We start from the raw sequence: 57267 nt of genomic DNA, 5'->3' as shown, positions 1-57267 counted from the left end.
ATCGCCTACGCTGAGAAGGGCCTACGCCAGCGTGCTGGATGAACTACCCGTTGGCCATGACCCTTTCGACGCCGCCGGCCCCGTCTATACTTTTGCCAGGAAGAACTACTTGTTCGAGGCGGGGGGTCAATACAAACCGGCAGGGTTTGGTGATGCGCAAACTCACTCTGGAAAGCTCCAGATCATCAACTCATTGCTAAAGGGGATTCTTTACGTTGTAGGCCCTAACCGGTTCATGAACATATCGAGACTGTTCGTCTACCTCTCGAGTTTCAGGCTAAACAAAAAGCTCTGGAAGCTCTAATACAAGCCTCTCTATTGCGAGCTCTGATGAACCTGCAAACAGGTCCATCAGAGCGGTAATGCGCTGATCAGACTTCGCGGTGTCGCTGGATATGCACCCAGTCAACGATCTCACCTTCTGGGTTGTAGCCACTGACGGTGTCTTTCAAAAGCTGCCTGACGAGCGAGAAGTCCCCCTCTTCAACAGCTGCCAACAAGCCTTGCAATCGCCCCTTGAGCAGCTCCCAGTCCAAAAGCTCCTCATTGGCGCGCATGATCATCGGATGATTTGTGGCAGCGACGTTGTCGCCAATCAGCAACTCTTCATACAGCTTTTCACCGGGACGCAGCCCACTGAAATTGATCAGGATATCTCCGTGCGGGTTTTTCTCGGAGCGGATACTCAGGCCTGATAAGTGAATCATCTTTTCGGCAAGCTCTACAATTTTCACCGGCTCGCCCATATCGAGCACGAAGACATCCCCCCCCCTGCCCCATCGAACCCGCCTGGATAACCAACTGCGCAGCCTCAGGTATCGTCATGAAATAGCGAGTTATCTTCGGATGGGTCACCGTCAGCGGCCCACCCGCCTGGATTTGCTTATGGAACAACGGAATAACCGAACCTGACGAGCCCAGCACGTTACCAAAACGAACCATGGTAAAACGGGTTTTGTTGACCCGTGAAATGTTTGACGCATCGCCAAACAATCTCGGCGCCAACTCCTTGCTCAAGGCTTGCAACACAAGCTCCGCCAGCCGCTTGGTGCTACCCATCACATTGGTTGGCCGCACGGCCTTGTCGGTAGAAATAAGCACGAAGTTCTCGACACCAGCCTGCAGTGCAGCCTGAGCGGTATTAAGAGTGCCAATCACGTTATTAAGAATACCTTCGGCAATATTGTGCTCCACCATGGGTACATGCTTGTAGGCTGCTGCATGGTAGACCGTATCGACTGACCAGGTATTCATAACCTCCAACAGTTTGCCTTGATGCCGTACCGAACCGAGGATCGGCAGCAGCGTTACATTCAATGATTCTGATTGAACACGCTGCTCAAGTTCGGACAGGATGCAGTAAAGGTTGTACTCACTGTGGTCGAACAGCAATAGGCTGGTGGGCTCCAACGTGAGGATCTGGCGGCAAAGTTCCGATCCAATCGAACCGCCAGCACCGGAAACCAACACTACACGGTGCTTGATGCATCGCTCCAGCAACTCAGGCTGCGCGGGTACGGGATCTCTACCCAGCAGGTCGGCAATGTCTACCTCCTGGATATCATCGACTTTGACTCGACCACTGGCCAGGTCCATGAACCCGGGAACACTGCGCACATGCAACGGGTATCCTTCCAGATAACCCAGTATTTCTCTGCGGCGAGATCGTGTGGATGACGGAATTGCCAGCAGCAGCTCTTCAGCACCGGTCTCATCGATCATCTGCTGGATACGCTTGGGCTTGTAGACCTGCAGCCCTGATATGATGCGATCCGAGATGCCGCTGTCGTCATCGATAAACGCCACCGGACGCATTACCCGGCCCATGCGCAAGGCCGCAACCAATTGGTTACCCGCCGCCCCGGCCCCGTAGATAGCCACCTTGATAAGGCCATCATCACGACTGGTGAAAGGCACATGCTGAGCGGCGGTAAACCAGTCGCCCTGAAAATATTGGCGCATTGCCAAGCGCAAGCCGCCAATGATGACCATGCTCAGCCACCAATAATTGAATACGATTGAACGTGGCACCACGGTCTGATGATTGCTGTACAAGTACACCACCAGAGCCAGTAACAACGCGGAGAGGCTAACGGCCTTGATGATTGCAATCAGCGCATCATTGCCGAAATAACGCATCACCGCCCGGTACATGCCAAAGTGGATAAAAAGCGGGATGGCAATAACCGGCGCGCTGAGAAACAACCACAAATGGACTACGAAGGGGTTGTTGAGGTCGTCAAACCCCAAGCGCACGACAAATGCCAACCACAACGCCGCCCATACCAGAACGATGTCGGTCGCCACTTGCAAGAAACGTTTTTGCCTGCGCGGCAAGCCCACCAATCGGGCACGTAAACTTTCCATAAACCCTTTATACCCCAGTCCCTAGTACTACCAGCAAAAAACGTCAGTCATGTGAGTGTGCAGCAGACCATTCAAGCCCCAGCGCCAATCAATTATCACGCTTTTTCAAGCTCACCCGCATGAAACCTGATAGCCAGCAACACCAGCGGAACATAAGCCACCAGCAGCCCCAGAACGCCGTCAAACCCCAGGCCGACAAAGAGCGCGATCGGCAACAACCACAACAAATTAATCGCCATCACCGTTAGCGTAACCGGCAAATGACGGCCTGCCAGGCGCGATGCATACTGATAGGCATGACTGCGATGCGCTTCATAGACCTTGTCCCCACGTAACAGGCGTCGCCCCAAAGTGAAGGTCGCATCAACAACGAATACACCCAGCAAAATCAACCAGACCCAAAGCATCTCGGGTGCCGCCCACGCCGCATGGAGCGACAGGATGCCGATCACCACCCCAAGGAAGCCACTCCCCGCATCGCCCATGAAAATGCGGGCAGGAGGGAAGTTCCAGTATAAAAACCCAAGCACCGCGACCGCCAACAGCATCGGTGCGAGCATGAGGTCTTCATGACCCGTCAGCCAATACACCAGGCACGCGCCTGCACAGGCGCAGACGGCCTCGATGCTGGCAATGCCGTCAATGCCGTCCATGAAGTTATACAAATTCAGCATCCAGACCAGATACAAGGCTGCCAGTACGTGACCCAGCCAGCCAAGGTCCAACTCAACGCCGACAAGACTGATAGTGGGTAGCCCACCCATCCAGAACAACGCCCAGATGGCTGCGCCAAAGTGGGACAATAGACGCCAGCGTGCGGCGATATGACCATGATCGTCCAGAAAGCCCACGACCGCGATCAACGCCCCAGCGCCCAACAACGGCAACGCGATACTCCAACTGACCCAACCAGCAAACGCCACCAGCACCAATGTCACCAGATACGTCAGCACGATTGCGACACCACCACCTCGTGGCGTCGGTACAGAGTGCGAACTGCGGCCATTGGGAATGTCCATCAAACTACGCGACAAGGCATAACGGCGTAGGACCCAAGTCAATAGAAGCGATGCTGAGAGCACCGCGGCAAACACTAACCAAATGGTCATGTAGGAAACAGTTCCTGAAACAGATGCGGGTAAAAGGGTCCAGCACTCATTGCTGGACGACACTGACTGGCACACCGCATCGCAGTGGCTGCGATGCCTTGAACGGTGTGGGTGAGCATGGATTTCCGATCATTTTTCGTTGCGCCTCAGGGTAGCCTTCCTGAAAAGCGACTCAAGACGGTCGAACAACGTCTCCTTGGCAAAATGCTCAAGGTAGTAATGTCTGCCCAACAGGCCCATGTTCTCGAGCTCGGACTTGGGCAACGCGCCCATGGTACGCACGATACTTGCCAGCCCCTGAGCATCGCCTGAAGCACAGACCATGCCTGCACCCGACCCGGTCACGACGTTGGCCGCTTCACCGTCAATCATGGCGATCACGGGTTTTCCCGATGCCAGGTAAGCCTGGACCTTACCCGGGATGGTTTTCTCGAAAACGTCATTCGTCCTTAACGAAACCAGTAAAGCGTCCGCCACAGCGAACAGCGCTGGCATTTTCTCCAAAGGATGCCGTCCGAGCAGCAGGACGTTGTCCATTCGGTTTTCTGCCACATGCTTGGCCAGCCATTGACTGGCCCGGCCGTCACCCACAATCACCCAGCGCACAGGCAGGTCCGCCTTGACCGCCTTGACTGCCGCCATGATCGCTGGAAAATCCTGCGCGTCACCAATGTTGCCGGCAAAGAGGATCGTAAACACCGTATCGTCGCGCTGCAGCAGCTCAGAAGGCGCTTGCACCTCCCCCGAAAAATCATCCTCGGCCCAGCTGGGGAAATACACCAACCGATCTGCGCCCATCGCACGCGTGCAGTATTGCTTGACGTTCTCATCGAACGAACGTGACTGCAACAGCAAGTAATCGGTACGGTTGTAGATCCAGGACACCACCTTGCCAACCAGTCTAAGCAGCCGAGGGCTTTCGATAACCCCCACCGCCCTGAGACTTTCCGGCCACAGGTCCAGTACCCAGATGAACACCGGGGCCTTTTTCAAGCGACCCAGCACCAGGGCTGGGATTGCCCCCATGATTGGCGACACACCATATACAAAGATCGAATCGAACGACTGACCGCGCAGTTTGTAACTGCCAACGATAGAGGCGCTACTGAAAAACGAGAGGTAATTCATGGCCAGCGTGAAGTTGCCCTTGCCTCGCGCCAGCATCGGCACTCGGATGACGCGAGCCCCCCGATAACTGGAGAACTGCGTGGGATCACGCCGAAAATCAGCAAAGACCTGCCCTTCCGGATAATTGGGCAAGCCGGTGAGCACTGTCACCTCATGGCCTTTGGCGACAAAGCCTTCGACCATGTTGTTGATGCGCATGTTTTCGGGCCAGAAGTACTGGGTCACCACCAATATCTTGAGTGGCTTTTCCTGGGAGAGCCTGTCCAATCAATATTGCTTCCATACGGTGCGCATGACGTAGTCACGGTAGCTATGGATAATCCGCACGACCTTTTCAGCGACATTGGGCATGCTGTAATCGGCGACAAGCCGTAGCGTCCGTTCCTGCCCCGATGCCTGACTTTCCAGAAGCTGCAAGCCTTGCATGGCACGCTCGACCTCCAGGCCGACCATCATGACAGCCGCCTCCTCCATCCCTTCCGGCCGCTCATGGGCTTCTCGCAGATTCAGCGCGGGGAAATTGAGAATCGATGACTCTTCGTTGATGGTGCCGCTGTCCGACAACACCGTTTTGGCTGTCAGTTGCAACTTGTTGTAATCCTTGAACCCCAGCGGCTTGAGCAATTGCACATTCTTGTGGAACTTCACACCCATGGCATCGACGCGCTTTTGCGTACGAGGGTGAGTGGTCACGATCACCGGCAAGTCGTAATGGGCAGCGACGGTGTTCAACACTTCGACCAACTTGAGGAAGTTCTTGTCGGAATCGATATTCTCTTCGCGATGCGCACTCACGACGAAAAACTTGCCGGCCTCCAGGCCGAGCCGCTCCAGTACATCCGAGGCTTCGATGCCATCGCGGTAGTAATTGAGCACTTCAAACATAGGACTGCCCGTCTTGATCACCCTGTCCGGCGGCAGCCCTTCGCTCAACAGGTAATCACGTGCAATGCTGCTGTAGGTCAGGTTGATGTCAGCGGTGTGATCAACGATGCGGCGATTGATTTCTTCAGGCACGCGCATGTCAAAACAGCGATTGCCGGCTTCCATGTGAAATGTCGGGATCCTGCGGCGCTTGGCCGGAATCACAGCCATGCAGCTGTTGGTGTCACCGAGGATCAGGAGGGCTTCGGGCTTCACTTCCTCCAGCACCTGGTCCACCGCAATGATCACGTTGCCGATCGTTTGCGCACCACTTGCGCCGGCAGCGTTGAGAAAATGGTCAGGCTTGCGAATGCCAAGATCCTGGAAAAAAATCTCGTTCAATTCGTAATCGTAGTTCTGCCCGGTATGCACCAGAATGTGTTCACAGTGTTCGTCAAGCTTGGCCATCACCCGCGACAGGCGAATGATTTCAGGGCGCGTCCCCACAACGGTGACAACTTTCATTTTTTTCATTTCAACACTCTTCCAGAATCATTGGCATCGGAGCCGTCCGCCCCATGCATTGCCTGATGCGCCCATGCTCAGGCTTGAGTACCCACCGGCATTGCAAAGGTGTCCGGGCGCTCACGATCAAAGATCTCATTGGCCCAGAGCATGACGATCATCTCTTCCTCCCCGACATTGGTAATGTCGTGAGTCCAGCCAGGCACCGTTTCCACTATCCGCGGTTGCTCACCCTCAGTAAGCAGCTCATAAAACTCCCCAGATACTATATGGCGAAAGCGAAAGCAGGCCTTGCCTTTGATTACCAGGAATTTCTCGGTCTTGGAGTGGTGATAATGACCGCCCCGTGTCACGCCAGGGTGGGCGGTAAAATAGGAAAACTGCCCACTGTCCCGGGTCTTCAGCATTTCAACAAAAACACCACGAGGATCACCGTACTTCGGAACGTCGTAGGTAAATTGCTCGACCGGCAGGTAACTGACGTAGGTGGAGTAAAGTGCTCGCACCAGGCCCGTGCCAACGGTCTCGCTGATCAGCGTGTCGCGACTGTCGCGAAACGCATGCAGCTGATCAGCCAACTCCCCCACAGAAATGCTGTAAACCGGGGCCACCTGAGCAACTGAATCATGAGGCGAGCCCGAGTCCATTATCCGGGTGAAACAATCGACCACATCGTCGATGTAAACCAGGCTGACCATCGCGTGCCGATCATTGACCTGGATCGGCAGGCCTCGGGTGATGTTGTGGCAGAAAGTCGCCACGGCCGAGTTGTAATCAGGCCGTGCCCACTTTCCAAACACGTTGGGCAGGCGCAGAACATGAACCCTGGAACCGTGGCTCGCCTGTAGATCGTGCAATGCATGTTCAGCAGCCCGCTTGCTGATACCGTAGGGATTATCAAGATCTGCCTGGATCGAGGAGGTGTAAACCACGGGAGTGGGCTTGCCACTCATCTTGATTGCGTCGCACAGAGCCAGGGTCAAGTCAGTGTTGCCAACCTTGAACTCCTCGGACGATTGCGGACGATTGACCCCCGCAAGGTGGAAGACAAAATCAACCTCGGCAACCAGCGCGGGCAATTGTGCGATGTTGTTATCACGGGTAAAGGCAACCACGTCGATATCACTGCGCTCACTTAAATGCGCTATCAGGTTCTTACCGACGAACCCGTTGGCGCCGGTGATCAGTACCTTCATCACTCACTCCTCCGGCGTAGCGAGTTCGCCACGCTGGATTGCCTTCATGAACTCGAGTTTGAGCAGCAGCCGTTGCATGCCGGCCACATCCAACCGCTCAGTGTTATGAGAGTTGTAGTCTTCCGTGCGAGAGATTTTTTCTTCGCCCTGCTCTACAAATTTTGAGTAGTTCAAGTCACGTAGGTCGGGCGGAATGCGGTAGTAATCGCCCCTGTCTTCAGCGCAAGCCATTTCTTCACGGCTCAGCAGCGCTTCAAACAGCTTTTCGCCATGACGAGTACCGATGACCTGGATAGGATGCTCAGGCTTACCGACCATTGCGGTCAAAGCCTTGGCCAGGGTTTCAACCGTCGCCGCTGGTGCCTTCTGAACAAACAGATCACCATTGCAGCCATGCTCGAAAGCATACAACACCAAGTCCACGGCGTCCGACAGCGTCATCATGAAGCGCGTCATGCTCGGATCAGTCAACGTCAATGCCTGACCTGCACGAATCTGTTCGATGAACAGAGGAATCACAGAACCTCGTGAAGCCATGACGTTACCGTAGCGAGTACCGCAGATAACCGTCTTGGCATCATCCACGTTACGGGATTTGGCAACCATGACTTTTTCCATCATTGCCTTGGAGATACCCATGGCATTGATCGGGTAGACAGCCTTGTCGGTGCTTAGGCAAACCACTCGCTTGACCGAATTCTGGATAGCGGCTTCCAGGACATTCTCAGTGCCAATAACGTTGGTCTTGACCGCCTCCATGGGATGAAACTCGCAGGAAGGCACCTGCTTCAGAGCAGCAGCGTGAAAAATGTAATCCACGCCGCGCGTGGCATTGAGAACGCTCTGGTAGTCGCGCACATCACCTATGTAAAACTTCAGCTTGGTGTCGGCATAACGCTTGCGCATGTCATCCTGCTTCTTCTCGTCGCGACTGAAGATGCGGATTTCTGCGATACCACTGTCGAGGAAACGCTTGAGGACGGCGTTGCCGAATGAACCGGTGCCACCGGTGATTAGAAGCGTTTTTCCGCTGAACATAGTAAGTCCTAAAGCAACGCGCACATCACGACAAGCTTCTAGTCGACCACTCACCTCAATGCCTGCAGACCAACAAAGCCAACCTGCCGCCCCGGAATGCTCAACGGTGAAGAGGTTCAAGGAAAACGTCGAAGCTCGTTAGCAAACAGCCCGAAAAATAAGCTTGGTGTGGTGCAGTTAAAGATGAAGGGCATGGAAATTGTTGGCTATTTTAAGGCCTGCATCCTTAAAGTCAAAAGCGAACACGGATGCGTGAGGACATGCCCAAACGGCAATGAGAGGATGTGCACAAGACTGGACACCCTAGGGAGATTAACGCTGACTGGTTATTGATGTGACATGACGGAAGATTTCATACAGATAAACGCTTAACGACTTCGTCAGAGCGGTAAAAAGCCCCACCTTAAAATAGGAGGACTAGCTCGCCCTTATGTCAGGCTTCGCTTGCCGAGAGGATAAAATGCCGCATGGTTCAAGCATAAGACTACGGCAACCCCCAAGCACATATCGATCAGGCCTTCTGACGTATTCTCTTACGGCCAAGCACCATACCTAGTGCAGGCCCAACAATCATTCCCACGAGTAACGCCAGTAAGGTGAAAACTGAAACAGGTAACTCAACCGTGGACCAGCCGAAAAACGACAGTGTCGCACCTTGCTGATTCTCGAGCACAAAAAAAACGACAACGAGCGCGAAGAACAAAACAGATACAATCGATGCAAAGCGCGCAAGTCTAGACATAACATTCTCCTGAAGTCGATCAGACGCCTTCTTCCTCGTCTTCGTTCACACGATCACGCAATTCCTTACCCGGCTTGAAGTGAGGTACGAACTTGCCGTCAAGACTGACGGACTGGCCGGTTTTCGGATTACGGCCCACACGCGGCGCGCGATAGTGAAGGGAAAAGCTCCCAAACCCACGGATCTCAATGCGATCCCCGGTCGCCAGGCATTGGGACATTTGCTCAAGCATGGTCTTGATAGCCAACTCGACATCCTTGGATGAGAGCAGCCCTTGATGGGTGACAATTCGTTCGATCAACTCCGACTTCGTCATATTTTTCCCTTCTTTTTCAAGCAGCTAGGAAAAGCGCTCCGAAGGTTTTAGCATGACTTGATGAATTTGAACAGCCCATGCATAAACTTATCTGCTAGTTGAATAAACCCTCGTATCGAAGGTGCTATTCGTTCAATTGCAGATCACCAGCATCGTCCGCGTCACTGCACCGGCGGGGTTCCAGCCAAAGAGAGAGTCACCCTCTTCATCCTGGGCATCACTGGACCTGGTGATGACCTTGTAGCCTTGCATTTTGCACTCCCGAGTGGCGCGCTTCTCGCACTTCTGCCAGTTGTTGCCAAGCCCTGAGCAGTCGATCTCGATGCCACTGACGCCGCGCTTGGCATGGGTCTTGGCGCTGGTGGTGGAGCAGCCTGCAAGCATTACCAATGCAAGTATTACGATAAGCCTGTTCATTTAAATCCTTACTGAAGCTACAACACGGGAACCGCTTTTTTCTTAAGACTATAGCCAGTTCTGACACTGAGCTGAACGCCTTGGTTCTAGGTTGTTGATTCAACGAATTTCAGGCACAAAAAAGGGCGACCGAAGTCGCCCTTTTTCTACAGCTTTACAGAACTTAGTTCTGCTTAGCCATTGCTTCGCGCAGCAGGGAGGCCATAGTGGTCTCGCCTTGTGCAGCTTCCGGAGCAGATTTCAGGCTCTGGATAGCTTCTTTCTCTTCAACTTCGTCTTTCGACTTGATGGAGAGTTGGATTACGCGGCTCTTGCGATCAACGCTGATGATCTTGGCTTCTACTTCCTGGCCTTCTTTCAGAACGTTGCGCGCATCTTCAACGCGGTCACGGCTGATTTCGGAGGCTTTCAGAGTCGCTTCGATATCGTCGGCCAGAACGATGATGGCGCCTTTGGCGTCAACTTCTTTCACAGTGCCTTTAACGATTGCGCCTTTGTCGTTCTCTTGAACGTACTCGGAGAACGGATCGCTTTCCAGTTGCTTGATACCCAGGGAGATACGCTCGCGCTCTGGGTCAACCGACAGGATAACGGTGTCCAGCTCGTCGCCCTTCTTGAAACGACGAACAGCTTCTTCGCCCACTTCGTTCCAGGAGATGTCGGACAGGTGAACCAGGCCGTCGATGCCGCCGTCCAGACCAATGAAGATACCGAAATCGGTGATCGACTTGATGGTGCCGGAGATTTTATCGCCCTTGTTGAACTGGCCAGAGAAATCTTCCCATGGGTTAGATTTGCACTGCTTGATGCCCAGGGAGATACGACGACGCTCTTCGTCGATGTCCAGAACCATAACTTCCACTTCGTCGCCGACTTGTACGACTTTCGAAGGGTGGATGTTTTTGTTGGTCCAGTCCATTTCGGAAACGTGTACCAGGCCTTCAACGCCTTCTTCCAGCTCAGCGAAGCAGCCGTAGTCGGTCAGGTTGGTAACACGCGCGGTTACGCGAGTGCTTTCTGGGTAACGGGCTTTGATAGCAACCCATGGATCTTCACCCAGTTGCTTCAGGCCCAGGGAAACACGGTTGCGCTCGCGATCGTATTTCAGAACCTTGACATCGATCTCGTCGCCAACGTTGACGATTTCGGAAGGATGCTTGATACGCTTCCAAGCCATGTCGGTAATGTGCAGCAGGCCATCCACGCCACCCAGGTCGACGAATGCGCCGTAGTCGGTGAGGTTTTTGACGATACCTTTGACTTGTTGGCCTTCCTGCAGGGATTCCAGCAGAGCTTCACGCTCGGCGGAGTTCTCTGCTTCCAGGACGCTGCGACGGGAAACGACAACGTTGTTGCGCTTCTGGTCGAGTTTGATGACCTTGAATTCGAGTTCTTTGCCTTCCAGGTGCGTGGTGTCGCGCACAGGACGAACGTCGACCAAAGAACCTGGCAGGAACGCACGGATGCCGTTAACGTCGACAGTGAAGCCGCCTTTAACCTTACCGTTGATAACGCCCTTGACCACTTCTTCAGCTGCGAAGGCTGCTTCGAGAACAATCCAGCATTCAGCGCGCTTGGCTTTTTCACGGGACAGCTTGGTTTCACCGAAACCGTCTTCAACCGAGTCCAGAGCAACGTGAACTTCGTCACCGACATTGATAGTCAGGTCGCCAGCATCGTTGTAGAACTGTTCCAGCGGGATCAGAGCTTCAGACTTCAGACCAGCGTGAACGGTTACCCAGCGAGCTTGGTAATCGATATCAACGATAACACCGGTGATGATGGAGCCTGCCTGAAGGTTCAGGGTTTTTAGGCTTTCTTCAAAGAGTTCCGCAAAGCTTTCGCTCATTTTAATTCCTGTTGATAAGGGCGAAGAATACGCCCATCTCCACACCCCAGACGGTGTGGGTCAGTTTCAGTTAAAAGAAGCCACCGCAGGACTATGACTGGTCCCCTGCGGCCTTCTTGATCACCCGGCGATATCGCGAATGGCGATTTCACTCAAGATGCGTTCCAGCACCTGCTCGATGGACAACTCCGTGGAATCCAGCTGTATGGCATCAGCCGCCGGCTTGAGCGGGGCTACTGCGCGCTGGGTATCACGCTCATCGCGTGCACGGATCTCATCTAGCAGACTCGACAGACTAACACCATCGACTTTGCCCTTCAACTGCAAGTAGCGGCGGCGAGCCCGCTCCTCGGCGCTGGCGGTCAGGAAAATCTTCAAGGGCGCTTCGGGAAACACCACGGTTCCCATATCACGGCCATCGGCCACCAGGCCCGGCGGCTCTTGAAAAGCCCGCTGGCGCTGAAGCAGCGCATCACGTACGGCCGGCAGCGCGGCAACCTGGGACGCCCAGGAGCCGACTTGTTCGTTGCGCAGGTCGTCCGTCACATCATCCCCTTCAAGGATGATGCGCTGGGGATGACCTTCCGTCGCACCGACAAACTGCACATCAAGGTGCGCCGCCAGCAGCTTCAGGGATTCTTCGTTGGTCAGGTCGACGCCATGATTGCGTGCGGCGAATGCCAGCAGGCGGTACAGCGCGCCGGAATCCAGCAGGCACCAGCCCAGGCGCTTGGCCAGGATGCCGGCGATCGTGCCTTTGCCCGAGCCGCTTGGCCCGTCGATGGTAATCACCGGTGCTTTGATATTCACAATTGAGCCTCTTGGGCAACACGGATGCCGACGTGGGCACACAGTGTAAGAAAGTTCGGAAAAGACGTAGCAACATTGGCGCAGTCACGGATACGAATCGGCGCCGCCGCCCGTAGGGAAGCCACGCTGAAGGCCATGGCAATCCGGTGATCGCCATGGGCATGCACTTCACCACCGCCCATCAGGCCACCCTCAATGATAATCCCATCAGGGGTCGGTTCACACTTAACGCCCAGCGCCAACAGACCGTCGGCCATCACCTGGATACGGTCGGACTCTTTCACACGTAGCTCTGAAGCACCACGCAACACCGTTCGTCCCTCGGCACAGGCCGCGGCGACGAACAACACTGGAAACTCATCGATCGCCAACGGCACCAACGCTTCAGGAATCTCGATACCCTTCAGCGGTGCTGCTCGTACGCGCAGATCCGCGACAGGCTCTCCACCCACCTCACGCTGGTTCTCCAGGGTGATATCCGCACCCATCAGCCGCAGGATATCGATCACGCCGGTACGCGTCGGATTGACACCCACATGCTCCAGCAGCAATTCAGAACCCTCGGCAATCGAGGCCGCCACCAGGAAAAACGCCGAAGAAGAAATATCCCCCGGCACTTCTATATGAGCAGCCGTCAGCGCATGACCGGACTCCACCGACGCCGTCGCACCCTCCACCGCCACCGGATAACCAAAGCCGCGCAACATGCGCTCGGTGTGGTCACGGGTCGGCGCAGGCTCGGTCACCGCGGTTTTGCCTTCAGCGTACAACCCGGCCAGCAATAGGCAGGATTTGACCTGGGCACTGGCCATCGGCATCACGTAAGCCAGGCCTTTCAACGACTGGCCACCCCGAATGGTCAGCGGCGGACGCCCTTCCGGCCCGGTCTCGATCACTGCCCCCATTTCCCGCAGCGGCTTAGCCACACGACTCATCGGGCGCTTGGACAGGGACGCGTCACCGGTCAGCACACTGTCGAAGCTCTGCGCCGCTAGCAAACCGGACAGCAGGCGCATGGAAGTCCCGGAATTACCGAGATAAATCGGTCCCGGCGCCGGCTTCAGGCCATTCAGCCCGACACCATGAATGGTTACGCGCCCATGGTGCGGGCCTTCAATCACCACACCCATGTCGCGAAATGCCTGCAAGGTCGCCAGGGCGTCTTCGCCTTCAAGGAAACCTTCGACCTCAGTCACACCCTCAGCCAACGAACCCAGCATGATCGACCGATGGGAGATCGACTTGTCGCCCGGTACCCGAATACTTCCGCTCAAGCGGCCACCCGGTTCGGCGAGGAAGGTCAACTCATCAGCGTTCACAGCGGTTTCCATGTAGGCCCGGCGCGCCAGGATCTTGCTGAAATGCTCACGCGCCACCCGCGCACGGGTAAACACGCCCAATAATTGATGGCCATCTCCGGCATCAACCGCGTCGCGCAAGGCGTCGAGGTCGCTGCGGAAGGTGTCCAGGGTGCGCAACACCGCTTCGCGATTGGCGAGGAAGATATCGTGCCACATCACCGGGTCGCTGCCGGCAATCCGCGTGAAATCACGGAAGCCACCGGCGGCGTAACGGAAAATCTCGAGGTTTTCGTTGCGCTTGGCCAGGGAGTCCACCAGGCCGAATGCGAGTAAATGCGGCAGATGGCTGGTTGCGGCCAGCACTTCGTCATGACGCTCGACCTGCATATGCTCGACATCCGCGCCCAACTCACGCCACAAACGATCCACCACCGCCAGTGCAGCCGGATCGGTTTGCTCCAGTGGCGTCAGGATGACTTTATGGCGACGGAACAACTGCGCATTGGACGCCTCCACCCCGCTCTGCTCGGAGCCGGCAATCGGATGCCCCGGCACAAAACGCGCCGGCATACCACCAAAGGCCCGTTGCGCCGCGCGCACCACATTGCCTTTGGCGCTACCGACATCCGTCAGGATCGCCTGGCCCAGGTCCATGCCCGCCAGCACGGCAAGCAACTTCTCCATGGCCAGGATCGGCACGGCCAACTGGATCACGTCAGCGCCCTGGCACGCGAGCGCCAGGTCCGCCTCACAACGATCGACCACGCCCAACTCAACCGCCAACTTGCGCGATTGCGGGTCCAGGTCCACACCGACGACTTCGCCACACAGCCCGCTTTCACGCAGGCCTTTAGCAAAGGAGCCGCCGATCAATCCCAGACCGACCACCACCAGGCGACCGATCATAGGCACAGCAGGTTGCAATGCAGTGACATCAACCACGGGCCAGAACCTTGGCCAGCGCCTCCAGGAAGCGGGCGTTTTCTGCCGGCAGACCGATGGTAATACGCAGGTGGTTCGGCATGCCGTAGTTGGCGGTCGGACGCACGATCACGCCTTCGCGCAACAAGCCCTGGAACACCGGCGCAGCCACTTGGCCGAGATCAACACAAATGAAGTTGCCCTTGGACGGAATCCAGCCCAGCCCCAGCTCACGGAAGCCTTCCTGCAGTTGCAGCATGCCGCTTTCGTTGATGCGACGGCCTTCTTCCAGGTACTCGGCATCCTTCACCGCAGCACAGGCTGCCGCCAGGGCGAGGCTGTTGACGTTGAACGGCTGGCGCACACGGTTCAGCACATCGGCAACTACAGCAGTGGACAGGCCATAGCCGACCCGCAGCGACGCCAGGCCATAAGCCTTGGAGAACGTGCGCGAAACCAGCAGGTTCGGGTAGGCCGCCAGGAAATCCAGGCCGTTCGGCATATCACTGCCTTCGGCATATTCGATGTAGGCCTCGTCCAGCACGACCAGCACGTGTTCCGGCACGTCTTGCAGGAAGTCGTTCAACGCCTGTGCGTCGAACCAGGTGCCGGTCGGGTTGTTCGGGTTGGCGATAAACACCACACGGGTCTGGGCGTCGATGGCCGCCAGCATGGCTGGCAGGTCATGACCCCAATCCTTCGCAGGAACGACCCGCGCATCAGCGCCGACCGCCTGGGTCACGATCGGATAGACCGCAAACGCGTGCTCACTGAACACCGCGTTCAAGCCCGGCGCCAAGTATGCACGGCCAACCAGCTCAAGAATGTCGTTGGAGCCGTTGCCCAGGGTGACCTGGTTCAGCTCGACCCGGCATTTTTCCGCCAGCAGTGACTTGAGGGCAAAACCGTTGCCATCGGGGTAGCGGGTCAGTTCAGCCAGTTCTTCACGAATCGCCGCCAACACTTTTGGGCTCGGACCCAGCGGGTTTTCGTTACTGGCCAGCTTGACGATGTTCGCCGGATCCAGGTTCAACTCACGCGCCAACTCGTCCACAGGCTTGCCCGGAACGTAAGGCGACAGTTGTTGCACGCCCGGCTGAGCCAGGGCGAGGAAGTTGCCACTCATGTTAAAGCCTCACAAAACCGCTTTCGGGTAAGAGCCCAGCACCTTGAGTGCCACGGCTTCCTGACTGATTTTCTCCAGCACACCTTTGACCAGTGGGTCGCGGTGGTGGCCGATGAAGTCGATAAAGAACACGTAAGTCCATTTACCGCTGCGCGAAGGACGAGTCTCGATGCGCGTCAGGTCAATCCCGTTATCGTGGAACGGCACCAGCAGCTCATGCAGCGCGCCGGGCTTGTTGCTCATGGAGACGATGATGGACGTCTTGTCGTCGCCGGTCGGTGGCACTTCCTGGCTACCGATCATCAGGAAGCGCGTGGAGTTATCCGGGCGATCCTCGATCTTTTCAGCCAGGCGCGTCAGGCCGTACAGGCCCGCCGCCATGTCACCGGCGATGGCCGCTGAGTTCCACTCACCCTTGACCCGCTTGGCCGCTTCGGCGTTGCTGGATACTGCCACGCGCTCGACATTCGGGTAATGCGCGTCCAGCCACTTGCGGCACTGGGCCAGGGACTGGGCGTGGGAGTAAATGCGGCTGATGCTGTCGGTCTTGGTATTCTCACCCACCAGCAGGTGGTGGTGAATACGCAGTTCGACTTCACCGCAGATCACCATGTCATGCTCAAGGAAGCTGTCCAGCGTGTGGTTGACCGCGCCTTCGGTGGAGTTTTCCACCGGCACCACACCAAAGTTCACCGCGCCGGCCGCCACTTCACGGAACACTTCGTCGATCGCTGCCATTGGCTTGCTGATCACCGCGTGGCCGAAGTGCTTCATGGCCGCCGCCTGGGTGAAAGTGCCTTCCGGGCCGAGGTAAGCCACTTTCAGCGGCTGCTCCAGGGCCAGGCACGACGACATGATTTCGCGGAACAACCGCGCCATCTCTTCGTTGCCCAGCGGGCCTTTGTTGCGCTCCATCACACGCTTGAGCACCTGGGCTTCACGCTCCGGACGGTAGAACACCGGCACTTCGCCTTCAGCCAGGGACGCCATCTTCACCCGCGCCACTTCCTGGGCGCACCGTGCGCGCTCACTGATCAGCTCCAGGACCTTCTCGTCCAGGCTGTCGATGCGCACGCGCAGGGCCTTGAGTTCTTGCTCAGACATTAGCCGTGTTCCTTTTCGAACTCTGCCATGTAGGCAACCAGCGCATTGATCGCGTGGATGTCGACGGCGTTGTAGATGGAAGCGCGCATGCCACCCACCGAGCGGTGGCCCTTGAGATTGAGCAGGCCGCGTTCGTCGGCACCGGCCAGGAACGGCTTGTCCAGGCGGTCGTCAGCCAGGCGGAACGGTACGTTCATCCACGAGCGGTCGGTGAGGTTGATTGGGTTGCTGTACAGGCCGCTGGCGTCGATGAAGTCGTACAGGGTGCGCTTCTTCACTTCGTTGAGCTTGCCCATGGCGGCCACACCGCCCTGCTCTTTCAGCCATTCGAACACCAGGCCGGAGAGGTACCAGGCGAACGCCGGCGGGGTGTTGTACATCGAGCCGTTATCGGCCGCGACCTTGTAGTTGAGCATGGTCGGGCACAGCGAGCGGGCGCGACCGAGCAGGTCTTCGCGGATGATGTTGACCAGGATGCCGCTCGGGCCAATGTTCTTCTGCGCACCGGCGTAGATCATGCCGTACTTGGACACATCGATAGGGCGCGAGAGGATGTCCGAGGACATGTCGCACACCAGCGGCACGTCACCGACTTCCGGCACCCAGTCAAACTCCAGGCCGCCGATGGTTTCGTTCGCAACGTAGTGCACGTAGGCCGCGTCCTTCGACAGCTTCCACTCGTTCTGACCGGGAATGGCGAAGTAGTCGTACGGCTTGGCGGTACCCGCGACATTGACGTGCCCGTAACGAGAGGCCTCTTCAATGGCCTTCTGGCCCCAGATACCCGTGTCGATATAGTCAGCCGTGCCGTCTTCTGGCAGCAGGTTCAGCGGAATCTGGGCGAACTGCTGACTGGCGCCGCCCTGCAGGAACAGCACTTTGTAGTTGGATGGGATGTCCAGCAAGTCGCGCAGGTCCTGCTCGGCCTTGGTGGCGATGGACACGAACTCATCGCTGCGGTGGCTCATTTCCATCACGGAGAGGCCTTTTCCATGCCAGTCGAGGAGTTCACCCTGCGCACGCTGCAGGACTGCTTCAGGAAGCGCCGCGGGACCGGCACAGAAGTTATAGGCTCTCTTGCTCACATCCAATCTCACTCTGATCTGGTGGGGCTGCAATCATGTTCGGCAACGCTCTGTTTCCGGAGCGGACCTTTGTGGGAGCTGGCTTGCCTGCGATACAGGCGCCTCGGTACGTCAGTGACACCGTGGTGATGCCATCGCAGGCAAGCCAGCTCCCACATGTTTCAAAGGGGACAAACAACAAGGGGGCGAATCTTCATCCGCCCCCTGTGTGTCCGCTTATTCCTGCGGTTCTTCTTCGTCTGCGGCAGCGTCGAGGGTCGGCTCGTCGACGTTGTCATCGCCGGCTGCGATCACCTCGCCGTCAAACTCTTCACCTTCCAGCTCCTCGCCTTCGACTTCCGACGGCTCCTGGACACGCTCCAGGCCGACCAGTTTTTCGTCCCTGGCCAGCTTGATCAGGGTCACGCCCTGGGTGTTACGACCCAGGCTCGACACTTCAGCCACACGGGTACGTACCAGGGTGCCCTGGTCGGAAATCAGCATGATTTCCTCGCCGTCGAGCACCTGCACCGCGCCGACCAGACGGCCGTTGCGGTCGTTGCTGACCATGGCGATCACGCCTTGGCCGCCACGCTTGTACTCCGGGAACTCGCTGATGGCCGTACGCTTGCCATAACCACGCTCGGAAGCGGTGAGGATCTGGCTGCCTTCTTCCGGGATCAGCATCGAAATCAGCTTCTGCCCTTCCGGCAGACGCATGCCGCGTACACCACGGGCGGTACGGCCCATGGCGCGAACGTCGGATTCCTTGAAGCGCGTGACCTTGCCGCCGTCGGAGAACAGCATGACTTCACGCTCGCCATCGGTAATGGCCGCGGAGATCAGTACGTCGCCTTCGTCCAGCTCCAGGGCGATCAGGCCCACACTGCGTTGACGACTGAAGGATTCCAGCGGGGTCTTCTTCACGGTGCCTTTGGCGGTGGCCATGAAGATGAAGTGACCTTCGGTGTATTCCTCGACCGGCAGCATGGTGGTGATGTATTCATCACTGTCCAGCGGCAGCAGGTTGACCAGCGGACGACCACGGGCGGCACGGGAGGCTTCCGGGATTTCGTAGGTTTTCAGCCAGTACACCTTGCCCTTGCTGGAGAACAGCAGCAGCGTGGTATGGCTGTTGGCGACCAGCAGGTGAGCGATGTAGTCCTCATCCTTCACGCCGGTAGCCGATTTACCTTTACCGCCACGACGCTGGGCCTGGTATGCCGCCAATGGCTGGGTCTTGGCATAGCCACCGTGGGAGATGGTCACCACGCGCTCTTCTTCCGGGATCATGTCACCCAGGGTCAGGTCGAGGCGCGCGTCGAGGATCTCGGTACGGCGCACATCGCCGTATTCAGCGCGGATCACTTCCAGTTCTTCGCGGATCACTTCCATCAGGCGCACGGCGCTGCTGAGGATGCGGATCAACTCGCCGATCTGGTTGAGGATCTCCTGGTACTCGGCCAGCAGCTTCTCGTGCTCCAGGCCGGTCAGGCGGTGCAGACGCAGTTCCAGGATGGCCTGGGCCTGTTCCGGGGACAGGAAGTACTTGCCTTCGCGCAGGCCGTATTGTGGGTCCAGGGTCTCTGGGCGGCACGAATCGGCGCCGGCACGCTCAACCATGGCCACCACGGCGCTGGATTCCCAAGGCGTGCTGATCAGCGCTTCCTTGGCTTCCGACGGGGTTGGCGAAGCCTTGATCAGGGCGATGACCGGGTCGATGTTCGACAGCGCAACTGCCTGGCCTTCCAGGATGTGGCCGCGTTCGCGGGCCTTGCGCAGTTCGAACACGGTACGGCGGGTGACCACTTCGCGGCGGTGACGGACGAAAGCTTCCAGCAGATCCTTGAGGTTCAGGATGCGCGGGCGGCCGTCGATCAGAGCAACCACGTTGATACCAAACACGCTTTGCAGCTGGGTCTGGGCGTAGAGGTTGTTGAGGATCACCTCAGGCACTTCGCCACGACGCAGCTCGATCACCACGCGCATACCGTCTTTGTCGGACTCGTCGCGCAGCTCGGTGATGCCTTCAAGCTTCTTCTCTTTAACCAGCTCGGCGATCTTCTCGATCAGACGCGCTTTGTTCAGCTGGTACGGGAGTTCGGTGATGACGATCTGCTGACGGCCACCGACCTTGTCGATGTCTTCGATCATCGAGCGGGCGCGCATGTAAATGCGGCCGCGACCAGTGCGGTAGGCTTCGATGATGCCGGCGCGACCGTTGATGATCGCGGCGGTCGGGAAGTCCGGGCCAGGGATGTATTGCATCAGCTCATCGACGGTCAGCTCAGGGTTGTCGATGAGGGCCAGGCAACCGTCGATGACTTCACCGAGGTTGTGCGGCGGGATGTTGGTCGCCATGCCCACGGCGATACCGCTGGAACCGTTGACCAGCAGGTTGGGGATCTTGGTTGGCATAACGGCCGGGATCATTTCGGTGCCGTCGTAGTTCGGCACCCAGTCCACGGTTTCTTTATGCAGGTCGGCCAGCAGCTCGTGGGCCAGCTTGGTCATGCGCACTTCGGTGTATCGCATGGCCGCGGCGTTGTCGCCGTCGACCGAACCGAAGTTGCCCTGGCCGTCTACCAGCAGGTAGCGCAGGGAAAACGGCTGGGCCATCCGAACGATGGTGTCGTACACCGCAGTGTCGCCGTGGGGGTGATACTTACCGATCACGTCACCGACAACACGGGCAGATTTCTTGTACGGCTTGTTCCAGTCGTTACCCAGCTCGCTCATCGCGAACAGCACACGCCGGTGCACGGGCTTCAAGCCATCGCGCGCATCAGGCAGTGCCCGACCGACAATTACGCTCATCGCGTAGTCGAGGTAGGACTGTTTCAGCTCGTCTTCGATATTGACCGGGAGGATTTCTTTGGCCAGTTCGCCCATGAGAAGCCTGATTCCTTTTTCGGGTGAAACCTCGTCACATCCATATGGGACGAACGAAGCTCGCCGTTGCCGGCAAAGCGCCTGACAACGACTTACGACAAATCAACGAGTTATGACACGGATCTGCACGTTATGGGCAACCCCTTGGGGCGGCCCTGGAAACCGCCGGATGTTATCACAATCGCCGCCACGCACCTATCCCCCTGATGCGCATGGAGGCTAGTAATTTGACGGATGACAGGCTTGAGGGCGACGAGAGGGGCTCAGAGCTGGATCCAAGCCCGATTTCGGAAGCAAATTGGCTTAATGCAGGCGTTTACGGCACATCAGTTTAGCCAGCTTGGCGGTGTCCGGCCGCTCGACCACGCCTTTTTCGGTCACGATCACGTCGATCAGGTCGGCCGGAGTCACGTCGAACACCGGATTGAAGGCGCTTACATCGGCGGCAAAACGCTGGCCGGCGACTTCCAGCAACTCGCCAGCATCCCGCTCTTCCAGCGCGACGTCATCGCCAGTGGCCATCATCAGATCGAGGGTTGAACTCGGCGCCACCACCATGAAGCGCACGCCGTGGTGCATCGCACACACCGCCAACTGGTAGGTGCCGATCTTGCTGATCACATCACCATTGGCGGCAATGCAATCGGCGCCGACGATCACCCAGGTCACACCTTTGGTCTTGAGAATGTGCGCGCCGGCCGAATCGGCATTCACCGTCACCGGGATGCCCTCGCCCGCCAACTCCCAGGCGGTCAGCCGCGAACCTTGCAGCCAGGGCCGGGTTTCATTGGCGTAGACCTGCTCGACCATGCCCTCCAGATAGGCCGCTCGAATCACTCCGAGCGCCGTACCCACGCCACCGGTCGCCAGGGCGCCTGCGTTGCCATGGGTGAGGATGGCCTGGGCATTGCCCTGATGCTTGCGGATCAGCTCAACGCCCAGTTGGGCCATGGTGAGGTTGGCTTCGCGATCACTTTCATGGATAGCGATGGCTTCTGCCTCCAGCACCGCCAGCGGATCAGCGTGCTTTTTTACGCGATCCAGGCGGTCGCGCATGCGTTTCAACGCCCAGAACAGGTTCGACGCGGTGGGTCGGGTATCGGCCAGCAGTGCGTAGTCTTCTTCCCATGCGGCCTGCCAGTCACCCCCCTCGGCGATGCGCTCACGGGCGGCCAGCACCAGGCCATACGCGGCACTGATACCAATCGCCGGCGCACCGCGCACCACCATCGAACGAATGGCGGCCGCCACTTCATCGACCGTCACGCAGGCCACCCAGCTTTCCCGGGACGGCAAGGCACGCTGATCGAGCAGGAACAGCGCGCCATCACGCCAATCGATGGCCTTCACTTTCTCCGCTGCCAACAGTCGATCGCGCATCCCTTACTCCGCACTCAGAAACAAAGCCGCCGATTATAGCGATCCGCCAGCCAGGACGCTCGGGTATACTTCGCCCTTCTTTTATAGCTGCCTGGGAAGAAGCCTGCGATGACCGCCACTGCCGCCCCGCTCGACTTATTGTTGCTGCCAACCTGGCTGGTACCCGTCGAACCCGCTGGCGTGGTGCTCAAGGAACACGGGCTGGGCATCCGCGACGGGCGCATCGCGTTTATCGGCCCACGGGCCGCAGCGCTGAAGCTTTCAGCCAACGAAGTGCGCGAACTGCCCGGCATGCTGCTCAGCCCCGGCCTGATCAACGCCCACGGGCACGCGGCAATGAGCCTGTTCCGGGGCCTGGCCGACGACCTGCCGCTGATGACCTGGCTGGAAAAACATATCTGGCCCGCCGAGGCCAAGTGGGTCGACGAAGCCTTCGTACGCGACGGCACCGACCTGGCCATCGCCGAACAGCTCAAGGGCGGCATCACCTGCTTCTCCGACATGTATTTCTACCCCAAGGTCGCCAGTGACTGCGTGCACAACAGTGGCATGCGCGCGCAGATCGCGATCCCGATCCTGGACTTCCCGATCCCCGGCGCCAGCACGCCTGACGAGGCGATTCGCCAGGGCGTCGAGCTATTCGGCGACCTTAAGCACCACCCGCGCATCAAGATTACCTTCGGCCCCCACGCGCCCTACACCGTATGCGATGACAACCTGGAGAAAATCCGGGTGATCGCCGAAGAGCTGGACGCCGCGATCCACATGCATGTTCACGAAACCGCCTTTGAAGTGCAGCAAGCGGTCGAGCAGACTGGCGAACGGCCATTAGCCCGCCTGGGTCGCCTCGGGCTCTTGGGCCCGCGCTTCCAGGCCGTTCATATGACCCAAATCAGCGAGGATGACCTGGCTTTGCTGGTAGAAAGCAACACCAGCATCATTCACTGCCCGGAATCCAACCTGAAACTGGCCAGCGGCTTTTGCCCGGTGGAGCGGCTGTGGCAGGCTGGCGTGAACGTGGCCATCGGCACCGATGGCGCCGCCAGCAACAATGACCTCGATCTGCTGGGCGAAACCCGCACCGCAGCGATGCTGGCCAAGGCTGTCGCCGGTTCGGCCACCGCGCTGGATGCCCATCGCGCCCTGCGCATGGCCACCCTCAACGGTGCACGGGCCATGGGCCTGGAAAGCGAGATTGGCTCGCTGGAGGTCGGCAAGGCGGCGGATATCGTCGCCTTCGATCTGTCGGGGCTGGCGCAACAACCGATCTACGATCCGGTCTCACAGCTTATATATGCCACCGGACGCGATTGCGTGAAACACCTTTGGGTCGCCGGCAAGCAGTTGCTCGACGACCGGCAATTGACCCGTATGGATGAACAACAGTTGACCGCCACGGCCATCGCCTGGGGCCAACGCATCAGCGGGCACAGCGAATAACGAAGGTTTTGAGCCCCAGGGTTCAGGACTGACCCAACGATTTATCAGGTTTAGAGGATTCACCATGAGCAACGTCGACCACGCCGAAATCGCCAAGTTTGAAGCCCTGGCCCACCGCTGGTGGGACCGCGAGAGCGAGTTCAAGCCGCTGCACGACATCAACCCGCTGCGGGTCAACTGGATTGACGAGCGCGTCAACCTAGCCGGCAAGAAGGTGTTGGACGTGGGTTGCGGCGGCGGCATCCTCAGCGAAGCCATGGCCCAGCGCGGCGCGACCGTGATGGGCATCGACATGGGCGAAGCGCCCTTGGCCGTGGCCCAACTGCATCAACTGGAATCCGGCGTGAGCGTGGAATACCGCCAGATCACCGCCGAAGCCCTGGCCGAAGAAATGCCCGAGCAGTTCGACGTGGTCACCTGCCTGGAAATGCTCGAACACGTACCGGACCCGTCCTCAGTGATCCGCGCGTGCTTCCGCATGGTCAAGCCCGGCGGCCAGGTGTTCTTCTCCACCATCAACCGCAACCCCAAGGCCTACCTGTTCGCGATCATCGGCGCCGAATACATCATGAAGCTGCTGCCGCGCGGCACCCATGACTTCAAGAAATTCATCCGCCCGTCCGAGCTGGGCGCCTGGAGCCGCCAGGCCGGGCTGACCGTCAAGGACATCATCGGCCTGACCTACAACCCGCTGACCAAGCACTACAAGCTGGCCAACGACGTTGACGTCAACTACATGATCCAGACCCTGCGCGAGGAGTGAGCCTGTGAAGTTGCGAGCGGTTCTCTTCGACATGGACGGTACCCTGCTGGATACCGCGCCGGACTTTATCGCCATCTGCCAGGCCATGCGCGCCGACCGCGACCTGGCGCCGATCAACCCCCAGCACATCCGCGATGAAATCTCCGGCGGTGCGAAGGCGATGGTGGCCGTGACCTTTTCCATGGACCCGGAATCCCCAGGCTTTGAAGAACTGCGCCAGGAATTCCTCGAGCGCTACCTCAAAGGGTGCGCGGTCCACAGCAAACTGTTCGACGGTATGGCCGAACTGCTGGAAGACATCGAGAAGTCCAAGCTGGTCTGGGGCGTGGTCACCAACAAACCCCTGCGTTTTGCCGAACCGATCATGCAGCAATTGGGCCTGGCCGAGCGCTCGGCGCTGCTGATTTGCCCGGATCATGTGAAGAACAGCAAGCCGGACCCGGAGCCGATGATCCTGGCGTGCAAGATGCTCGACCTGGACCCGGCCAGCGTGCTGTTCGTGGGCGATGACCTGCGCGATATCGAGTCCGGCCGCGACGCTGGCACACGCACTGCAGCGGTCACCTACGGCTACATCCACCCGGATGACAACCCGCGCCATTGGGGCGCCGATGTGGTGGTGGATCACCCGCTGGAACTGCGCAAGGTGCTGGATAACGCACTGTGCAGTTGCTGATGGTTCGCTCTCCTCTGTAGGAGCGAGCTTGCTCGCGAAGAACCCGAGATCGCCGCGTTGATCCAGATACCCCGCGTTATCGTTGACGTTTTTCGCCAGCGAGCTCGCTCCTACAAGGGGTGCTTAGATTTTCTGTGAATTCTGTCGAGGTTGTTTATGTTTGATTACTCCGCACGTCCAGAACTGCTCAAAGGCCGGGTGATCCTGGTGACCGGCGCCGGTCGCGGGATCGGCGCCGCGGCGGCAAAAACCTACGCCGCCCATGGCGCCACCGTGCTGTTGCTGGGCAAGACCGAAGCCAACCTGGCCCAGGTGTATGACGAAATCGAAGCCGCAGGCCAGCCGCAACCGGTGGTGATTCCGTTCAACCTGGAGACCGCCCTGCCCCATCAATACGATGAGCTGGCCGCGATGATCGAAAAGGAGTTCGGCCACCTCGACGGCCTGCTGCACAACGCCTCGATCATCGGCCCACGTACGCCAATCGAGCAGTTGTCCGGTGAAAATTTCATGCGGGTGATGCACGTGAACGTCAACGCGATGTTCATGCTGACCAGCACTTTGTTGCCGCTGCTCAAGCTGTCCCAAGATGCGTCGGTGGTGTTTACCTCCAGCAGCGTCGGGCGCAAGGGTCGGGCTTACTGGGGCGCTTATGGCGTGTCGAAGTTTGCGACCGAAGGCTTGATGCAAACCTTGGCCGATGAGCTTGAGGATGTGGCCGCGGTACGCTCCAACAGCATCAACCCAGGTGGCACGCGCACCAGCATGCGCGCCCAAGCGTATCCAGGGGAAAACCCGATGGAGCGGCCAGCTCCGGAAGAGATCATGCCGGTGTACCTGTACCTGATGGGGCCGGACAGTGCCGGCATCAACGGCCAGGCGTTTGACGCGCAATAACAGGTACGCAAGAGAACTAAATGTGGGAGCGGGCTTGCTCGCGAAAGCGGAGTGTCAGTCAAAAAATTACTGACTGATGTACCGCTTTCGCGAGCAAGCCCGCTCCCACAGTTGTATGCAGTGCTCTCTGGATCTTAGTTTTTCACTACTTCCTCAAGGGTGAAACGGCCCAGCGGGTTTTGCAGGAAGTTGCTCACGTTCTTACGTGAGATGTTGATGTACGGGCTGTAGTACAAGTCGATCCAGTTCACGTCCTGTTTCGCCAATTTCTGCAACTCGACATACATCTGCTCGCGCTTGACCGGGTCCGCCTCGATGCGCGCCTGTGCCACCAGCGCCTTGACCTTGTCGTTCTTGTAGCGGGTCATGTAGTTCTGGTTGGTGTCGTGGCCCAGCACGAAGGTGGTCTTCTGGTCCGGGTCGAGGATGTCGTTGGTCCAGTACATCACCGAAATATCGTACTCACCGTCCACCAGCATCTGCCAGCTCTGGGTCGGGTCGACCTTTTGCAGGTTGGCAGTCACACCGACCTTGGCCAGTTGGTCCTTGATGATCACCGCAATCTGCTCGTCGGCTTCGTTGCCGGCATTAACCACGTAGTTGAGCTTCAAGTCCTTGGCACCGGCCTGCTCCAGCAGCTTCTTCGCAGCAGTCGGGTCATACGGGCGTTGCAGGTTGTTGGCGTAGTGGTACAGCGAACCCTTCGGGATGTAGGAATAAGCCACGGTGCCTTGACCATAAGTGGCGGTTTTCACCAGCGATTGTTTGTCGATGGCCATGTCCAGCGCCTGACGCACTTCCGGCTTGGCCAGCAGGCCGTGATCGTGGTTGATCAGCAGGTGATCTTCACGGGTGGAGGGGTCGGCGTGGATCACCACGTTCTTGTCTTTCTTCAGCTCTTCAACACGCGAAAACGGCACGAAAATCGCCGTGTCCAGCTCGTTGTTCTGCACCATGCGCATGCGTGTGTTGTCGTCGGTGACGGAGACCCACTCCACGCCATCCAGGCTGACGTTCTTGGCCTGCCAGAAGTTCGGGTTCTTCTTCAGGATCACCCGATCACCCTTGCGCCACTCGTCCACGGTAAACGCGCCGGAAGTCACCGGGTTTTCCGAGTAGGCGTCTTCGCCCATCTTGGTCATGGCTTTTTCCGACAGGATCGACACCGTCGGCGACGCCAATTGCGAGAGGAAGGCTACCGCCGGGGTCTTCAGCGTGACCACCAGGGTTTTCGGGTCCGACGCCTTGGCCGTGTTGATCAGGTTGAACGGATCGGCCCACAGCGAGGCCTTGTTGTCGCGGATGCGCAACAGGCTGAACGCGGCATCGTCAGCGGTGATCGCCGTGCCATCAGAGAACTTCGCATCACGCAGTTTGAAGGTGTAGGTCAGGCCATCCTTGGAAATGTCCCAGCTTTCGGCCAGGCCCGGTTCCATCTTGGTGCCCAGGTTATCGACGCGTACCAGGGTGTCGTAGACGTTGGCGAATACCCAGGTGTCGCGGTTTTGCGCGCTTTTGATCGGGTCGAACGTGGTGCTGTCTTCACGGCAACCGATGGTCAGGACACCGGCAGCGTGGGCCAGCCCGGCACTGAGGGACCATGCGGTCAATGTAGCGGCGGCGAGCAACTTCAAGTGGCGCGATTGCATGTCATAACTCCTTGTTCATGAATGGCAGGGAAGGTTCAAAGCAACGGTTCTTCAAGCACGCAACTGTACCGATGCTCGTGCAGGAAATGCGTCGGCGGCAACACCACGGAACACAAGGCTCGGGCATGCCGGCAACGCGGGTGAAAGGCGCAGCCTGTAGGCAAATTCAGCGGACTCGGTGGTTCACCCGGCAAGGGTTCGGTAGGCAATGGCCGATGGGGATCGATCTCGGGAATCGCCTGGATCAATGCCGCCGTGTACGGGTGACGCGGCGCGGTAAAGACCGCTTCCACTGGGCCCTCCTCGACGATCTTGCCCAGGTACATCACCGCCACGCGATCGCACAAACGGCGGACGATGGCCAGGTCATGGGCGATGAACAGGATCGCCAGGTTCATGCGCTGTTGCAGCTCCAGCAACAGGTTGATGATCTGGCCCTGGATCGACACATCCAGCGCCGCCACACACTCATCGGCGATGATCAGCCGTGGCTCCACCGCCAGTGCCCGGGCAATGCCGACGCGCTGGCATTGCCCGCCGCTGAGGGAGCCGGGTTTGCGGCTGGCCAGTTCGGGGCGCAGGCCGACCAGGTCAAGCAGTTCATTCACGCGCGCCGGAATCTGCTCCGGCGTGACCTTGCGCTGCACCCGCAACACTTCGGCAATCGTCTCGCCAATGGTGTGGCGCGGGTTCAGCGCGGCGTACGGGTCCTGGAAGATCATTGCGGTTTCATGGCGCAGGCGGGTGATGTCGATGGTGCTGCCATGGGCCATGTCGATGCCATCAAACAACACCTGCCCGGCGCTGATCGGGTTGAGGTGCAAAATAGCGCGGCCCAGGGTGCTTTTACCGCTGCCGGACTCGCCCACCAACCCGAGGGTTTCACCCGCCGCCAGGTTCAGCGATACACCGTTCACCGCCCTGACCCACTGCTTGTTCAAGCCGAACAAACCCGTGCCGGACGCGGCAAACTTCACCTCAAGATCCTTGATCTGCAACAGACTCATGGGTGCACTCCCAACGGGTAATGACAGGCGACTCGCGCGCCTTCCGGCAGCACCTCGGTGCACAAGGCGCCTACCTGCGGGCAACGCGGGTTGAAGCGGCAACCGGCGGGCAATGCGTCCAGCAACGGCGGTTGCCCGGGAATCGTGCGCAGCAAGGCGTGGCCACTGCTGTGGGCAGGCTGGCAGTCAATCAGGCCTGCGGTGTAGGGATGCTGCGGATGCGCCAGCAGATCATATTTGCTGCCGTGCTCACACAGGCGCCCGGCGTACATCACGGCGATGGCGTCGCAGGTTTGCGCGACCACGCCGAGGTCGTGGGTAATCATGATGATCGACAGGCCGCGCTGGTCGCGCAATTCCAGCAACAGCCGCAGGATTTGCGCCTGCACCGTCACATCCAGGGCCGTGGTGGGTTCGTCGGCGATCAGCACTTTCGGGTTGCAGCCCAGGGCGACTGCAATCATCGCGCGCTGGCGCATGCCGCCGGAAAACTCGTGGGGGTAGTTGTCGACACGCGCCTGAGGATCGGGAATACCCACTTGGCGCAGCACGTCGATGGCTTGCAGTCGCGCGTCTTTTTTCGACGCACCTTGATGCAGGCGGATGCCCTCGGCAATCTGCTCACCGATGCGCATCAACGGGTCGAGGTGGCTGCTGGGGTTCTGGAAAATCATGCCCAACTGACCGCCGCGCACGGCACGCATGCCGGTTTCATCCAATGACAATAGATCCTGGCTAGCCAGCCTTACGGCGCCGCCTTGCACCCGCAGATTGGGCGAAGGCAATAAACGCATCAAGCCGCGACAGGCCATGGTCTTGCCCGAGCCGCTTTCCCCGACCAGGCCGAGGATTTCGCCTTCGGCCAAATCGAAGGACACGCGATCGACCAAGGTCACATCACGCCCGGCGTTGTTGGCGATCACACTGAGGTCGCGCACCTGCAACAGGCTCATGAGCGATCCCCCAACACTTGCGCCACGCCATCGGCGAGCAGGCTGAAACCCATGGCCAAGGTCACGATAGCCAACCCCGGAAAGGTGCAGATCCACCAAGCGGTGGTGATGAAGGCCTGCCCTTCGGCCACCATCGTGCCCCACTCGGCGGTCGGCGGTTGCACGCCCAGGCCCAGGTAACTCACGGCGGCGCCGTTGAGCAACACCAACACCGCGTCCGACATGGAAAACACGATGGAGCCGAACATCGCATTGGGCAGCAGGTGGCGGAACAGAATCCGCCCATGGCCAAAGCCCAGGCTCTTGGCGGCCAGGGCAAAGTCGCTTTCCTTGAGCACCAGGATCTGCGAGCGGATCAGCCGGGCGTAGGACACCCAGCCCACCAGCGCCATGGCGATATAGAAACTCTTCAAGCCCGGACCGAGGATGGCCATGATCGCCAGCATCAGCACCAGGAACGGGAATGCCAGGATCACATCGATCACACGCATGCAGACACTGTCGAAACGTCCGCCAATGTAACCGGAGACCGCGCCAACGAAGGTGCCGATCATGAACGGGAAGATCACTCCGACGACGGCCAGTTGCAGGTCAATGCGCGCCCCCCAGATCACCCTCGACAGGATGTCCCGACCGTAATTATCCGTACCAAATGGATGAGCCAGGCTGGGGCCGAGCAAACTGAAATCCGTGTTCTGCGCAATCGGGTCATAAGGCGCGATCCACGGCGCGAACAGCGCAAGCACCAGCCACGCCAGCAAAATCAACAAACCCCACGCCGCCGTCAGCCGACCATTGCGAAAGCCGAAGCGCAGGCGCAAGCGCCAAGGAGCAATCAACGGGCGGCTGCTCATTGCATCTTCACCCGTGGGTCAAGGGCCACCGTCACGACATCAGCGATGAAGTTGACGACCACCGTCGCGCAGGCCAGCACCATGGCCACGCCCTGCACCACCATGTAATCGCGGGTGAAAATCCCGCGTACCAGCAGTTGGCCGATGCCGGGGATAGCAAACAGACTTTCAATCACCACCGTGCCGCTGATCAGCCAGCCGATGTTCACCGCCAGCAGGTTGACCGCGGGCACCAGGGAGTTGGGCAGCACATGCCGACGAAACACCGCAGCTTCCGACAACCCACGTGCCCGTGCGGCGGTCACGTGGTCGGCTTGCAACTCCATCAGCATGCTCGCGCGCAGGTTGCGCACCAGCACTGCCGACAGCGCCAGGGCAATTGTCAGGCAGGGCAAAACCATGTGATGCGCCTTGTCCAGCCAGGTCCGGCCGTAGCCGGACACCGGGAACAAGCCCCACTGCACACTCAGTAACAGGATCAGCATCAAGCCCAGCCAGAACGCCGGCATGCCCAGGCCGACGGTGGTGAAGACACGAATCAGGTTATCCGCCCAGCCGCCCTTGTTGCGCGCGGCCAAGGTCGCCAACGGCACCGCGATCAACAGCGCCAGCAGCACACTGCCGAGTACCAGCACCAGCGTGGGTTCAATGCGCGTGACGATCAGCTTGAGGGCATCGACCTTGTACAGCAGCGATTGGCCGAGATCGCCCTTGAGCAGGTTCTTCAGGAAGTAGAAATATTGCAGCCATAACGGCTGGTCGAGGCCGTACTGGGCGCGGATTTTCAGCAAGGCGTCCGGTGTGCTGCGCGAGCCCAGCAGCGCACGCGCCGGGTCGCCAGGAATCGAACGTACCAGCACAAAGGTGATCAGGCTGATGCCAAACAGCACCGGCAGCAATTGCAGCGGCCGGGACAGCACAAAACGGTAGCGCGCCAGGTTCATCCGTCAGCCTCGGTGACGCGAGAGGAAGTCCAGCAGCACCGGGAAATATGCCTGGGGCTCTTCATAAAACGGCATATGGCTGCTGTTGGGGAAGACGTGCAGTTCGGCGTGCCGGGCCGCGAGTTTCATGCGCATGGCGCAGGCGGGGGTGAGTTCGTCGTGCTGGCCGGTGGTGATCAGGATCGGCATCTTGAACTCGGCCATCTCGGGGATGCGGTTCCAGTCCTTGAGGTTGCCGATGTAGAGGAATTCGTTGGGGCCCTGCATGGTTTCGTAAGGGCCCATATTCCAGTCGTCGAGAGAGCGTTTGACCGGTGCAGGCCACTCGTCCAGCCGGCACACGTGGCGGTAGTTGAGCAAGGTAATCGCGGCCTGGTACTGCGGGTGGTCCAGAGTGCCCATGGCTTCATGGCGTTGCATCATGGCCACCGTTTCGCTGCCGAGGGCGCCACGCAGGCGCTCCAGTTCCTGGGACAGGTGCGGAATGTCGCCCACGGTGTTTTCGAGGATCAGGCTTTTCAGCGCGTCGGGGTAGTGGATGGCGTATTCGATACCGAGCCAGCCGCCCCAGGAATGCCCGAGCAGGTGCACACGGCCCAAGCCCAGGGCCTGGCGCACGGTTTCGACTTCTTCGACATAACGGCGGATTTCCCACAGCGAAACGTCGGTGGGTCTGGCTGATGCGCCCGTGCCAAGCTGGTCGAATGCAACCACTCGCAGGTTATGGTCTTTGAGCCAGCCATGGGCGTCGCGCAAGTAGTCACACGGCAGGCCTGGCCCGCCGTTGAGGCACAACAGCACCTCATCGCCTTCGCCAAAGCTGTAGACCACGAGGTTATGGCCGTCGACTTGCACGTTGTACTGCTGGTCGGGGGCAATTTCACGCCACATGCATACATTCCTTGTGTTGTATCGGCCTGGCAGGCAGCGGCCGTTTTATCAGGCCAACACTACCGAGGATGCCGTGCGTCCATAACCTAGTATTTCTTATAGGTTTGGCCTGGCAGTCCTTCGCCGGGGCGTGGCATTCTACTTGCCGCAAGTCGAGATTCAAATGAATTCGGGAGCCGAACGGATGCAGGCCAAGCTGACTGCGTTAAATCACCGTCTGATGCCGGGCAGGAGCCTGGACGAACAGATGGATAACACGTTTATCCTCGCCCAGCAGTTGGGCTTTGATGCATTGGTGTATGACTACACCCCGGTGCCGATCGACCAGGATGGCGCATTGATCACGCCCTCGGTGCTCGCACTGCGCAATACCCCGCCTGACTGGCATGCCCTATGGTGCAGCGAAGGGTTCTACCAGATCGATCCGGTGCAACACCTGGCCCTGAGCACGGTGTCGCCGTTCGTGTGGTCCTACGACGTCAAGGCCGATACCCCACTGCAAAAGATCATAGATCCCTGCCATGCGCCGGTTTCGTCCTACTTGCACGACCAGCAATTGACCTGCGGCGTCAGCGTACCGATCCACTTGCCCCGTGGCGGCTTCGCCTCGCTGACCGGCCTGCGCACCGGCAACGCCCGCACCGTGTTGAAGGATGCGCAGCAGACCCTGTCGGATTTCAGCCTGATTTCCCATGCTTTGCAGGAAGCGGCCTACCCGCTGTTCAGCAAGGAGCTACGCACTTATCCGCATATTCACCTGACAAAACGCGAACGTGAGTGCCTCAAATGGGCCGCCGACGGGCTGACCGCCGCCGAAATTGCCACGCAATTGAGCCGCTCGCTGGCGGTGGTCACCTTGCACCTGGCCTCGGCGATGCACAAGCTGGGGGCCAAGAACCGGGTGCAGGCGGTGGTGCGCGCCACTCATTACCGCCTGCTCGAAGACTGACCGCTCGGCAAAACCTAGCTGTTTTGCTAGTTACTTAAATTTCTGCCACGCATTATCGTGTCCCTGATCCTTTTTTCAGAGCAGGGTACGAAATGGAATTCATCGAAAAAATCCGCGAAGGGTATGCGGCGTTTGGCGCCTACCAAACCTGGTACCGCGTCACCGGTGACTTGTCGAGCGGCCGCACGCCCCTGGTGGTTATCCACGGCGGCCCGGGATGCACCCATGATTATGTTGACGCGTTCAAGGACGTTGCCGCCAGCGGTCACGCCGTGATCCACTACGATCAGTTGGGCAACGGCCGCTCCACCCATCTGCCCGAAAAAGACCCGTCTTTCTGGACCGTGGGCCTGTTCCTCGAAGAACTCAACAACCTGCTGGACCACCTGCAGATCAGCGATAACTACGCGATCCTCGGCCAATCCTGGGGCGGCATGCTCGGCAGTGAACACGCGATCCTGCAGCCCAAGGGCCTGCGCGCCTTTATCCCCGCCAACTCGCCGACGTGCATGCGCACCTGGGTCAGCGAAGCCAACCGACTGCGCAAATTGTTGCCGGAAGGTGTGCATGAAACCCTGCTCAAACATGAAGCCGCCGGCACCTACCAGGATCCGGAATACCTCGCCGCGTCGCGGGTGTTCTATGACCAGCACGTGTGCCGAGTCATCCCGTGGCCAGAGGAAGTGGCACGCACGTTCGCTGCGGTCGATGCAGACCCGACTGTGTACCACGCCATGAGCGGCCCGACCGAGTTCCACGTGATCGGCAGCTTGAAAGACTGGAAGTCCACTGGCCGTCTGTCGGCGATCAATGTGCCGACGCTGGTGATTTCAGGTCGGCACGACGAGGCGACACCGCTGGTGGTCAAGCCGTTCCTGGATGAAATCGCCGATGTGCGCTGGGCGCTGTTTGAAGACTCCAGCCACATGCCCCATGTGGAGGAACGCCAAGCGTGCATGGGGACTGTGGTGAAGTTTCTGGACGAGGTGTGTTCAGCGAAGTACAACGTTCTCAAGGCTAGCTGAGTCATTGTGGGAGCTGGCAGGCCAGCTCCCCTATTTCAGACCTCGGTCGCTTCAGCTTTGGCCGCCCTTTTCGGAGCATCCTGCACCAACGGAATCTCCCTCCCCTCGGCATCAAACAACTTGCCGCCTTTGAAGTAATCCCCATCGCGCAGTTCCGACACATCACGGAAGCACAGGCTACGCTCGGTCCCTGCCACAAACACCGACTGCTGGTCCGAGTTACCGGCGGTGAAGTGGTTGAATGCCAGGTTCAGCAAAATCGCCATGATGGCCGACGAGCTGATCCCCGAATGGAAAATGGTCGCGAACCAGGTCGGGAAGTGATCATAGAAGCTTGGTGCCGCAATCGGGATCATGCCAAAACCGATGGAAGTGGCCACGATGATCAGGTTCATGTTGTTGCGGTAATCCACTTTCGACAGCGTGCGGATACCACTGGCCGCCACGGTACCGAACAGCACAATCCCGGCCCCGCCCAGCACGGAGGTCGGCACCGCTGCAATCACTCGGCCCATGAAGGGCAATAAGCCAAGGATCACCAGAAACAGTCCACCGGTGGCTACCACAAAGCGACTCTTTACCCCGGTAACCGCCACCAGGCCGACGTTCTGGGCGAAGGCGCTTTGGGTGAACGAACCGAAGATCGGCGCAAACATGCTCGACAGCATGTCGGCGCGCAGGCCGTTGCCCAGGCGTTTCGAATCGACCTTGGTGTCGATGATCTCGCCCACCGCCAGGATGTCCGCCGAGGTCTCGACCAGGGTCACCATCACCACGATGCACATGGAAATGATCGCGGCGACATGGAAGGTTGGCATGCCGAAATGGAATGGTGTAGGGAAACCGAACATCGGCCCCTGGGTCACGCCGGAGAAGTCGGCCATGCCGAGGAATACCGCAATCACCGTGCCGATGACCATGGCCAGCAAAATCGACAGGCGCGAGATAGTCGCGCTGCCGATCTTGCTCAGCAACAGCACCAGCACCAGCGTCAACGCCGCCAGGCCTATGTTGGACATGCTGCCGAAATCCGCCGCGCGACTGTTGCCGCCCATGGCCCAGCGCGCCGCAACGGGCATCAGGGTCAGGCCGATGGTCGTGATCACAATGCCCGTCACCAGCGGCGGGAAGAACTTGGTGATCCGTGAAAACACCGGAGTTATCAATAACCCGATCAACGACGCGGCCATGACCGCCCCGAGAATCGCCGGCACCCCGCCGGCGCCATCACTGCCGACAATCGCCACCATGGTTGCCACACCGGCAAACGACACGCCCTGCACCAGCGGCAATTGACAGCCAAAAAACGGTAGACCCAAGGTCTGTAACAGCGTGGCCAGGCCACCGGCAAACAGCGATGCGGCGATCAGCAGGCCGATATCCGCCGGGGACAACCCGGCCGCCTGGCCGACAATCAGGGGGACCGCAACAATGCCGCCATACATCGTGAGCACATGCTGCAGGCCGTAAGCCATGTTGGCGGCGACGCCGAGATTCTCATCTTCTGGCCGCTGCGGTGACGCCTTCGGGATAGTCATGGTGAGGGGTTCTCTGTTTTTGTTGTGCGGCCACTGTATGCAATGTTTGGACTGGATGTCCATAGAGTTGTATACAATCAATCGAACAAGTTACCCTCCATCGGCGTTACAAAAACAATCCGGCCGTGATGAGCCAGAACGCCAAAGGACCCAGAACAATGAAAAAGGCACTACAGGGCGCAACCGTCGCACTCACCCTGCTCGGCGGCGGGGAGGCCGTCGCAGTGGAATGGATGAACAACAGCGTAGGATTCCGCTACGGCCAGCAGTTCACCAATCCGAATAACCCTGACGAATTCAGCAAGCGCATCTACAGCTTCACCCACGCCAGCGGCTACCAGTACGGCAGCAATTTCCTTAACCTCGATGTGTTCCTGTCCGACAGCCGCGACCCGCGTAAGGGCACCGATCATGGAGGGAGTGAGGTGTACGCGGTATACCGCCATCAGCTGTACGCATCGCGGGTATTCGATGTGCCGCTGGGCACCGGACTGGTGAAGGATTACGCGCTGACGCTGGGGTTTGACGCCAACCGTAACAACAACTTCGCCTCAGCCAAGAAACGCGCACTGGTGATCGGCCCGACGTTAAAGTTCAACACCGTCGGCGTGTTGGATCTGAGCCTGATGTACTACAAGGAAAGGAACCACACCGGAATCCCTGGCGCGAAGGAGTCGAACCACACGTTTGACGACACCTACATGCTCAACCTGACGTGGATGCGGCCCTTCGAAATCGCCGACCATGCGGCGAAATTCCAGGGGTTCATCAATTACGTCGGGGAAAAAGGCGAGGACTACCATGGCCGCGATACTGCGCCGGAAGCCCTGATGCGCACCGCGCTGATGGTGGCGGTGCGACCGGGTAAAAGCGTCAAGCCCAACCTGTACCTGGGGGTGGGTTATGAGTATTGGCATAACAAGTTTGGCGTGGACGGCGGCCGGGGTAGCCGCACATCGACGCCGACGGTGAACCTGGAAGTAACGTTCTAGGCGGTCGCCAGCTCCGAATCACCGGCTTTCGGCCGCGCCAGCCAGTAACCCAACACCGCCAGTGGCGCGGTCGCCAGCATCACGATCACGGTAATCAGCAGCGGCTGGTCGATCATCGACGACACCAGCAGGCTGCTGAGGAAGCACAGGCCCAACTGCAGGGTGTTTTGCAATGCCGCCGCCTTGCCGGAATTTTCCGCAAACGGCATCAGCGCATTCGCAACCACAATGGGGTAACTGGCACCGTTGACCAGCGCCATCAGACAGAACGGAATCAGCAAGGTGGTGAGGGTCGGCACCGTCAGCGTGGCAACCAGGTACAACGCCACCATGCTGATGCAATACGCCAGCAGCAACCAGGGCAACAAGGTCTTGCCCTGAAAGTGCTGCAACGCGCTGCGGCAACTATAGCCACCGACCAAAAACGCCAATGTCGGCAATAGGTAACTCAGGCCAATGTCATTCGGGCTGTAGCCCATGTCGCCCAGGATGAAGGGCGAAGCCGTCAGCCAGGCGAAGAAACTGGCCGAGCAGGCGGCGAAGATCATGACGTTGCCGGTAAACACGCGAGACGTCAGTAACTGCCCATAACCGAGGCGCGAACGTTCGCTCTTTTCTGCCTGATATTGCGCCACGGTGCGCAAAAACAACGTCGGTAGCAGCAACAGCAATGAGACGCCCAGCAATACGCCGAAGATCGCCTGCCAACCCAAGTGATTCAGCACCATCGCACCCAACAACGGCGCCAGCGCCGGCGACAACGACATCAGCGGCATGATACTGGCGAACACGCGATGAGCCTTGTCGGCGGGGTATCGATCGATCACCAACGCCTGCCAACTGACGGCGGCGGAACACACGCCAATCGCTTGGACAAAACGCAGCGCCAGCAATTGCGGCGCGGTCTCGACCCAGAACATCCCCGCGCAGCCCAGCACAAACAGGCTCAGGCCGGCGAGCAGGACGGGCTTGCGCCCCAGGCGGTCGGACAACGGCCCCCACAACAACTGCCCCACCGCAAAGCCAGCGAGGAAAATACTCAAGCTGGCACCCACCGCGCCTGCGCCAATCTGCAACTGTTCGCCCATGGCGCCGAACGCCGGAAGATACATATCCATGGCGAGGTAACCGAGCATGCTCAGCCCCGCCAGATACCAAGTGAAACCAAAAGAATTTTTCATTGAAGCCTTGTTAATCCTGCCATCAAACTATTTGCTGACTAGCGCCCATTATGAGGCTGACAGTTTCTCTGTGAAGCGATAATAATTGGACACTCTTATCAATAAATTTGAAGGCAGCCGTCATGTGGTCAGAATATTCCCTGGATGTGGTCGATGCCGTGGCGCGCCATGGTAGCTTCAGCGCCGCCGCCCAGGAGCTGCACCGGGTGCCGTCGGCCGTCAGTTATACCGTGCGCCAGTTGGAGGAATGGCTGGCAGTGCCACTGTTTGTGCGACGCCACCGGGATGTGGAGCTGACGCCCGCCGGCCGCCTGTTTATCGACGAAGCCCGTGGCGTGATGAAGAAAATGCTTGGCACCCGACGCCTGTGCCAGCAAGTCGCCAATGGCTGGAGCGGTCAGTTGAAGGTCGCAGTGGATTCCATCGTCAAACCCCAGCGCTGCCGACAGTTGGTCTTGGACTTCTATCGACAATTTCCTGAGGTCGAGCTGTTGCTGGAGTACGAGGTGTACAACGGCGTGTGGGATGCCCTGGCAGATGAACGCACCGACATTGTGATCGGTGCCACCAGCGCGGTGCCGGTGGCCAGTCACTTCACCTTTCGCGACATGGGCTTGTTGAACTGGCTGTGCGTGGTCAGCGCGCGGCACCCTCTGGCCGGCGTCCATGGGCTGTTGAGCGACGATCAACTACGCCCTTACGCTTCCTTGTGCATGACCGACACCTCGCGCAACCTGCCCAAGCGTGACACTTGGACCCTGGATAACCAGCGACGGCTGGTGGTGCCAAATTGGGCTTCAGCCATCGACTGCCTGCGCGACGGCCTGTGCGTCGGCATGGCGCCAGCGCATCAGGTGTTGCCGTGGATCGAGCGCGGTGAATTGGTGGCACTGCAATTGAGCCGGCCGTTTCCGGCCAGCCCGTCGTGTGTGGCCTGGGCGCAGAACAAGCTGTCCCCGGCCATGGCGTGGTTGTTGGAATACCTGGGCGACACCGAAACGCTGAATCAGGAATGGCTCAACGGGCCTACGCCAGCAACCGAGTAATGGCCCGCACGATCATCTCGACCTCCTTGGTATCCAGGGTCAGCGGCGGCAGCAGGCGAATGATTTTGCCCCGCGTCACATTGATCAGCAGGCTGTGCTCCTGGGCGGCGCGCTGGGCCAGGTCCCGGTAAGGGCTGGCCAACTCGATACCGATCATCAGCCCCTGACCACGAATCGCCACAACCTGCGGATGCTCACTCAACGCCACGCGCAACCGCGCCAGCAAGCGTTCACCCTGTTGCGCGGCGTTCTGCAGCAAACCTTGTTCTTCGATGATGTCCAGCACCGTACAGCCAACCCGGCACGCCAACGGATTGCCGCCGAAGGTGCTGCCGTGACTGCCCGGCGTAAACAACTGCGCCACGGCAGACCGGGCCAGGCACGCGCCGATGGGTACACCATTGCCCAGGCCCTTGGCCAGGGTCATCACGTCCGGGACGATGCCTTCATGCTGGAAGGCGAACCAGGTGCCAGTGCGGCCGATACCGGTCTGGATTTCGTCCAGCATCATCAGCCAGCCATGACCTGTGCAGTGCTCGCGCAGGGCTTGCAGGTAACCCGGCGGCGCCGGCAATACGCCACTTTCACCCTGGATCGGCTCCAACAGCACCGCAGCGATGCGCGGGCCAGATGCCGTGGTAATCGCTTCCAGCGCCGCCAGATCGCCAAAGCGCACCTTGAGAAAATCCCCCGGTAAACGCTGAAAGCCCAGCCGCACCGAGGGACCATCGCTCGCGGCCATGGTGCCGAGGGTGCGGCCATGAAAGGCGTTTTCCATCACCACCACCAACGGCTCTTCGATGCCCTTTTTCCAACCATGCAGGCGCGCCAGCTTGAGCGCTGTCTCATTGGCTTCAGCACCGGAATTGTTGAAGAAGGCGCGGTCCAGGCCTGACAGCTGTGTGAGGCGCTGGGCCAGCCGTTGTTGCCAGTCGATGCTGTAGAGGTTGGAGGTGTGCAGCAAGAGCCCAGCCTGCTCGCTGATCGCCGTCACCAGCCGGGGGTGCGAATGGCCGACATTGGTCACTGCCACGCCAGCAACCGCGTCCAGGTATTCGCGGCCCTGCTGGTCCCAGAGTCGCGTGCCCAGGCCGCGCGTGAAGCTCAGGGCCAAGGGTTGATAAGTGGTCATCAGGCAGGCGGCGGTCATGGTGCGGTCTCCAGTGCATCGTAGTGATGGCTGCAGTATCGTTAGCCACCTGAGCTGGATAAACTGCACATTCCTGCAATGACTTTAAATCAAGGCTTGATAATGGACCTGTTCCAGGCAATGTCGGTGTACGTGAAAGTGGTCGAGACCGGCAGCATGACAGCGGCAGCCCAGGCCTGCGGCATGTCGACCACTATGGTTGGCAATCACCTGCGTGCCTTGGAGCAGCGACTCGGCGTCAGCCTGCTCAAACGCACCACGCGCAAACAGAGCCTCACGGAATTTGGCGGGCAGTATTACCAGCGTTGCCTGGAAGTACTGGGGCTGGTGGCCGATTCAGAGCAACTCGCCGAACAAGCTCACAGCGATGTTCCCAAAGGAAATCTGCGCATCACCGCGCCTCCCGTGTTCGGCACCGAACGCCTTACACCCGCCTTGAGTGAATTTTCCCGACGCTACCCGCTGATCAACCTGTACGTGGTATTGAGCAATGAGCGGATGGATCTGGTCGACAGTGGCTTTGACGTGGCGATCCGTCTCGGCGAGCTGGAAACCTCCAGCCTGATCGCCAGGCCAATGCAGGACTACACCCTCACCCTCTGCGCCTCACCTGAATACCTGGCACGACGGGGCACGCCGCAGACGCCCGATGACCTGCAACAGCACGACTGCCTGGCGTTCGCCTACCCAGCGAGCGACAACTGGCGCGACGCCGACAAACTGTGGCGCATGACCGGCGAGGGCGGCGAGGTGGAGGTACCGGTCTCCGGCTCATTGACCATCAACAGCTCGCAAGGCTTGCGCCAGGCGGCCGTCAACGGCATGGGCATCATCATGCTGGCCGATGCCCTGGTGCAACCGGACCTGGAAAGCGGCAAGCTCGTGGCCTTGCTCACCGCCTATCGATTGCCCAGCCGCCCCATGCACCTGCTCTACGGCCAGGACCGTTTTCGCCTGCCGAAGCTGCGCGCCTTCGTGGATTTCGCCATGGAGAAGTGGGCGCGCTAGAAGCCCACACCCAACGCTCTCAATTGCGCGGCAGTGCGCTCGGCAGACACATGGTGGATCCCCTGCCAGCCGAGGGCGATGGCCGCTTCGATATTGCCGGCCACATCATCGATAAATACCACTTCCGTCGGCTGGATATCCGGCAGGTGCGCCCGAACCTGGTTTAGGCTGGCGTTGTAGATGGCAGCGTCGGGCTTGATCAATTTCAGCTCGCCGGACACCACAATATTGCGAAAACGCTGGAGGAACGGGTAGTTGGCCCGCGCATAAGGGAATGTCTCAGCTGACCAGTTGGTGAGCCCGAACAGCGGCATATCGACCTGGTGCAGCGCCTCGAGAATCGCCACGCCTTCCGGTAGCGGACCCCGCAGCATTTCGTGCCAGCGGTCGTAATAGGCCTGGATCAAGTGCTCATGGTCTGGGTGCTGCTTGATCAGGCTGAGGGTACCGTCGACCAGGGAGCGACCGGCGTCCTGCTCGGTGTTCCAGGCCTGGGTGCAGATGTTGTCGAGAAACCATTGCCGCTTGTGATCGTCGGCAATCAGCTTGCGGTACAGGTGCTGCGGGTTCCAATCGAACAGGACACCGCCGAAATCAAAAACCACTGCACGAATCGTCATTAGATCCTCCGTTAGTACGCGTTGATAGCGCACGGAGTCTGGCATATCGGAGGGATCAGGCGCTGCTCAAAAATGTGTAGGTGGGTTCTGGGAGCAGCCTTTTTTGCAGGCCATGAAAAACGGCCCCGAAGGGCCGTTTTCTCAAACCGGATCGTTTATGCCTGGATCAGGCCGTTGATCTTCACGGTCGGGTTCACGTCAGCGTCATAGTCCACGCCGTCGATTTCAAAGCCGAACAGACGCAGGAATTCAGCCTTGTAGCCGGCGAAATCGCTGATCTCGTTGACGTTGTCGTCGGTGACCTGGTTCCACAGAGCTGCCACGGCGTCCTGGACCTTCGGCTCCAGCTCGGCCAGGTCGGCACGCAGGCGGCCATCGGCGTCGAGTTTCGGCTGGCTGCCGTACAGGCTGTCCTTGAACAAGCCGTAGACCTGCTCGATGCAACCTTCATGGGTGCCCTGCTCTTTCATCACTTTGAACAGCAGCGACAGGTACAGCGGCATGATCGGGATGGCCGAGCTGGCCTGGGTGACCACGGCCTTGAGCACCGACACACGGGCATCGCCCTTGAGTGCAGCGAGGTTGTCGCGCAGGGTCAGGACTTTCTTGTCGAGGTCTTTCTTGGCTTCGCCGATGGAGCCGTTCCAGTAGATGTCCTGGGTCAGCTTCTCACCAAGGTAGGTGAACGCAGTGGTCTTGGCGCCTTCGGCCAGCACGTCGGCGTCACGCAGGGCGTCGATCCACAGCTGCCAGTCTTCGCCGCCCATCACTTTGACGGTGCCGTCGATTTCTTCCTGGGTCGCAGGCTCCAGCGTGGTGTCGACCACAACGCCCTTGTCGGTGTTGATACCGCGCAGGGTCACGGCCTTGCCGATCGGCTTGAGGGTGGAGTTGTGCACCACGCCTTGTGGGTCGGTACGGCGTGGCGCGGCCAGGCTGTAGACCACCAGGTCGATCTTGCCCAGGTCTTTCTTGATGGTTTCGATGGTCAGGCGCTTGATCTCGTCGGAGAACGCGTCGCCGTTGATGCTCTTGGCGTACAGGCCTTTCTCGACAGCAAACTTCTCGAACGCGGCGCTGTTGTACCAGCCGGCGGAGCTCAGCTTGCCTTCTTCGCCTTCTTTCTCAAAAAACACGCCCAGGGTGTCGGCGCCGCAACCGAAGGCAGCACTGATACGCGCGGCCAGGCCGTAGCCGGTGGACGCACCGAGGACCAGCACCTTTTTCGGGCCGCCTTCGATGACGCCGTGTTGAGTCACGTAGTCGATCTGTTCTTTGACGTTCGCTTCACAGCCAACAGGGTGAGCGGTCACACAGATGAAGCCACGAACCCGCGGTTTGATGATCATAAAATTTCTGCCTCTTCCAAGGTGCCGAAGGCCAGTGGTGGCCATTCAACTTCAATCGTACCGGTCTATGACGTCCAAAAAACCGAAGCGTCACGATAGTCGCAAATCTTCTGTTTACAAAATCCAATCCACACACCGCTGATCCGGTTAAAAACTGTGTAGCGCCTTCACAATTTTGCAATATTTAAAACGCCTCTCCAGCTCCGAACGCCTTATCATGACGCAGTTGTTTCAATATGTTTCAACCTTTCCCACTCGCAGCCACGGATCCGGACCTGTCGAATGGCGTCCAGCTGGAGCTGAGTTTCATGAGCAAGTCTGCCTTACGCAAAAAAGCCGTGTCGGTCGCCTGGGTACTCGGCGTTCTGCTGATTATTTGCCTGATCCCCCTGACGACTGCGGTATTTCTTGGCCTGGTCGTGGTCTGCGGGATCTATGATTTCCTGCGAAACGGCCTGTATGACCGTGACACCCTCAAGAAATATTTCATCGGCAGTGGCCGCAACACTTGGTTGCTGGCGCCGTTCAACACCCTGTTCGACCTGTTCAGCTCGCCTAACCGCCATGTCTACACGATGGCCGACCTGCCACCGGCCTGGCGTGCAGACCTGCAACAGGTGCTCGATGACGCCATGGCCCACAAGGGCGAAATCATCGGTTATCTGGACGAACGCATGGCCGAGAAGAAGCGCGGCATGTTGTTTTTCCAGTGGTATGGCCAACCCATCGAGACCACGCTCGACATCCCGCAGCTGCGCAAAAAACTGCCGTTCGTGAAGACCATCGGTGTGTCGGTATTCAATGAAAACCGCTCCACCTCCTTTCACTTCGGCCCGCTACGCATGATGTTCCGCGTGCTCTACAACATGGCTCCGGCTCCCCATCACGAGGGCGTCTATATCCAGGTGGGCAAGCACAAGCATTACTGGCATGACGACCCGTTGTTTATTTTTGATGACACGCTGATGCACGCGTCTTTCAACAAAAATGATGCCAAGCGTTACTGCCTGTTTATCGATATCGTGCGGCCGACCCCGGTGCCACAGGTCCTCAACGCCGTGATCGCGGGGTTTGCCGGGATCGCCTTTACTCTACGTCGGGTTTTCTACAAAAACTGGAAGCTGATTCAGTGAGTTCTGCGGCATGATGGTGCTGGACGGTGTTTGCGCTCGGCCTTGCGCCTGAGGTAAATATCCGTCTCGTGCGACCGAATTCGGCGCCATCATTCTCAAGCCATCGCGGCCCCTCGCGGGTGCGGTGGCTGCGCTTTCAAGGAATCAGAATGCCCCAACGTCAAGTCATCAATGCCTCCGTCAGCCCCAAGGGCAGCCTCGAAACCCTGTCCCAGCGTGAAGTCCAGCAACTGAGCGAAGCCGGTACCGGCAGCATCTACACCCTGTTCCGCCAGTGCGCCCTGGCGATCCTCAACACCGGCGCGCACATCGACAACGCCAAGACCATCCTCGACGCCTATAAAGACTTTGAAGTACGCATCCACCAGCAAGACCGTGGCGTACGCCTGGAACTGCTGAACGCACCCGCCGATGCCTTCGTCGATGGCGAAATGATCGCCAGCACTCGTGAAATGCTGTTCAGCGCCCTGCGCGACATTGTCTACACCGAGAACGAACTGGACAGCCAGCGCATCGACCTGAGCAACTCCCAGGGCATCACCGACTACGTGTTTCACCTGCTGCGCAACGCCCGTACGCTGCGCCCCGGTGTCGAGCCGAAGATCGTGGTGTGCTGGGGCGGGCACTCCATCAACACCGAGGAATACAAATACACCAAGAAAGTCGGCCACGAACTGGGCCTGCGCAGCCTCGACGTGTGCACGGGCTGCGGCCCTGGCGTAATGAAAGGCCCGATGAAAGGCGCGACCATTTCCCACGCCAAGCAACGCATTACCGGCGGGCGCTACCTTGGCTTGACCGAGCCGGGCATCATCGCCGCCGAAGCGCCGAATCCGATCGTCAATGAACTGGTGATCCTGCCGGACATCGAAAAACGCCTGGAAGCCTTCGTGCGTGTAGGCCATGGCATCATCATCTTCCCAGGCGGCGCCGGCACGGCCGAAGAGTTCCTGTACCTGCTGGGCATCCTGATGCACCCGGACAACCGCGACCTGCCGTTCCCGGTCATCCTCACCGGGCCGAAACACGCTGCGCCGTACCTGCAACAACTGCACGCATTCGTCGGCGCCACCCTGGGCGAAGCGGCGCAGGCGCACTATCAAATCATCATCGACGACCCGGCCGAAGTGGCGCGTCAGATGACCGTAGGGCTCAAAGCGGTGAAACAGTTCCGTCGCGAGCGCAACGACGCCTTCCACTTCAACTGGCTGCTGAAGATCGATGAGGGCTTCCAGCGCCCGTTCGACCCTACTCACGAGAACATGGCCAGCCTGCAACTGAGCCACGCGCTGCCGCCCCACGAACTGGCCGCAAACCTGCGCCGCGCGTTCTCCGGCATTGTGGCCGGCAACGTCAAGGACAAGGGCATCCGCCTGATCGAGCAGAACGGTCCGTACGAGATTCACGGCGACCCGGCGATCATGAAGCCACTGGATGAGCTGCTGCAGGCGTTTGTCGCCCAGCACCGAATGAAGTTGCCGGGCGGTGCGGCGTACGTGCCGTGCTATCGCGTGGTTCAGTGAACTAGCGCTGCACCGCCACGCATTTGATCTCCACCAGCAAGCCGGGGTGCGCCAGTTCGGACACCCCGAGGGTGGTCCAGGCGCACTGCCCGCGTGGGAACAGGCGGTTTTTCACATCACGGAAAACCGCCATATGCTGGCTCATGTTGACGTGGTAGGTGGTCATGTCCACCACGTCGTCGAAGGTGCAGCCACCCTCCTCCAGGACCTGCCTCAGGTTCTCCCAGGCTGCAATGAATTGCGCCTCTGGGTCTTCAATCACCGCCAATTCGACCGTACGCCCGACCTGCCCGGCGCAGTACAACGTCTTGCCGACTTTGACGGCGGGCACGTAGCCGGCGCGCTCGACGATGGGCTGCATGGCGGCAGGGATGATGAGGTGGCGGTCGGTCATATGTTGTATCTCTTTGCGGGCGTTTTCGGGCGTGCCATCGGCATAACTCAGGCTATCTTTTTACCTGTTCCGATCAACTCACACCAGAAGAGCAACCTATGGACCAACGGATCTTGTCCTCCATAATTCCTTACCCTAAGTTAAGGAGCATCACGATGGAGATCTTCACTATGGCCACCGCCACGCTTACTTCAAAAGGGCAAATCACCATTCCCGTCCAGGTCAGAACCGCCCTGGGCCTGGAGACAGGCGATCGCGTTGAATTTGTCGAAATGGAAGACGGTAAATTTTCCATGATTGCCGCCAGCAAAACCGTACACGACCTCAAAGGCCTGATCCGAAAACCTGCCAAGGCCGTCTCCCTGGATGAGATGAGCCGTGCCATCGCGGCACAAGGGGCGAAAGCTGGATGATCGGGCTGGATACCAATGTGCTGGTGCGTTATGTCACTCAGGACGATCCCGTCCAATCGCCTAAGGCATCTGAATTGATTGAATCGCTCACCCCCTTTGCACCGGGCTTTGTCAGCCTGGTGTCCGTGGTGGAATTGGTATGGGTTCTACAAAGTTGTTATCAGTCTGCCAAGGGTGATGTGGTGACCGTTCTCGAAACGCTGCTACGCACCCGAGAATTGACCATCGAACACGCCGAGATCATCTGGAAGGCACTGCGACGATTCACCGCCAGCAAGGCCGATTTCGCGGATTGCCTGATCGAACGCTGTGGCCATGCTGCAGGCTGCGAATACACGGCCACTTTTGATCTGAACGCTGCCAAGACGGTAGGCATGCAACGTCTGGTCTGAGGCTTGCCGTTGCGACGTCCTTCAGGCTTTGGTAAAAATCGCGCTCAACCCCCATCAAGAGAACGACCAACGTGCGCATGCTCCTTCTCGCTACCTTGGCGATGGCCTCCGGCATGGCCATCGCCGACACCATCACCTGGCCCAACCTGCCAAAAACCTGCTTCGTCAGTGGTCGTTCCGCCACCAGCATGGACGTCGACGCGGGCTGCGCGGCGTTCCTGATCAATGTGAAAGGCCAGGCGGCGGGCACGCCGATCAAGCTGGATATTCCGCAGTACGCCTTGCACATCGACGAAACCACCGGCAAGGAAACCCCGGTGATCCTTATCCAGGCCGAAGAGAACGGCGAAATCAAAGCCGTGGGCTACAAGGAGCTGGGCACCGATCAACTCGGCGCCGCGCTGCTGCGTGAGGTTCGACTCCTGGGCACCACGAAGCCGATTTAGCAAAGGTTCAGCGAACCCAGCCACCGCCTTGCCAATGGTAACCGTCATTGCGCTGCACCCAATGCGGATGCACATAGCGGTATCCTTCGCGTACTGGCTCCCAATGGCCGTGCACCGCGACATAACGCCCGCCTTCCCAACGCCAGTAACCACGTGACCATACATAGCCGTAGCGTACCGGTGGCTCGACTTCAATCACCTGCACCGGCGGCGGTTGTGGCGCGATGACTTCTACATACTCGCGTTGTACCGGCCTGCGCTCATGCACGACACGCTCTTGCACACACCCGGATGCTGCGACGACCATGGCCGTCAATGCCGCATAACGTAACCACATACAAAACCCTCGGGCGCTGGCGCCCAACACTTGCACTGCCAAAAATCCCCCGTTGTGACAGCCGCGCTCCTGCTTGGCCCTGGGTTATTTTTAACAGGTGGTGTCTGTCAGCTTGCTGAACTGCACTCGCGCCCACAAAAAAGCCCGCTGACCGTCACCGGTTCAGCGGGCTTTTCAATGGGTGTTGCTTACAGCGCCAGGTCAGAGGCCGGCTTGCTCGGCTCAGCCGCAGGCTTGGCAGCCTCGGTAGCCTGAGGAGCAGTGGCTTGCGGAATCACAGGCGGAGTCGGCAGTTGCAGGATATTGGCGGTGTAGGCCCATTCCTTCGCAACTGCTTCAGGGCTGTCGTTCAGCTTGGTGCCGTAGCTCGGTACGATCTGGTGCAGCTTGGTCTGCCACTCAGGGGTCGCGACCTTGTCCTTGAACACTTTCTGCAGCACGGTCAGCATGATCGGAGCCGCGGTGGACGCGCCTGGCGATGCACCCAGCAGGCCTGCAATGGTGTTGTCGGCGGAGCTGACCACTTCGGTGCCGAGTTTCAGGACGCCGCCCTGCTCTTCGTCACGCTTGATGATCTGCACGCGCTGACCGGCTTGCCACAGGCGCCAGTCGGATTGCTTGGCGTTCGGGAAGTACTCTTGCAGCGCCTTGAAGCGGTCGTCATCCGACAGCATCAGTTGGCCAGCGAGGTACTCGACCAGTGGGTATTCACGAATACCGACTTTGGTCATAGGCCAGATGTTGTGAGTGGTGGTGCTGGTCAGCAGGTCCAGGTACGAGCCTTCTTTCAGGAACTTGGTCGAGAAGGTCGCGAATGGGCCAAACAGGATAACGCGCTTGCCATCCAGCACACGGGTGTCCAAGTGCGGAACCGACATCGGCGGTGCGCCCACCGACGCTTTACCGTAGGCCTTGGCCAGGTGCTGCTCGGCCACGGTTGGGTTATCGGTTACCAGGAACGAGCCGCCTACCGGGAAGCCAGCGTATTCCTTGGCTTCAGGAATGCCCGACTTTTGCAGCAGGTGCAGTGCACCACCGCCCGCGCCGATGAACACGAACTTGGCGTCGGTTTCGGTCTTGGTGCCGTCTTTCAGGTTTTTGTAGCTCACACGCCACGAACCGTCGGCGTTCTTGGTGATGTCCTGCACTTCGCTCGACAGCTTCAGGTCGAACTTCGGCGTGGTCTGCAGGTGAGCGACGAACTGGCGGGTGATCTCGCCGAAGTTCATGTCGGTACCCAGCGGGCTCCAGGTGGCCGCGATTTTCTGGTTCGGGTCACGCCCTTCCATCATCAGCGGAACCCACTTGGCGATCTGCGCCGGGTCTTCGGAGTACTGCATGCCAGCGAACAGCGGGCTCGCCTTCAGGGCTTCGTAGCGCTTTTTCAGGAACTTGATGTTGTCATCGCCCCACACAAAGCTCATGTGCGGCGTGGTGTTGATGAACGAACGCGGGTTTTTCAGCACGCCCTGCTGGACCTGCCAGGCCCAGAACTGACGGGAGATCTGGAACGCTTCGTTGATCTCGACCGCTTTCGGGATCTCAACGTTGCCGTTCTTGTCTTCCGGGGTGTAGTTCAGCTCGGCCAGGGCCGAGTGACCGGTACCGGCGTTGTTCCAGCCGTTGGAGCTTTCTTCGGCCACGCCATCAAGGCGCTCGACCATCTCCATCGACCAGCCCGGCTCCAGCTCATTGAGCCAGACACCCAGGGTTGCACTCATGATGCCGCCGCCAATCAGCAGCACATCGACTTTCTTTGCCTCTTCCGCATGAACGGAGCTGATCCCCAGCGACAAAGCCAGCCCCAGCAGGGCAGTGTTTACTTTTTTAAACATCAGTAGCACCTATGATAAAACGCCATCCGCCCTGCCGCCCCTGATCATGGGCAACCCTCCATCACGCTGCGCCAGGCAACGCATCGCGGGGTTTGCACATTCACGAGAGAACCGCAGGGTGGGCACACAAGGCCGACGTATCGACCTCACTGTTTATGTCCCTTCTGCGCTGACTTCTTATCATTATTGGCTTCAGCTACCTGGGCGACAGCCAATCGCTGGGACGTATACGGATGTACGCACCAGAAAGAGACTAGACCAAGACGGCGCGCAGAATATCACGGCAAACAGCGTTTATGCGCCGTTTGGCCAATTGACAGCTCTAAATCGCGGGTTTTAATGCGTCAATGTCAAGCGGGGCAGGCGCGACGTGGGGTCACAGGCCAGGAACTCTCACGCAAAAGGCTGTTCTAGACACCTTTGTCGCTGCTTGCGTAGCATCAGCGGCTCTCCTTCGTGCTCTCCATCCAAACCTAGAGTTACCCATGACTATCCAGCAAACACCCGGGCACGTGCTGCCCGCGCGCAGCGCCGCCAAAATGGAAGCGGCCATGGCCGTGGGCGCCTTCGCGATCGGTACTGGCGAATTTGCCATCATGGGGCTGATGCCCGACATCGCCCAAAACCTGGGCTTGAGCGAACCTCAGGTCGGCCATGCCATCAGCGCCTATGCCCTGGGCGTAATGGTCGGTGCCCCACTGCTGGCCATCCTCGGCGCCAAGTTGCTGCGCAAACATATGCTGCTGTTACTGATGGGCCTGTATGCGCTGGGCAACCTGGCCACCGCCTTCACCCCGACCTTCGGCTCGCTGGTGGCCTTCCGCTTTATCAGCGGCCTGCCCCACGGCGCCTACTTCGGCATCGCCGCCGTGGTCGCCTCGAGCATGGTGCCCAACGACAAACGCGCCGGCGCCGTGGCCCGCGTGATGATGGGCCTGACCCTGGCCATGCTGCTCGGCAACCCCATCGCCACCTTCCTCGGCCAACACCTGGGCTGGCGCTCGGCGTTTGCACTGGTCAGCGTGATTGCCCTGTGCACCATTGCCCTGGTCTGGCAGTTCGTACCAGATCGCCACGACGAACCGCGCAGCGACCCGCGCAAGGAATTGCGTGCGTTCACCAAACCGCAGGTGTGGATGGCGCTGTCCATCGGCGCCATTGGCTTTGCCGGGATGTTCTGCGTGTTCAGCTATTTGGCGCCGACCATGCTGGAAGTGACCAAAGTGTCGCCGCAGTGGATTCCGTTTGGTCTGGCCGCGTTCGGTGTCGGCGGAATCATCGGCAACATTGCGGGCGGTAAACTGTTTGACCGCCTGCAATTTCGGGCGGTGGGCTGGATTATGGTGTGGTCAATGGCCGTGCTGATCTTCTTCACCTTCGCTGCCAGCTCACTGTGGAGCGTGCTGCTGGGCATTGGCCTGGTCGGCACCATGATTGCCATGGCGGCGCCGTTGCAAATCCGATTGATGGATATTGCCCATGAAGCGCCGAGTTTAGCGGCGGCTTCCAACCATGCGGCGTTTAACCTGGCAAATGCGCTGGGGCCGTGGTTGGGTGGGATGGCGATTACGGCGGGGTATGGGTGGACCAGCACCGGCTACATCGGCGCCGCTACCGCGTTGGTCGGCCTGGGCATCTACCTGATCGCCCGGCGCATGAAGGGCGGCCACTAGCTTTTCTGTAGGAGCGAGCTTGCTCGCGAAAATCGCCAACGATAATGCGGGCATCCTGATTTAACACTGTGCCCTCAGGTTTTTCGCGAGCAAGCTCGCTCCTACACATCATCACTGCGCCGGGCTGCCCGGCGCGATATCAATCGTCGTGCAACAACCCCGAACCGTACTCCCCATAACTACTGCCCAGTCCACTGCCGCCAAAATTCATCTTGGCGGTTTTGCTGGGGCTATGGTCACCAAACGCCTGGCATCCGCCTGAAAAACACGGGTCGCTGCTCACGCCGGAAGAACCCGACGAACAGGCACTCAACAGCAACGTGCCAGCAATCATCACGACTTTGACGAGGTTCGAGATCATGTTTTCGGTTTCCTGTGGACGGGAGGCGTGGGTGTCCTCTCTTGGAGAGGATCGTAGACCGCAAAGGCGCAGGGAATGATGAAACTTTGCGGCGTGACAGGGCTGGTTCAGGTTGCCGCCTTGGGGCAAGGCGGCGGGGTTGGGTGTCAGGGGGTGGCCTTACAGGCGGCAGGTGCGACGTGCTCCTGGACTCGGTCGATGAGTAGAGCGCTCAGCTCGATGAGTTGTTGGATGCCCAAGACGATGGCGCGGTGCGGGTCATCGAGGTCGAAGGCCAGATTGGCGGCCATTTGGTTGGCGGACGCGAGGTTTTCGGCGGCGTTGGCCAGGAGGGTTTCGGTGTCGATGTTGGGGCTGACCAGGAACAAGTTGCCGGTTGGGTGTTCGGCGGGCGCACTGTTTTGATCGATATAAGGATTGTGTGATTTGTTAGGCATGGGCGAAGCTCCAAATATTTCTGGGAGTTAAAAACGCCTTAGCAATACGGACTTCCACCTCCGGCCGCCGGGTTTACAGCGGCTTGCGGAGGTTAGCGATGGGTTGTCTGAGGGGCAAGCCGAAAGAAGAGTAGGAAGTTTTTCCTGAATGCCCTCAGACCAAATCGATAAAACCACGATGCTCTGAATTGAGGTTAATAGCTCTGGATACACCTCGCGACGACCTGCTGATTCAAGCCAACGATCCACAGTGTAAGATGCCCAAAACCATCCACCATCGAGGTCGCCATGACTGGAATCTCCCTAAACCTGCCGGAAGACCTGTCCAACTCTCTTGCCGACTTGGCCAAAAGCAACGGCCAGACTGCGACCTACCTGGCGATGGACGTTCTTCGCGACTACATCGAGCATGAAAAAACCCTGACCGCTCAGATCGAGTTGGCAGTGAAAGAAGCCGACCAAGGCAAATTCGCCACCGACGAACAAGTGGCAGCCATGCGCGCTAGGCGCTGGAGTCGGAATGCGGGTTGAGTGGCTTGAAAAAGCGCTCAAAAATCTGGAAGACGAAGCGAACTATATCGCTCTCGAAAATCCAACGGCCGCTGACGACTTCTCCGATGCCATTTTCGCCGGCGTCGACAAACTGGCTCAATTTCCCTCCATGGGTCGTGAAGGCCGGGTCAAAAACACCCGAGAATGGGCAGTACCCAATTGGTCATATCTGATTCCGTATCGGATACGCGGTGATCGTCTGCAAATCCTCGGCGTATTCCATACACGGCAGCGTCCCCGTTCGAAGTGGTGAATACATGAAACAGAGCTCTCGGACAGCCAAGATGCATCCCTGATAAACTGCGTGCCATTCACCTCGTTGACTCAGATCTCCAATGTCCCTACAAACCGCTCCCCTCTCCCGCCGCTTCTCCGTCGCCCCGATGATGGATTGGATGCATTAGTCGGCGCGCCCACTGCCCTGCTTGCTGATCGTCATTCTTTTGTCCTTCCTGTAGCAAAGATTTAGCAACCGTAGTTTGGCGTCCTTCAGCCGTGCGCCGCTCGCTAGAACTCATCTCTATGCGGGGTGGTGTCTGCCCAGCATTCAGTAGGAGTATCAGGGGTTCTACAAACCATGGATACCAACGCAGGCCCATTCTTTATTCAAAATAGCTTCACAGGATCTGGAATAACTTTACCGACATCAAGTCCGTACGGCCCAGGGCAAGTGCACATTGTTTTTGTCAACCATTGTCCTGCTAACTGACACTGACTAAATACTGCCTGACAAATACTCCCTATTTCGCGCCTGGCCGAATAACCTCTAAACACATAGCCAATAGGGAGCTTCTGTGATGGGCAGCTACAAGCGGCTCCTACTGGGCCAGGGGGTAAAGCACATGGATCCTCATCCTTAACCAGACAGACATTCGCCATTGGTGCCAATTTATCTAGATGTAATTTTGCAACCTCATCAATAGTTTCTTTTGACAGAGGGTAATCCGAACTTACGCTGCCTCTCCGGATCAAAATTTCAGCCAGATTCCCTGCCTCAACTGATTTTAACTTCGCGACAGCAACCAGGTTTTTTTCATTAGCATTCAAATCCCGAGTCAAAGATGTAGGTGCACGCCACCCCTGGGGATTTGCTCTTCCCCTTTGACTCTCTTCAAATATCTCCTTATCGTGCTTCATATCTAAATCTATTTGCTCTTGAATTCGCTTTATCTCCGCACGGGTTAACCCACCAACCTCCAAACTATGCGAACCTATTACCGCAGGCTTTCCACCATAATACATGGTAACAAGTGTAGCTCCGACTGTTAAACCAAAGCCTTTTACCAAAGCCACAACCAGCAAGGCCTCCCCCTTAAACTCCTTAGTTAAATCATCTATCGCAAGAATATCTTTAGTTGTACTAGCTGCGCTTGGCGCTGGATTAGGTTTTTTTTCGTCTGCTGAACCGCCTTCCTCCCATCCACCTGAAGATTTACCACCTCCAACCGGAGGCTTAGGTTTAGGAATATAAGTGCCTCCCCTTGTGCAGCTTTCCTCTGCACAAAGCATTGTGTAAGGCGTTGCGAGAGCCTGCTCCAACAATGTAAAACCAATCAATAAATAAAGTGCTATGAAACTTCGCATATCATAACCTCTGCATCATCGATGTAGCTGAATACCTAGCCTCACATAATTGCTAACCAATTATTTGGATAGACAACTGAGGTCACGGTCCTTTTTTGCAGCCTAAAGCTGACAGCCCACCTATGCAAAAAGCTTTGGATCACGGAACAGCTCACACAAATGGACACGTACGGCTTCAGGTTTCCCCCAGATCTCATTAAGTACGAAGGCTTTATTGAATACCCTTATGCCGAGTCCCTCTGAGGTTTTTTCACCGATATTTTCGGGAGCGATTATTACAGCTAACGCCATTCCAGTGATATAGCTTGAAGGGAGATTCCAATTATCCTCACCGATTTGTAAACACGTGCCGATATTGAAAGACAAGAGAGGATCCAACTCCCCCTCATGTGCGATAGGAGTCCTACCGAATTTGTACAGAGCATTCTCAAAAGTAGTACCGCCAAAATTACAACCTTTGAAAATATTTCCTGTTCCAACAGCAGAAATAAGAACCTCCTCATCTTTCAAGAAACTTTTTATTCTACTACCTACTCCATCTTTAGATCGTCGCTTTTTTGCAGTCTTGTCAATCGCAGGAAATAATTGAACCAATGCACCTTCGAAGTCATCGACTTGAAGACGCTCAACACACTGCTGAGGCCGTCGACTTACACCTGTTGGAGAACTCATTAAGAACCTCGCTTATCAGGAACAATGGCACACAACCACATTCGCGTATTGCTTATACAATCTCTCTCTGTGGTAGCTTTAGCACCTCGCCACATTACCGACGGGGAAAAATTGGCAACGTGGGTACGGAGTGCATTTACTAGCGGCCTCAAGCGCTACACAGGCGCTACGACATATCAGCCAGCTGTTCGGACCGTTCCAATAAAAACTACTAGCCATGTAGAAACCCTTTCATTGTTTGTAGCCTTAACCCGATGGTGGCGGCTGCGTGCCATCACTTCGAGACTAGCAACAATTTCGCCTTTCGACTGCCCATGGACGAAAACAACTTCCAGATTACTTACAACTGATTGTCCACAATTGATCCAGCCGCGTGGTGAAACCCTGACTCATCATCCCCCGCCGCATCTCCCAGTTTGGGTTGACGGGCACGCTAGCACTTCGGAGCGTGCCCCTGCCCCATCGAACGTTAATCTCATCCAACACCGCCATCAACCTTGTGGCATCAGCAGGTTGGGAGGTGGCAAACAGATCGTAGGTGTACTCCCCTGGCTGACAGAGATTCATCAATAGCACCTCCGCCTTGCTGTACTTGAAGCCTGGTCGGAAAACCCGGTCGAGAGCGCCGACAGCGGCCTTAGTCAGCAACCGCACATCGTCGGTGGGGTAAGGCATGTCAATCAACAGACCGTTGGCATACTTCGCCTCCTCCGGATTGAACATCCCGGTGCGGATGCAAACGCGGACCTTCTTGCACAATGAGCCCTGGGCTCGAAGCTTCTCAGAGGCACGCATCATGTAGGTGGCCACCGCCTCCTTGATGGGCGCCAACTCCGTCAACCTCATGCCGAACATACGGCTGCAGCAGATCTCCTGCTTTGGCGGATCCGGCTCATCCAGCTCCAAGCAAGGCGTGCCGCCCAACTCCCTGGCCGTCTTCTCGATCACAACGCTGAACTTCTTACGGAGCGTCCACGGATCGGCCTTAGCCAGGTCCATAGCCGACTTAATACCCATGGCATCAAGATGGAGTTTCATCTTGCGACCGACGCCCCAGACCTCCGCCACGTCCGTATTGCGCAGCACCCAGTCACGCTTAACCGGATCGGTGATGTTGACCACCCCTCCGGTTTGGGACTGCAGGCGTTTCGCGGTGTGGTTTGCCAGCTTCGCCAGGGTCTTTGTGTGAGCGATACCAACGCCAACAGGGATACCAGTGCAGCGAAGCACCTGGGCACGGATCTGCTGGCCTAAGGCATCCAACCCACTGATACCAGTCAGGTCGGCGAACGCCTCGTCGATGCTGTACACCTCAACCGCCGGCACCATCGCCTCGATCAGGCTCATCACGCGCTCGCTCATGTCGCCGTACAACGCATAGTTGGAGGAGAACGGCACAATGCCGTGCTGCTTAAGCTTGTGCTTGATCTGGAAATACGGCTCGCCCATTTTGATGAAGGGTTTGGCGTCGTAGCTCCGTGCGATGACACAGCCGTCGTTATTGCTCAGCACCACGATGGGCACCTTCGCCAGGTCGGGCCGGAATACCCGCTCGCAACTAGCATAGAAGCTGTTGCAGTCGATCAGTGCGAAGGTTGGCTGCTTAGACATGGCTGCGCACTGTGCTGGTGATCACGCCCCAGATCGACAGTTCGTCGCCTTCGAGAACGTAGCGTGCCGGGAACTTGGGGTTTTCGGAAAGCAGGACTACTTCCCGGCCGCGCTTGCATAGGCGCTTGCACACAGGCTCGTTGTTCAGCAGCGCCACGACCACATGCCCATGGATCGGCTCAATGGCACGATCCACCACGGCCAGGTCACCATCGAAGATTCCGACGCCTTGCATGCTCTCACCGGTGATTGCTACCAGGTACACGTGGGGCGCACGGATATTCAGGACCTCATCCAATGAGATGTGCTGCTCGATGTGGTCCGCTGCCGGCGAAGGAAAACCGGCCGGGACCCGGAACGAGCACAACGGCAGCTCAGCGCCGACCTCAGCGATGGGACCTAGGATGGTAAAGCTCATGATGGGGCCTTTTACAAATACTGTACGAATGTACAGTTAACTTTGTAGGGCGCTTGCGGTCAATTTTTCCGTAGGGAATTTCGACAGGCGGAGCGTTGCCCATCTATCACAACGCGTCACGCCTTCTTCAGGCTCAAGCCCAACCAACAAACGGCCTCATTCTGTATCCGGTTCAGATACAATCCCGGCCTGCCGTTGTGGAACGAAACACCACAAAGCTTTTTGGCAGCGATAAGCACAACTTTCTCCGGGGCACGCACGTTTTACATGGATAAGTCAAAAACGGAACACCATCTAACGCATCCCAAGTACAGGGCAGACATTGATGGCCTTAGAGCCATTGCGGTCCTGGCCGTGGTAGCTTTCCATGCATTCCCATCGAGCCTTAGGGAAACTCTGAAAAAG

At 58.5% G+C, this 57267-nt stretch carries 54 protein-coding genes and 1 pseudogene (1 of these 55 only partly in view); 18 read left to right on the top strand and 37 right to left on the bottom strand.

From position 1 onward, the window contains the following. Positions 1-304 carry the final stretch of a glycosyltransferase family protein gene (locus HX793_RS14950; protein WP_177051236.1) on the top strand. Its footprint begins 914 nt before the window's first position, so 304 of the gene's 1218 nt are visible here — the last part of the coding sequence; its start codon lies off the left edge, out of view; the stop codon is at positions 302-304. 67 nt (positions 305-371) lie between these two features. Here HX793_RS14950 and HX793_RS14945 read toward each other — a convergent pair. From HX793_RS14945 to mtnA, 17 genes and pseudogenes are all read right to left on the bottom strand, one after another. Beyond that, positions 372-2367, bottom strand: a pseudogene (locus tag HX793_RS14945) (polysaccharide biosynthesis protein). Positions 2368-2462: 95 nt separating this feature from the next. Further along, positions 2463-3476: an MraY family glycosyltransferase gene (locus HX793_RS14940; protein ID WP_177095916.1), complete on the bottom strand. Its 1014-nt coding sequence runs from the start codon at positions 3474-3476 to the stop codon at positions 2463-2465. Positions 3477-3605: 129 nt separating this feature from the next. Then, positions 3606-4871 carry a glycosyltransferase family 4 protein gene (locus tag HX793_RS14935; protein ID WP_016975328.1) on the bottom strand — a complete coding sequence of 422 codons (1266 nt, stop codon included), beginning with the start codon at positions 4869-4871 and terminating at the stop codon, positions 3606-3608. Beyond that, positions 4872-6002 carry a non-hydrolyzing UDP-N-acetylglucosamine 2-epimerase gene (gene wecB, locus HX793_RS14930; protein WP_016975327.1) on the bottom strand — a complete coding sequence of 377 codons (1131 nt, stop codon included), beginning with the start codon at positions 6000-6002 and terminating at the stop codon, positions 4872-4874. A gap of 68 nt (positions 6003-6070) precedes the next feature. Then, positions 6071-7189 (bottom strand): UDP-2-acetamido-2,6-beta-L-arabino-hexul-4-ose reductase, encoded by a 1119-nt coding sequence (gene wbjC / locus HX793_RS14925; RefSeq protein WP_016975326.1) that lies wholly within the window; start codon positions 7187-7189, stop codon positions 6071-6073. 3 nt (positions 7190-7192) lie between these two features. Beyond that, on the bottom strand, positions 7193-8227 hold the full coding sequence (locus tag HX793_RS14920) for a polysaccharide biosynthesis protein (protein ID WP_016975325.1): 1035 nt from the start codon (positions 8225-8227) through the stop codon (positions 7193-7195). Between the two features lie 511 nt (positions 8228-8738). Then, entirely contained in the window at positions 8739-8969 is a 231-nt protein-coding gene (locus HX793_RS14915) for a lipopolysaccharide assembly protein LapA domain-containing protein (protein WP_016975324.1), read from the bottom strand. A gap of 19 nt (positions 8970-8988) precedes the next feature. Then, positions 8989-9285 carry an integration host factor subunit beta gene (ihfB, locus tag HX793_RS14910; RefSeq protein WP_003218804.1) on the bottom strand — a complete coding sequence of 99 codons (297 nt, stop codon included), beginning with the start codon at positions 9283-9285 and terminating at the stop codon, positions 8989-8991. A 132-nt stretch (positions 9286-9417) separates the two neighbouring features. Continuing rightward, positions 9418-9702: a hypothetical protein gene (locus HX793_RS14905; RefSeq protein ID WP_016975323.1), complete on the bottom strand. Its 285-nt coding sequence runs from the start codon at positions 9700-9702 to the stop codon at positions 9418-9420. A 163-nt stretch (positions 9703-9865) separates the two neighbouring features. Then, complete coding sequence (gene rpsA / locus HX793_RS14900) at positions 9866-11551, bottom strand: 30S ribosomal protein S1 (RefSeq protein ID WP_016975322.1); 1686 nt, start codon at positions 11549-11551, stop codon at positions 9866-9868. Between the two features lie 120 nt (positions 11552-11671). Beyond that, positions 11672-12361, bottom strand: a complete 690-nt coding sequence (cmk, locus tag HX793_RS14895; protein ID WP_003172653.1) for a (d)CMP kinase — start codon at positions 12359-12361, stop codon at positions 11672-11674. Continuing rightward, the gene (locus HX793_RS14890) at positions 12358-14568 is read right to left on the bottom strand and encodes a bifunctional prephenate dehydrogenase/3-phosphoshikimate 1-carboxyvinyltransferase (RefSeq protein WP_256354660.1); all 2211 of its coding nucleotides are present in this window, start codon (positions 14566-14568) and stop codon (positions 12358-12360) included. Before HX793_RS14890 ends, cmk begins: the two co-directional genes overlap by 4 nt. A gap of 28 nt (positions 14569-14596) precedes the next feature. Beyond that, positions 14597-15709, bottom strand: a complete 1113-nt coding sequence (gene hisC, locus HX793_RS14885) for a histidinol-phosphate transaminase (RefSeq protein ID WP_016975320.1) — start codon at positions 15707-15709, stop codon at positions 14597-14599. Between the two features lie 9 nt (positions 15710-15718). Continuing rightward, positions 15719-16813, bottom strand: coding sequence for a prephenate dehydratase (pheA, locus tag HX793_RS14880; RefSeq protein WP_003172650.1), 1095 nt, complete (start codon positions 16811-16813; stop codon positions 15719-15721). Beyond that, a complete protein-coding gene (serC, locus tag HX793_RS14875; RefSeq protein ID WP_016975319.1) occupies positions 16813-17898 on the bottom strand; it encodes a 3-phosphoserine/phosphohydroxythreonine transaminase in 1086 nt (361 codons plus the stop codon). Before serC ends, pheA begins: the two co-directional genes overlap by 1 nt. Before the next feature lie 216 nt (positions 17899-18114). After that, complete coding sequence (gene gyrA, locus HX793_RS14870) at positions 18115-20769, bottom strand: DNA gyrase subunit A (protein WP_177097247.1); 2655 nt, start codon at positions 20767-20769, stop codon at positions 18115-18117. 303 nt (positions 20770-21072) lie between these two features. Continuing rightward, positions 21073-22149: an S-methyl-5-thioribose-1-phosphate isomerase gene (gene mtnA, locus HX793_RS14865; RefSeq protein WP_016975318.1), complete on the bottom strand. Its 1077-nt coding sequence runs from the start codon at positions 22147-22149 to the stop codon at positions 21073-21075. 108 nt (positions 22150-22257) lie between these two features. On the opposite strand from mtnA, the gene HX793_RS14860 reads away from it, so the two are divergent. From HX793_RS14860 to HX793_RS14845, 4 genes are all read left to right on the top strand, one after another. Continuing rightward, positions 22258-23589 (top strand): TRZ/ATZ family hydrolase, encoded by a 1332-nt coding sequence (locus tag HX793_RS14860; RefSeq protein ID WP_122725067.1) that lies wholly within the window; start codon positions 22258-22260, stop codon positions 23587-23589. Positions 23590-23653: 64 nt separating this feature from the next. Further along, complete coding sequence (ubiG, locus tag HX793_RS14855) at positions 23654-24352, top strand: bifunctional 2-polyprenyl-6-hydroxyphenol methylase/3-demethylubiquinol 3-O-methyltransferase UbiG (RefSeq protein WP_003189760.1); 699 nt, start codon at positions 23654-23656, stop codon at positions 24350-24352. A gap of 4 nt (positions 24353-24356) precedes the next feature. Continuing rightward, the gene (mupP, locus tag HX793_RS14850; protein ID WP_033902529.1) at positions 24357-25028 is read left to right on the top strand and encodes an N-acetylmuramic acid 6-phosphate phosphatase MupP; all 672 of its coding nucleotides are present in this window, start codon (positions 24357-24359) and stop codon (positions 25026-25028) included. Between the two features lie 156 nt (positions 25029-25184). Beyond that, complete coding sequence (locus tag HX793_RS14845; protein ID WP_016975315.1) at positions 25185-25925, top strand: YciK family oxidoreductase; 741 nt, start codon at positions 25185-25187, stop codon at positions 25923-25925. A gap of 134 nt (positions 25926-26059) precedes the next feature. Here the strand turns inward: HX793_RS14845 and HX793_RS14840 are convergent, their stop codons facing one another. The 6 genes from HX793_RS14840 to HX793_RS14815 are packed head-to-tail and all read right to left on the bottom strand — an operon-like array spanning position 26060 to position 32223. Next, entirely contained in the window at positions 26060-27574 is a 1515-nt protein-coding gene (locus HX793_RS14840; RefSeq protein ID WP_177097249.1) for an ABC transporter substrate-binding protein, read from the bottom strand. A gap of 35 nt (positions 27575-27609) precedes the next feature. Next, positions 27610-28581 carry an ABC transporter ATP-binding protein gene (locus tag HX793_RS14835; RefSeq protein ID WP_028619463.1) on the bottom strand — a complete coding sequence of 324 codons (972 nt, stop codon included), beginning with the start codon at positions 28579-28581 and terminating at the stop codon, positions 27610-27612. Then, positions 28578-29534, bottom strand: a complete 957-nt coding sequence (locus HX793_RS14830) for an ABC transporter ATP-binding protein (RefSeq protein WP_177051222.1) — start codon at positions 29532-29534, stop codon at positions 28578-28580. Before HX793_RS14830 ends, HX793_RS14835 begins: the two co-directional genes overlap by 4 nt. After that, a complete protein-coding gene (locus HX793_RS14825) occupies positions 29531-30388 on the bottom strand; it encodes an ABC transporter permease (protein ID WP_177058509.1) in 858 nt (285 codons plus the stop codon). Before HX793_RS14825 ends, HX793_RS14830 begins: the two co-directional genes overlap by 4 nt. Further along, positions 30385-31332: an ABC transporter permease gene (locus tag HX793_RS14820; RefSeq protein WP_177097251.1), complete on the bottom strand. Its 948-nt coding sequence runs from the start codon at positions 31330-31332 to the stop codon at positions 30385-30387. Before HX793_RS14820 ends, HX793_RS14825 begins: the two co-directional genes overlap by 4 nt. A gap of 3 nt (positions 31333-31335) precedes the next feature. Continuing rightward, positions 31336-32223: a proline iminopeptidase-family hydrolase gene (locus HX793_RS14815; RefSeq protein ID WP_016975311.1), complete on the bottom strand. Its 888-nt coding sequence runs from the start codon at positions 32221-32223 to the stop codon at positions 31336-31338. 184 nt (positions 32224-32407) lie between these two features. Between HX793_RS14815 and HX793_RS14810 the strand changes: the two genes are divergently transcribed. Both HX793_RS14810 and HX793_RS14805 read left to right on the top strand, forming a co-directional pair. Then, positions 32408-33172 carry a LuxR family transcriptional regulator gene (locus HX793_RS14810; protein WP_016975310.1) on the top strand — a complete coding sequence of 255 codons (765 nt, stop codon included), beginning with the start codon at positions 32408-32410 and terminating at the stop codon, positions 33170-33172. A gap of 92 nt (positions 33173-33264) precedes the next feature. Beyond that, the gene (locus HX793_RS14805; RefSeq protein WP_177058507.1) at positions 33265-34197 is read left to right on the top strand and encodes a proline iminopeptidase-family hydrolase; all 933 of its coding nucleotides are present in this window, start codon (positions 33265-33267) and stop codon (positions 34195-34197) included. Between the two features lie 35 nt (positions 34198-34232). On the opposite strand, the gene HX793_RS14800 is transcribed toward HX793_RS14805, so the two are convergent. Then, positions 34233-35735, bottom strand: a complete 1503-nt coding sequence (locus tag HX793_RS14800) for a nucleobase:cation symporter-2 family protein (RefSeq protein WP_177051214.1) — start codon at positions 35733-35735, stop codon at positions 34233-34235. A 158-nt stretch (positions 35736-35893) separates the two neighbouring features. Between HX793_RS14800 and HX793_RS14795 the strand changes: the two genes are divergently transcribed. Further along, positions 35894-36727, top strand: coding sequence for a hypothetical protein (locus HX793_RS14795; protein ID WP_016975308.1), 834 nt, complete (start codon positions 35894-35896; stop codon positions 36725-36727). Here the strand turns inward: HX793_RS14795 and punC are convergent. Next, complete coding sequence (gene punC, locus HX793_RS14790) at positions 36724-37908, bottom strand: purine nucleoside transporter PunC (protein WP_016975307.1); 1185 nt, start codon at positions 37906-37908, stop codon at positions 36724-36726. The two genes, HX793_RS14795 and punC, sit on opposite strands and share 4 nt — an antisense overlap. Before the next feature lie 122 nt (positions 37909-38030). Between punC and punR the strand changes: the two genes are divergently transcribed. Then, the gene (gene punR, locus HX793_RS14785; RefSeq protein WP_016975306.1) at positions 38031-38954 is read left to right on the top strand and encodes a DNA-binding transcriptional activator PunR; all 924 of its coding nucleotides are present in this window, start codon (positions 38031-38033) and stop codon (positions 38952-38954) included. Here punR and HX793_RS14780 read toward each other — a convergent pair. Beyond that, complete coding sequence (locus HX793_RS14780; RefSeq protein ID WP_177097253.1) at positions 38935-40104, bottom strand: aspartate aminotransferase family protein; 1170 nt, start codon at positions 40102-40104, stop codon at positions 38935-38937. The genes punR and HX793_RS14780 overlap by 20 nt on opposite strands. Before the next feature lie 102 nt (positions 40105-40206). On the opposite strand from HX793_RS14780, the gene HX793_RS14775 reads away from it, so the two are divergent. Next, positions 40207-41112: a LysR family transcriptional regulator gene (locus HX793_RS14775; RefSeq protein WP_177058499.1), complete on the top strand. Its 906-nt coding sequence runs from the start codon at positions 40207-40209 to the stop codon at positions 41110-41112. On the opposite strand, the gene HX793_RS14770 is transcribed toward HX793_RS14775, so the two are convergent. Continuing rightward, positions 41109-41732, bottom strand: coding sequence for an HAD family hydrolase (locus HX793_RS14770; RefSeq protein WP_177058498.1), 624 nt, complete (start codon positions 41730-41732; stop codon positions 41109-41111). The genes HX793_RS14775 and HX793_RS14770 overlap by 4 nt on opposite strands. Before the next feature lie 155 nt (positions 41733-41887). Next, a complete protein-coding gene (gene fabV / locus HX793_RS14765) occupies positions 41888-43081 on the bottom strand; it encodes an enoyl-ACP reductase FabV (RefSeq protein WP_016975302.1) in 1194 nt (397 codons plus the stop codon). A gap of 308 nt (positions 43082-43389) precedes the next feature. Between fabV and HX793_RS14760 the strand changes: the two genes are divergently transcribed. After that, on the top strand, positions 43390-44214 hold the full coding sequence (locus tag HX793_RS14760) for an aspartyl/asparaginyl beta-hydroxylase domain-containing protein (RefSeq protein ID WP_016975301.1): 825 nt from the start codon (positions 43390-43392) through the stop codon (positions 44212-44214). A gap of 149 nt (positions 44215-44363) precedes the next feature. Further along, the gene (gene ppnN / locus HX793_RS14755; RefSeq protein ID WP_010212000.1) at positions 44364-45737 is read left to right on the top strand and encodes a nucleotide 5'-monophosphate nucleosidase PpnN; all 1374 of its coding nucleotides are present in this window, start codon (positions 44364-44366) and stop codon (positions 45735-45737) included. A 1-nt stretch (position 45738) separates the two neighbouring features. Here the strand turns inward: ppnN and HX793_RS14750 are convergent, their stop codons facing one another. Then, a complete protein-coding gene (locus HX793_RS14750; protein WP_177058496.1) occupies positions 45739-46131 on the bottom strand; it encodes a RidA family protein in 393 nt (130 codons plus the stop codon). Between the two features lie 155 nt (positions 46132-46286). On the opposite strand from HX793_RS14750, the gene HX793_RS14745 reads away from it, so the two are divergent. The 3 genes from HX793_RS14745 (at position 46287) to HX793_RS14735 (ending at position 47382) form a co-directional block, all read left to right on the top strand. Further along, the gene (locus HX793_RS14745) at positions 46287-46544 is read left to right on the top strand and encodes an AbrB/MazE/SpoVT family DNA-binding domain-containing protein (RefSeq protein ID WP_177051205.1); all 258 of its coding nucleotides are present in this window, start codon (positions 46287-46289) and stop codon (positions 46542-46544) included. Continuing rightward, positions 46541-46936: a type II toxin-antitoxin system VapC family toxin gene (locus HX793_RS14740; protein WP_016975298.1), complete on the top strand. Its 396-nt coding sequence runs from the start codon at positions 46541-46543 to the stop codon at positions 46934-46936. The genes HX793_RS14745 and HX793_RS14740 overlap by 4 nt, the downstream gene beginning before the upstream one ends. A 77-nt stretch (positions 46937-47013) precedes the next feature. Next, positions 47014-47382 (top strand): hypothetical protein, encoded by a 369-nt coding sequence (locus tag HX793_RS14735; protein WP_256349013.1) that lies wholly within the window; start codon positions 47014-47016, stop codon positions 47380-47382. Between the two features lie 7 nt (positions 47383-47389). Here the strand turns inward: HX793_RS14735 and HX793_RS14730 are convergent, their stop codons facing one another. After that, positions 47390-47719: a YXWGXW repeat-containing protein gene (locus tag HX793_RS14730; RefSeq protein ID WP_177003491.1), complete on the bottom strand. Its 330-nt coding sequence runs from the start codon at positions 47717-47719 to the stop codon at positions 47390-47392. A gap of 188 nt (positions 47720-47907) precedes the next feature. After that, on the bottom strand, positions 47908-49554 hold the full coding sequence (gene mqo / locus HX793_RS14725; protein ID WP_016975295.1) for a malate dehydrogenase (quinone): 1647 nt from the start codon (positions 49552-49554) through the stop codon (positions 47908-47910). A gap of 485 nt (positions 49555-50039) precedes the next feature. Between mqo and HX793_RS14720 the strand changes: the two genes are divergently transcribed. Further along, positions 50040-51227 (top strand): MFS transporter, encoded by a 1188-nt coding sequence (locus HX793_RS14720; RefSeq protein ID WP_177003484.1) that lies wholly within the window; start codon positions 50040-50042, stop codon positions 51225-51227. Between the two features lie 139 nt (positions 51228-51366). Here the strand turns inward: HX793_RS14720 and HX793_RS14715 are convergent, their stop codons facing one another. Both HX793_RS14715 and HX793_RS14710 read right to left on the bottom strand, forming a co-directional pair. Beyond that, entirely contained in the window at positions 51367-51588 is a 222-nt protein-coding gene (locus HX793_RS14715; RefSeq protein WP_016975293.1) for a hypothetical protein, read from the bottom strand. 146 nt (positions 51589-51734) lie between these two features. Next, on the bottom strand, positions 51735-52025 hold the full coding sequence (locus tag HX793_RS14710) for a DUF6124 family protein (RefSeq protein WP_177051201.1): 291 nt from the start codon (positions 52023-52025) through the stop codon (positions 51735-51737). Between the two features lie 288 nt (positions 52026-52313). Between HX793_RS14710 and HX793_RS14705 the strand changes: the two genes are divergently transcribed. After that, positions 52314-52556, top strand: a complete 243-nt coding sequence (locus tag HX793_RS14705) for a CopG family ribbon-helix-helix protein (RefSeq protein ID WP_177051199.1) — start codon at positions 52314-52316, stop codon at positions 52554-52556. Then, entirely contained in the window at positions 52546-52830 is a 285-nt protein-coding gene (locus HX793_RS14700) for a type II toxin-antitoxin system RelE/ParE family toxin (RefSeq protein WP_177051197.1), read from the top strand. The genes HX793_RS14705 and HX793_RS14700 overlap by 11 nt, the downstream gene beginning before the upstream one ends. Before the next feature lie 353 nt (positions 52831-53183). On the opposite strand, the gene HX793_RS14695 is transcribed toward HX793_RS14700, so the two are convergent. From HX793_RS14695 to HX793_RS14680, 4 genes are all read right to left on the bottom strand, one after another. Next, positions 53184-54161: a hypothetical protein gene (locus HX793_RS14695; RefSeq protein WP_178905519.1), complete on the bottom strand. Its 978-nt coding sequence runs from the start codon at positions 54159-54161 to the stop codon at positions 53184-53186. A gap of 120 nt (positions 54162-54281) precedes the next feature. Next, positions 54282-54833 (bottom strand): Rv1289 family protein, encoded by a 552-nt coding sequence (locus tag HX793_RS14690; RefSeq protein ID WP_218646201.1) that lies wholly within the window; start codon positions 54831-54833, stop codon positions 54282-54284. 336 nt (positions 54834-55169) lie between these two features. Next, a complete protein-coding gene (gene umuC / locus HX793_RS14685; RefSeq protein ID WP_178905518.1) occupies positions 55170-56444 on the bottom strand; it encodes a translesion error-prone DNA polymerase V subunit UmuC in 1275 nt (424 codons plus the stop codon). Then, complete coding sequence (locus tag HX793_RS14680) at positions 56437-56862, bottom strand: LexA family protein (RefSeq protein ID WP_178905517.1); 426 nt, start codon at positions 56860-56862, stop codon at positions 56437-56439. The genes umuC and HX793_RS14680 overlap by 8 nt, the downstream gene beginning before the upstream one ends. Between the last annotated feature and the right edge of the window lie 405 nt (positions 56863-57267).

The organism is Pseudomonas reactans, from assembly GCF_013387025.1.
Classification (GTDB): Bacteria; Pseudomonadota; Gammaproteobacteria; order Pseudomonadales; family Pseudomonadaceae; genus Aquipseudomonas; species Aquipseudomonas reactans.
The sequence above is the reverse complement of the archived record's forward strand: the minus strand, read 5'-3'. Positions and strand labels throughout refer to the sequence as shown.

What these genes read in the sequence shown, in the direction of transcription:
- HX793_RS14940 (WP_177095916.1), bottom strand. Translation starts at nt 3,476, where the DNA reads ATGACCATTTGGTTAGTGTTTGCCGCGGTGCTCTCAGCATCGCTTCTA.
- wecB (WP_016975327.1), bottom strand. Translation starts at nt 6,002, where the DNA reads ATGAAAAAAATGAAAGTTGTCACCGTTGTGGGGACGCGCCCTGAAATC.
- wbjC (WP_016975326.1), bottom strand. Translation starts at nt 7,189, where the DNA reads ATGAAGGTACTGATCACCGGCGCCAACGGGTTCGTCGGTAAGAACCTG.
- HX793_RS14920 (WP_016975325.1), bottom strand. Translation starts at nt 8,227, where the DNA reads ATGTTCAGCGGAAAAACGCTTCTAATCACCGGTGGCACCGGTTCATTC.
- HX793_RS14915 (WP_016975324.1), bottom strand. Translation starts at nt 8,969, where the DNA reads ATGTCTAGACTTGCGCGCTTTGCATCGATTGTATCTGTTTTGTTCTTC.
- ihfB (WP_003218804.1), bottom strand. Translation starts at nt 9,285, where the DNA reads ATGACGAAGTCGGAGTTGATCGAACGAATTGTCACCCATCAAGGGCTG.
- HX793_RS14905 (WP_016975323.1), bottom strand. Translation starts at nt 9,702, where the DNA reads ATGAACAGGCTTATCGTAATACTTGCATTGGTAATGCTTGCAGGCTGC.
- rpsA (WP_016975322.1), bottom strand. Translation starts at nt 11,551, where the DNA reads ATGAGCGAAAGCTTTGCGGAACTCTTTGAAGAAAGCCTAAAAACCCTG.
- HX793_RS14890 (WP_256354660.1), bottom strand. Translation starts at nt 14,568, where the DNA reads ATGATCGGTCGCCTGGTGGTGGTCGGTCTGGGATTGATCGGCGGCTCC.
- hisC (WP_016975320.1), bottom strand. Translation starts at nt 15,709, where the DNA reads ATGAGTGGCAACTTCCTCGCCCTGGCTCAGCCGGGCGTGCAACAACTG.
- pheA (WP_003172650.1), bottom strand. Translation starts at nt 16,813, where the DNA reads ATGTCTGAGCAAGAACTCAAGGCCCTGCGCGTGCGCATCGACAGCCTG.
- gyrA (WP_177097247.1), bottom strand. Translation starts at nt 20,769, where the DNA reads ATGGGCGAACTGGCCAAAGAAATCCTCCCGGTCAATATCGAAGACGAG.
- mtnA (WP_016975318.1), bottom strand. Translation starts at nt 22,149, where the DNA reads ATGCGCGATCGACTGTTGGCAGCGGAGAAAGTGAAGGCCATCGATTGG.
- HX793_RS14860 (WP_122725067.1), top strand. Translation starts at nt 22,258, where the DNA reads ATGACCGCCACTGCCGCCCCGCTCGACTTATTGTTGCTGCCAACCTGG.
- ubiG (WP_003189760.1), top strand. Translation starts at nt 23,654, where the DNA reads ATGAGCAACGTCGACCACGCCGAAATCGCCAAGTTTGAAGCCCTGGCC.
- HX793_RS14845 (WP_016975315.1), top strand. Translation starts at nt 25,185, where the DNA reads ATGTTTGATTACTCCGCACGTCCAGAACTGCTCAAAGGCCGGGTGATC.
- HX793_RS14840 (WP_177097249.1), bottom strand. Translation starts at nt 27,574, where the DNA reads ATGCAATCGCGCCACTTGAAGTTGCTCGCCGCCGCTACATTGACCGCA.
- HX793_RS14835 (WP_028619463.1), bottom strand. Translation starts at nt 28,581, where the DNA reads ATGAGTCTGTTGCAGATCAAGGATCTTGAGGTGAAGTTTGCCGCGTCC.
- HX793_RS14830 (WP_177051222.1), bottom strand. Translation starts at nt 29,534, where the DNA reads ATGAGCCTGTTGCAGGTGCGCGACCTCAGTGTGATCGCCAACAACGCC.
- HX793_RS14825 (WP_177058509.1), bottom strand. Translation starts at nt 30,388, where the DNA reads ATGAGCAGCCGCCCGTTGATTGCTCCTTGGCGCTTGCGCCTGCGCTTC.
- HX793_RS14820 (WP_177097251.1), bottom strand. Translation starts at nt 31,332, where the DNA reads ATGAACCTGGCGCGCTACCGTTTTGTGCTGTCCCGGCCGCTGCAATTG.
- HX793_RS14815 (WP_016975311.1), bottom strand. Translation starts at nt 32,223, where the DNA reads ATGTGGCGTGAAATTGCCCCCGACCAGCAGTACAACGTGCAAGTCGAC.
- HX793_RS14810 (WP_016975310.1), top strand. Translation starts at nt 32,408, where the DNA reads ATGCAGGCCAAGCTGACTGCGTTAAATCACCGTCTGATGCCGGGCAGG.
- HX793_RS14805 (WP_177058507.1), top strand. Translation starts at nt 33,265, where the DNA reads ATGGAATTCATCGAAAAAATCCGCGAAGGGTATGCGGCGTTTGGCGCC.
- HX793_RS14800 (WP_177051214.1), bottom strand. Translation starts at nt 35,735, where the DNA reads ATGACTATCCCGAAGGCGTCACCGCAGCGGCCAGAAGATGAGAATCTC.
- HX793_RS14795 (WP_016975308.1), top strand. Translation starts at nt 35,894, where the DNA reads ATGAAAAAGGCACTACAGGGCGCAACCGTCGCACTCACCCTGCTCGGC.
- punC (WP_016975307.1), bottom strand. Translation starts at nt 37,908, where the DNA reads ATGAAAAATTCTTTTGGTTTCACTTGGTATCTGGCGGGGCTGAGCATG.
- punR (WP_016975306.1), top strand. Translation starts at nt 38,031, where the DNA reads ATGTGGTCAGAATATTCCCTGGATGTGGTCGATGCCGTGGCGCGCCAT.
- HX793_RS14780 (WP_177097253.1), bottom strand. Translation starts at nt 40,104, where the DNA reads ATGACCGCCGCCTGCCTGATGACCACTTATCAACCCTTGGCCCTGAGC.
- HX793_RS14775 (WP_177058499.1), top strand. Translation starts at nt 40,207, where the DNA reads ATGGACCTGTTCCAGGCAATGTCGGTGTACGTGAAAGTGGTCGAGACC.
- HX793_RS14770 (WP_177058498.1), bottom strand. Translation starts at nt 41,732, where the DNA reads ATGACGATTCGTGCAGTGGTTTTTGATTTCGGCGGTGTCCTGTTCGAT.
- fabV (WP_016975302.1), bottom strand. Translation starts at nt 43,081, where the DNA reads ATGATCATCAAACCGCGGGTTCGTGGCTTCATCTGTGTGACCGCTCAC.
- HX793_RS14760 (WP_016975301.1), top strand. Translation starts at nt 43,390, where the DNA reads ATGAGCAAGTCTGCCTTACGCAAAAAAGCCGTGTCGGTCGCCTGGGTA.
- ppnN (WP_010212000.1), top strand. Translation starts at nt 44,364, where the DNA reads ATGCCCCAACGTCAAGTCATCAATGCCTCCGTCAGCCCCAAGGGCAGC.
- HX793_RS14750 (WP_177058496.1), bottom strand. Translation starts at nt 46,131, where the DNA reads ATGACCGACCGCCACCTCATCATCCCTGCCGCCATGCAGCCCATCGTC.
- HX793_RS14745 (WP_177051205.1), top strand. Translation starts at nt 46,287, where the DNA reads ATGGAGATCTTCACTATGGCCACCGCCACGCTTACTTCAAAAGGGCAA.
- HX793_RS14740 (WP_016975298.1), top strand. Translation starts at nt 46,541, where the DNA reads ATGATCGGGCTGGATACCAATGTGCTGGTGCGTTATGTCACTCAGGAC.
- HX793_RS14735 (WP_256349013.1), top strand. Translation starts at nt 47,014, where the DNA reads ATGCTCCTTCTCGCTACCTTGGCGATGGCCTCCGGCATGGCCATCGCC.
- HX793_RS14730 (WP_177003491.1), bottom strand. Translation starts at nt 47,719, where the DNA reads ATGTGGTTACGTTATGCGGCATTGACGGCCATGGTCGTCGCAGCATCC.
- mqo (WP_016975295.1), bottom strand. Translation starts at nt 49,554, where the DNA reads ATGTTTAAAAAAGTAAACACTGCCCTGCTGGGGCTGGCTTTGTCGCTG.
- HX793_RS14720 (WP_177003484.1), top strand. Translation starts at nt 50,040, where the DNA reads ATGACTATCCAGCAAACACCCGGGCACGTGCTGCCCGCGCGCAGCGCC.
- HX793_RS14715 (WP_016975293.1), bottom strand. Translation starts at nt 51,588, where the DNA reads ATGATCTCGAACCTCGTCAAAGTCGTGATGATTGCTGGCACGTTGCTG.
- HX793_RS14710 (WP_177051201.1), bottom strand. Translation starts at nt 52,025, where the DNA reads ATGCCTAACAAATCACACAATCCTTATATCGATCAAAACAGTGCGCCC.
- HX793_RS14705 (WP_177051199.1), top strand. Translation starts at nt 52,314, where the DNA reads ATGACTGGAATCTCCCTAAACCTGCCGGAAGACCTGTCCAACTCTCTT.
- HX793_RS14700 (WP_177051197.1), top strand. Translation starts at nt 52,546, where the DNA reads ATGCGGGTTGAGTGGCTTGAAAAAGCGCTCAAAAATCTGGAAGACGAA.
- HX793_RS14695 (WP_178905519.1), bottom strand. Translation starts at nt 54,161, where the DNA reads ATGCGAAGTTTCATAGCACTTTATTTATTGATTGGTTTTACATTGTTG.
- HX793_RS14690 (WP_218646201.1), bottom strand. Translation starts at nt 54,833, where the DNA reads ATGAGTTCTCCAACAGGTGTAAGTCGACGGCCTCAGCAGTGTGTTGAG.
- umuC (WP_178905518.1), bottom strand. Translation starts at nt 56,444, where the DNA reads ATGTCTAAGCAGCCAACCTTCGCACTGATCGACTGCAACAGCTTCTAT.
- HX793_RS14680 (WP_178905517.1), bottom strand. Translation starts at nt 56,862, where the DNA reads ATGAGCTTTACCATCCTAGGTCCCATCGCTGAGGTCGGCGCTGAGCTG.